The 55059-nt window shown below is 72.1% G+C and carries 54 protein-coding genes and 1 pseudogene (1 of these 55 only partly in view); 23 read left to right on the top strand and 32 right to left on the bottom strand.

Annotation, left to right across the window (positions count from 1 at the left end; genetic code table 11):
- Window positions 1-1552, bottom strand: the 5' portion of a protein-coding gene (locus M8J74_RS11470) for an ABC-F family ATP-binding cassette domain-containing protein (RefSeq protein WP_249836254.1). The gene continues 68 nt to the left of window position 1, outside the view; only the first 1552 of its 1620 coding nucleotides appear in the window; its start codon is at window positions 1550-1552; its stop codon lies beyond the left edge, outside the window.
- 64 nt (window positions 1553-1616) lie between these two features.
- Window positions 1617-2270, bottom strand: coding sequence for a histidine phosphatase family protein (locus tag M8J74_RS11465; RefSeq protein WP_249836253.1), 654 nt, complete (start codon window positions 2268-2270; stop codon window positions 1617-1619).
- 232 nt (window positions 2271-2502) lie between these two features.
- On the opposite strand from M8J74_RS11465, the gene M8J74_RS11460 reads away from it, so the two are divergent.
- A complete protein-coding gene (locus tag M8J74_RS11460; RefSeq protein WP_249836252.1) occupies window positions 2503-3324 on the top strand; it encodes a class I SAM-dependent methyltransferase in 822 nt (273 codons plus the stop codon).
- Between the two features lie 3 nt (window positions 3325-3327).
- Window positions 3328-3417: pseudogene (locus M8J74_RS11455) on the top strand (hydrophobic protein); the annotation flags it as partial.
- 36 nt (window positions 3418-3453) lie between these two features.
- Here M8J74_RS11455 and M8J74_RS11450 read toward each other — a convergent pair.
- From M8J74_RS11450 to M8J74_RS11390, 13 genes are read right to left on the bottom strand one after another with little or no spacing between them, the layout of a single operon-like run.
- Complete coding sequence (locus tag M8J74_RS11450; protein ID WP_058922133.1) at window positions 3454-3738, bottom strand: gas vesicle protein K; 285 nt, start codon at window positions 3736-3738, stop codon at window positions 3454-3456.
- Window positions 3735-3923 carry a gas vesicle protein gene (locus M8J74_RS11445; protein ID WP_058922134.1) on the bottom strand — a complete coding sequence of 63 codons (189 nt, stop codon included), beginning with the start codon at window positions 3921-3923 and terminating at the stop codon, window positions 3735-3737. Before M8J74_RS11445 ends, M8J74_RS11450 begins: the two co-directional genes overlap by 4 nt.
- Window positions 3920-4690, bottom strand: a complete 771-nt coding sequence (locus M8J74_RS11440; RefSeq protein WP_249836251.1) for a GvpL/GvpF family gas vesicle protein — start codon at window positions 4688-4690, stop codon at window positions 3920-3922. Before M8J74_RS11440 ends, M8J74_RS11445 begins: the two co-directional genes overlap by 4 nt.
- The gene (locus M8J74_RS11435; protein WP_058922136.1) at window positions 4687-5037 is read right to left on the bottom strand and encodes a gas vesicle protein; all 351 of its coding nucleotides are present in this window, start codon (window positions 5035-5037) and stop codon (window positions 4687-4689) included. Before M8J74_RS11435 ends, M8J74_RS11440 begins: the two co-directional genes overlap by 4 nt.
- Window positions 5034-6200, bottom strand: a complete 1167-nt coding sequence (locus M8J74_RS11430; RefSeq protein ID WP_249836250.1) for an SRPBCC family protein — start codon at window positions 6198-6200, stop codon at window positions 5034-5036. Before M8J74_RS11430 ends, M8J74_RS11435 begins: the two co-directional genes overlap by 4 nt.
- The gene (locus M8J74_RS11425) at window positions 6200-6916 is read right to left on the bottom strand and encodes a DNA primase (RefSeq protein WP_249836249.1); all 717 of its coding nucleotides are present in this window, start codon (window positions 6914-6916) and stop codon (window positions 6200-6202) included. Before M8J74_RS11425 ends, M8J74_RS11430 begins: the two co-directional genes overlap by 1 nt.
- Window positions 6913-7176, bottom strand: coding sequence for a gas vesicle protein GvpG (locus tag M8J74_RS11420; protein ID WP_058922139.1), 264 nt, complete (start codon window positions 7174-7176; stop codon window positions 6913-6915). The genes M8J74_RS11425 and M8J74_RS11420 overlap by 4 nt, the downstream gene beginning before the upstream one ends.
- A gap of 4 nt (window positions 7177-7180) precedes the next feature.
- Window positions 7181-7951, bottom strand: a complete 771-nt coding sequence (locus M8J74_RS11415; RefSeq protein ID WP_249836248.1) for a GvpL/GvpF family gas vesicle protein — start codon at window positions 7949-7951, stop codon at window positions 7181-7183.
- Window positions 7948-8382, bottom strand: a complete 435-nt coding sequence (locus M8J74_RS11410; RefSeq protein ID WP_249836247.1) for a gas vesicle structural protein GvpA — start codon at window positions 8380-8382, stop codon at window positions 7948-7950. Before M8J74_RS11410 ends, M8J74_RS11415 begins: the two co-directional genes overlap by 4 nt.
- 52 nt (window positions 8383-8434) lie before the next feature.
- Entirely contained in the window at window positions 8435-8791 is a 357-nt protein-coding gene (locus M8J74_RS11405; RefSeq protein WP_249836316.1) for a gas vesicle protein GvpO, read from the bottom strand.
- 46 nt (window positions 8792-8837) lie between these two features.
- A complete protein-coding gene (gene ligD, locus M8J74_RS11400) occupies window positions 8838-9767 on the bottom strand; it encodes a non-homologous end-joining DNA ligase (RefSeq protein ID WP_249836246.1) in 930 nt (309 codons plus the stop codon).
- Window positions 9764-11611, bottom strand: coding sequence for a transketolase (locus M8J74_RS11395; RefSeq protein WP_249836245.1), 1848 nt, complete (start codon window positions 11609-11611; stop codon window positions 9764-9766). The genes ligD and M8J74_RS11395 overlap by 4 nt, the downstream gene beginning before the upstream one ends.
- Window positions 11608-13269: an FAD-dependent oxidoreductase gene (locus M8J74_RS11390; RefSeq protein ID WP_249836244.1), complete on the bottom strand. Its 1662-nt coding sequence runs from the start codon at window positions 13267-13269 to the stop codon at window positions 11608-11610. The genes M8J74_RS11395 and M8J74_RS11390 overlap by 4 nt, the downstream gene beginning before the upstream one ends.
- 146 nt (window positions 13270-13415) lie before the next feature.
- Here M8J74_RS11390 and M8J74_RS11385 point away from each other — a divergent pair, with 146 nt between their 5' ends.
- Window positions 13416-14375 carry an LLM class F420-dependent oxidoreductase gene (locus tag M8J74_RS11385; RefSeq protein ID WP_249836243.1) on the top strand — a complete coding sequence of 320 codons (960 nt, stop codon included), beginning with the start codon at window positions 13416-13418 and terminating at the stop codon, window positions 14373-14375.
- A 10-nt stretch (window positions 14376-14385) separates the two neighbouring features.
- Window positions 14386-15477, top strand: a complete 1092-nt coding sequence (locus M8J74_RS11380) for an enolase C-terminal domain-like protein (protein WP_249836242.1) — start codon at window positions 14386-14388, stop codon at window positions 15475-15477.
- Between the two features lie 22 nt (window positions 15478-15499).
- On the opposite strand, the gene M8J74_RS11375 is transcribed toward M8J74_RS11380, so the two are convergent.
- Together M8J74_RS11375 and M8J74_RS11370 are read right to left on the bottom strand one after the other, a co-directional pair.
- The gene (locus M8J74_RS11375) at window positions 15500-16519 is read right to left on the bottom strand and encodes an SDR family oxidoreductase (RefSeq protein ID WP_308406039.1); all 1020 of its coding nucleotides are present in this window, start codon (window positions 16517-16519) and stop codon (window positions 15500-15502) included.
- A gap of 24 nt (window positions 16520-16543) precedes the next feature.
- Window positions 16544-17062 carry a phage holin family protein gene (locus M8J74_RS11370; protein WP_249836240.1) on the bottom strand — a complete coding sequence of 173 codons (519 nt, stop codon included), beginning with the start codon at window positions 17060-17062 and terminating at the stop codon, window positions 16544-16546.
- A gap of 229 nt (window positions 17063-17291) precedes the next feature.
- Between M8J74_RS11370 and M8J74_RS11365 the strand changes: the two genes are divergently transcribed.
- Complete coding sequence (locus M8J74_RS11365) at window positions 17292-17639, top strand: VOC family protein (RefSeq protein ID WP_249836239.1); 348 nt, start codon at window positions 17292-17294, stop codon at window positions 17637-17639.
- An 8-nt stretch (window positions 17640-17647) separates the two neighbouring features.
- Here M8J74_RS11365 and M8J74_RS11360 read toward each other — a convergent pair whose 3' ends face one another.
- The 6 genes from M8J74_RS11360 to M8J74_RS11335 all read right to left on the bottom strand — a co-directional run bounded on the left by M8J74_RS11360 (window position 17648) and on the right by M8J74_RS11335 (window position 25251).
- Window positions 17648-19576, bottom strand: coding sequence for a DUF5107 domain-containing protein (locus M8J74_RS11360; RefSeq protein WP_249836238.1), 1929 nt, complete (start codon window positions 19574-19576; stop codon window positions 17648-17650).
- Between the two features lie 68 nt (window positions 19577-19644).
- Complete coding sequence (locus M8J74_RS11355) at window positions 19645-20190, bottom strand: GNAT family N-acetyltransferase (RefSeq protein ID WP_249836237.1); 546 nt, start codon at window positions 20188-20190, stop codon at window positions 19645-19647.
- 29 nt (window positions 20191-20219) lie between these two features.
- Entirely contained in the window at window positions 20220-21155 is a 936-nt protein-coding gene (locus M8J74_RS11350) for a S66 peptidase family protein (protein ID WP_249836236.1), read from the bottom strand.
- On the bottom strand, window positions 21152-23104 hold the full coding sequence (locus tag M8J74_RS11345) for a dipeptidyl-peptidase 5 (protein WP_249836235.1): 1953 nt from the start codon (window positions 23102-23104) through the stop codon (window positions 21152-21154). Before M8J74_RS11345 ends, M8J74_RS11350 begins: the two co-directional genes overlap by 4 nt.
- Window positions 23105-23120: 16 nt before the next feature.
- Window positions 23121-24425: a M20/M25/M40 family metallo-hydrolase gene (locus M8J74_RS11340; RefSeq protein ID WP_249836234.1), complete on the bottom strand. Its 1305-nt coding sequence runs from the start codon at window positions 24423-24425 to the stop codon at window positions 23121-23123.
- The gene (locus M8J74_RS11335) at window positions 24418-25251 is read right to left on the bottom strand and encodes a M55 family metallopeptidase (RefSeq protein WP_249836233.1); all 834 of its coding nucleotides are present in this window, start codon (window positions 25249-25251) and stop codon (window positions 24418-24420) included. The genes M8J74_RS11340 and M8J74_RS11335 overlap by 8 nt, the downstream gene beginning before the upstream one ends.
- A 125-nt stretch (window positions 25252-25376) precedes the next feature.
- Between M8J74_RS11335 and M8J74_RS11330 the strand changes: the two genes are divergently transcribed.
- Window positions 25377-25607 carry a hypothetical protein gene (locus M8J74_RS11330; protein WP_249836232.1) on the top strand — a complete coding sequence of 77 codons (231 nt, stop codon included), beginning with the start codon at window positions 25377-25379 and terminating at the stop codon, window positions 25605-25607.
- A gap of 11 nt (window positions 25608-25618) precedes the next feature.
- Here the strand turns inward: M8J74_RS11330 and M8J74_RS11325 are convergent, their stop codons facing one another.
- The 4 genes from M8J74_RS11325 to M8J74_RS11310 form a co-directional block, all read right to left on the bottom strand.
- Window positions 25619-26344, bottom strand: a complete 726-nt coding sequence (locus tag M8J74_RS11325) for a class I SAM-dependent methyltransferase (protein ID WP_249836231.1) — start codon at window positions 26342-26344, stop codon at window positions 25619-25621.
- A 175-nt stretch (window positions 26345-26519) separates the two neighbouring features.
- Window positions 26520-29033, bottom strand: coding sequence for an ATP-binding SpoIIE family protein phosphatase (locus M8J74_RS11320; protein ID WP_249836230.1), 2514 nt, complete (start codon window positions 29031-29033; stop codon window positions 26520-26522).
- A 143-nt stretch (window positions 29034-29176) separates the two neighbouring features.
- A complete protein-coding gene (locus M8J74_RS11315) occupies window positions 29177-31552 on the bottom strand; it encodes an MFS transporter (protein WP_249836229.1) in 2376 nt (791 codons plus the stop codon).
- A 169-nt stretch (window positions 31553-31721) separates the two neighbouring features.
- On the bottom strand, window positions 31722-32165 hold the full coding sequence (locus M8J74_RS11310; RefSeq protein ID WP_058922158.1) for an SRPBCC family protein: 444 nt from the start codon (window positions 32163-32165) through the stop codon (window positions 31722-31724).
- A 190-nt stretch (window positions 32166-32355) separates the two neighbouring features.
- Here M8J74_RS11310 and M8J74_RS11305 point away from each other — a divergent pair, with 190 nt between their 5' ends.
- From M8J74_RS11305 to M8J74_RS11295, 3 genes are all read left to right on the top strand, one after another.
- Complete coding sequence (locus M8J74_RS11305; RefSeq protein ID WP_058922159.1) at window positions 32356-33399, top strand: Rv2578c family radical SAM protein; 1044 nt, start codon at window positions 32356-32358, stop codon at window positions 33397-33399.
- Window positions 33400-33534: 135 nt separating this feature from the next.
- Window positions 33535-35112, top strand: coding sequence for an alpha/beta hydrolase (locus tag M8J74_RS11300; protein ID WP_249836228.1), 1578 nt, complete (start codon window positions 33535-33537; stop codon window positions 35110-35112).
- A 58-nt stretch (window positions 35113-35170) separates the two neighbouring features.
- Window positions 35171-35572: a RidA family protein gene (locus tag M8J74_RS11295; protein ID WP_249836227.1), complete on the top strand. Its 402-nt coding sequence runs from the start codon at window positions 35171-35173 to the stop codon at window positions 35570-35572.
- 25 nt (window positions 35573-35597) lie between these two features.
- Here the strand turns inward: M8J74_RS11295 and M8J74_RS11290 are convergent, their stop codons facing one another.
- A complete protein-coding gene (locus M8J74_RS11290; protein WP_249836226.1) occupies window positions 35598-36173 on the bottom strand; it encodes an adenylosuccinate lyase in 576 nt (191 codons plus the stop codon).
- 394 nt (window positions 36174-36567) lie between these two features.
- Here M8J74_RS11290 and M8J74_RS11285 point away from each other — a divergent pair, with 394 nt between their 5' ends.
- From M8J74_RS11285 to pssA, 9 genes are all read left to right on the top strand, one after another.
- Complete coding sequence (locus M8J74_RS11285) at window positions 36568-38373, top strand: 3-hydroxyacyl-CoA dehydrogenase family protein (RefSeq protein WP_249836225.1); 1806 nt, start codon at window positions 36568-36570, stop codon at window positions 38371-38373.
- A 160-nt stretch (window positions 38374-38533) separates the two neighbouring features.
- On the top strand, window positions 38534-39349 hold the full coding sequence (locus M8J74_RS11280) for a TetR family transcriptional regulator (protein ID WP_203237646.1): 816 nt from the start codon (window positions 38534-38536) through the stop codon (window positions 39347-39349).
- 411 nt (window positions 39350-39760) lie between these two features.
- Window positions 39761-41104, top strand: coding sequence for a crotonyl-CoA carboxylase/reductase (ccrA, locus tag M8J74_RS11275; protein ID WP_249836224.1), 1344 nt, complete (start codon window positions 39761-39763; stop codon window positions 41102-41104).
- 17 nt (window positions 41105-41121) lie between these two features.
- Complete coding sequence (locus M8J74_RS11270; protein WP_249836223.1) at window positions 41122-43170, top strand: ethylmalonyl-CoA mutase; 2049 nt, start codon at window positions 41122-41124, stop codon at window positions 43168-43170.
- On the top strand, window positions 43167-44129 hold the full coding sequence (locus M8J74_RS11265; protein WP_073891846.1) for an HpcH/HpaI aldolase/citrate lyase family protein: 963 nt from the start codon (window positions 43167-43169) through the stop codon (window positions 44127-44129). Before M8J74_RS11270 ends, M8J74_RS11265 begins: the two co-directional genes overlap by 4 nt.
- Window positions 44130-44134: 5 nt before the next feature.
- Window positions 44135-44641: a MaoC family dehydratase gene (locus M8J74_RS11260; RefSeq protein ID WP_249836222.1), complete on the top strand. Its 507-nt coding sequence runs from the start codon at window positions 44135-44137 to the stop codon at window positions 44639-44641.
- A 5-nt stretch (window positions 44642-44646) separates the two neighbouring features.
- Complete coding sequence (locus M8J74_RS11255; protein WP_058922169.1) at window positions 44647-45852, top strand: acyl-CoA dehydrogenase family protein; 1206 nt, start codon at window positions 44647-44649, stop codon at window positions 45850-45852.
- Between the two features lie 170 nt (window positions 45853-46022).
- On the top strand, window positions 46023-46679 hold the full coding sequence (locus M8J74_RS11250; protein WP_058922170.1) for a phosphatidylserine decarboxylase: 657 nt from the start codon (window positions 46023-46025) through the stop codon (window positions 46677-46679).
- Between the two features lie 22 nt (window positions 46680-46701).
- A complete protein-coding gene (pssA, locus tag M8J74_RS11245; RefSeq protein ID WP_058922171.1) occupies window positions 46702-47520 on the top strand; it encodes a CDP-diacylglycerol--serine O-phosphatidyltransferase in 819 nt (272 codons plus the stop codon).
- A gap of 95 nt (window positions 47521-47615) precedes the next feature.
- Here the strand turns inward: pssA and M8J74_RS11240 are convergent, their stop codons facing one another.
- Window positions 47616-48746, bottom strand: coding sequence for a glycerate kinase (locus tag M8J74_RS11240; protein WP_249836221.1), 1131 nt, complete (start codon window positions 48744-48746; stop codon window positions 47616-47618).
- Between the two features lie 200 nt (window positions 48747-48946).
- On the opposite strand from M8J74_RS11240, the gene M8J74_RS11235 reads away from it, so the two are divergent.
- Together M8J74_RS11235 and M8J74_RS11230 are read left to right on the top strand one after the other, a co-directional pair.
- Complete coding sequence (locus M8J74_RS11235) at window positions 48947-50020, top strand: ADP-ribosylglycohydrolase family protein (protein WP_249836220.1); 1074 nt, start codon at window positions 48947-48949, stop codon at window positions 50018-50020.
- Between the two features lie 25 nt (window positions 50021-50045).
- The gene (locus M8J74_RS11230) at window positions 50046-50540 is read left to right on the top strand and encodes an NUDIX domain-containing protein (protein WP_249836219.1); all 495 of its coding nucleotides are present in this window, start codon (window positions 50046-50048) and stop codon (window positions 50538-50540) included.
- A gap of 25 nt (window positions 50541-50565) precedes the next feature.
- On the opposite strand, the gene M8J74_RS11225 is transcribed toward M8J74_RS11230, so the two are convergent.
- The gene (locus M8J74_RS11225) at window positions 50566-50946 is read right to left on the bottom strand and encodes a hypothetical protein (protein ID WP_249836218.1); all 381 of its coding nucleotides are present in this window, start codon (window positions 50944-50946) and stop codon (window positions 50566-50568) included.
- A gap of 80 nt (window positions 50947-51026) precedes the next feature.
- Between M8J74_RS11225 and M8J74_RS11220 the strand changes: the two genes are divergently transcribed.
- Window positions 51027-51779: an SIR2 family NAD-dependent protein deacylase gene (locus tag M8J74_RS11220; RefSeq protein ID WP_249836217.1), complete on the top strand. Its 753-nt coding sequence runs from the start codon at window positions 51027-51029 to the stop codon at window positions 51777-51779.
- 13 nt (window positions 51780-51792) lie between these two features.
- Here the strand turns inward: M8J74_RS11220 and M8J74_RS11215 are convergent, their stop codons facing one another.
- Together M8J74_RS11215 and M8J74_RS11210 are read right to left on the bottom strand one after the other, a co-directional pair.
- Window positions 51793-52275, bottom strand: coding sequence for a methylated-DNA--[protein]-cysteine S-methyltransferase (locus M8J74_RS11215; protein ID WP_249836216.1), 483 nt, complete (start codon window positions 52273-52275; stop codon window positions 51793-51795).
- A gap of 20 nt (window positions 52276-52295) precedes the next feature.
- Window positions 52296-53780 carry an AlkA N-terminal domain-containing protein gene (locus M8J74_RS11210; protein ID WP_283948044.1) on the bottom strand — a complete coding sequence of 495 codons (1485 nt, stop codon included), beginning with the start codon at window positions 53778-53780 and terminating at the stop codon, window positions 52296-52298.
- Window positions 53781-53927: 147 nt separating this feature from the next.
- Between M8J74_RS11210 and M8J74_RS11205 the strand changes: the two genes are divergently transcribed.
- Both M8J74_RS11205 and M8J74_RS11200 read left to right on the top strand, forming a co-directional pair.
- Window positions 53928-54287, top strand: coding sequence for an ArsR/SmtB family transcription factor (locus M8J74_RS11205; RefSeq protein ID WP_058922177.1), 360 nt, complete (start codon window positions 53928-53930; stop codon window positions 54285-54287).
- A 16-nt stretch (window positions 54288-54303) separates the two neighbouring features.
- Window positions 54304-55059 (top strand): MFS transporter (locus M8J74_RS11200; RefSeq protein ID WP_249836314.1); only part of this gene is annotated, 756 nt, incomplete at its 3' end.

Here is a 55059-nt window from a genome sequence, read left to right as displayed (position 1 = left end):
TGCCGAAGACCAGATACCGGTCGAACGAACGGGCGAACCAGCGGTCGTGCGTGACGGCGAGCACCGTGCCGTCGAACGCCTCCAGACCTTCCTGGAGTGCCTCGGCGGACTCCAGGTCGAGGTTGTCGGTCGGCTCGTCGAGCAGCAGCGCGGTGACACCCCGCAGTTCCAGCAGCAGGATCTGGAAGCGGGCCTGCTGGCCGCCGGAGAGGCGGTCGAAGCTCTGCTCGGCCTGCTGGGTGAGTTCGTAGCGGCGCAGCCGGGACATGGCCGCGCCCCGGTCCTGCGCGTGTTCCTGCCACAGGATGTCGAGCAGGGTGCGGCCCATGAGCTCGGGGTGGGCGTGGGTCTGGGCGAAGTGCCCGGGCACCACTCTCGCCCCGAGCTTCCACGCTCCGGTGTGGGCCACGTCCTCGCCGGCCAGCAGCCGCAGGAAGTGGGACTTGCCGGAGCCGTTGGAGCCGAGGACGGCGACGCGTTCGCCGTAGAAGACCTCCAGGTCGAAGGGCTTCATCAGGCCGGTGAGCTCGAGTGACTCGCAGGTGACGGCCCGTACGCCGGTACGGCCGCCCTTGAGCCGCATGGTGATGTCCTGCTCGCGCGGCGGCTCGGGCGGCGGGCCGGCCTCCTCGAACTTGCGCAGCCGGGTCTGCGCGGCCTGGTAGCGCGAGGCCAGTTCATGGCTGATGCTGGCGGCCTGGCGGAGGCTCAGCACCAGCTTCTTCAGCTGGGCGTGCTTCTCGTCCCAGCGGCGGCGCAACTCCTCGAAACGCGCGAAGCGTTCACGCCGGGCGTCGTGGTAGGTGTCGAAGCCGCCGCCGTGCACCCAGGCGTCGGCGCCGGCCGGGCCCGGCTCCACGGACACGATCTTCTCCGCCGCCCGCGCGAGGAGCTCACGGTCGTGGGAGACGAAGAGCACGGTCTTGCGGGTCTCCTTCAGCCGCTCCTCCAGCCAGCGCTTGCCGGGCACGTCGAGGTAGTTGTCGGGCTCGTCGAGCAGCAGCACCTCGTCGGTGCCGCGCAGCAGCGCCTCCAGCACGAGCCGCTTCTGCTCGCCGCCGGAGAGGGTGCGGACCTCCCGGAACTGCGCCTTGTCGTACGGCACGCCGAGCGCGGCCGTGGTGCACATGTCCCACAGGGTCTCCGCCTCGTAGCCGCGGGCCTCGGCCCAGTCGGCGAGGGCCTGCGCGTACGTCAGCTGCGCGGCCTCGTCGTCGACGGTCATGATGGCGTGCTCGGCCCGGTCGACGGCCTGGGCGGCCTCGCGGATCCGGGGCGGGGCCACCGACACGAGCAGGTCGCGCACGGTCGTCTCGTCGCGTACGGACCCCACGAACTGCCGCATCACGCCGAGGCCGCCGCTCACGGTGACGGTCCCGCCGTGCGGTTTCAGCTCGCCGGAGATCAGCCGCAGCAGGGTCGTCTTCCCGGCTCCGTTGGGTCCGACGAGGGCCACGACGGCCCCTTCGCCGACCCGGAAGGACACATCGCCGAGCAGCGCCCTCCCGTCGGGGAGGTAGTACTCGAGGTGCGCGGCTTCCAGATGTCCCATGAGGCGGCATTCTCCGGGCCACGGCGCGGACTCGGCAAACTCTTATCGCTCGGTGCCGGCGCTGTCACTCGGTGTCGACGGGGCGGCCGGCGGGTCCGCCCTCTCCGGCGGGTGCCACCAGCGCCCCGGCCCACGACAGCGCCTTCCACCCGTCCCGGGGCGTTCCCTCCAGGATCACCACGCCGGTGTTCTGCAGTGGATGGGCGGCGGCGAAGGGCACGTCCACGTTGTCCGCGCGGGCCGCGGTCCACATGCGGATGGCGGCGCCGTGGCTGACCATGGCGACGGTGCCTGCGCCGCTCGCGGCGGCCTCCGCGACCACGGCGTCGTAGCGGGCGAGCGCCTCCGTGCCGCTCTCGCCGCCCGGCATCCTCAGCTCCGTCTCCCCCGCCGCCCAGGCGAAGACCGTCTTCATGTACAGCAGTCCGTGCTCGGAGTCGCCGGGCAGCATCTCCAGGTCGCCGGCCGACACCTCGCGGATGCCGTCGCGCACCAGCGGCTCCAGGCCCCGGGCGGCGGCCAGCGGGGCGGCGGTGAGCTGCGTGCGTACCAGGGTGGAGACGTAGAGGGCCTCGATGTCCTCATCGGCCAGGGCCTCGGGCAGGGCCGCCGCCTGCCGTTCGCCGAGCGCGGTCAGGGGCGCTCCGGGTACGGCGGTGTCCAGCAGCGCCCCGACGTTGGACGGAGTCTGGCCGTGGCGTACGAGGAGCAGACGCATACAAGGAGCCTTCGTGTCTCGGTCGCTGCCCGCCGGGCGGGAAACGGGCACTTCAGCAGGGTACCCGTCGGCGCCTGAACCCAGCTCGGCCGCCCCGGCCCGCGGTCCGGGGCCCCGCCAGACCTCCGGCTGACACTCCGTCAGTCCACATCGCAAAACGCTGGTCTCATCATTCGACATGCGGGCGTACCGTGAGACGCACCGACGAAGCGTCGAACAGGGGAGTTCAGCCATGTCGAAGCCGCAGGAGACCGCCGTCTACACGCACGGGCACCACGAGTCGGTACTGCGTTCGCACGCCTGGCGGACCGCCGCCAACTCCGCGGCCTATCTCCTCGGCTCGCTGAAGCCCCACATGCGGGTCCTGGACATCGGCTGCGGCCCGGGCACCATCACCGCCGACCTGGCGGCCCTGGTCCCGGACGGCCATGTCACGGGCGTCGACCACGCGCCCGGGGTCCTGGAGCAGGCCAGGGCGACGGCGGCCGAGCGCGGCCTGACGAACGTCGACTTCGCGGTCGCGGACGTCCACGCCCTGGACTACCCGGACGACACGTTCTGCGTGGTCCACGCCCATCAGGTGCTCCAGCACGTCGGCGACCCCGTGCAGGCGCTGCGCGAGATGCGGCGGGTCGCGAAACCGGGCGGGTTCATCGCCGTCCGCGACTCGGACTACGCGGCCATGACCTGGTATCCGGCCTCCGCGGGGATGGACGACTGGCTGGAGCTGTACCGGCGGGTGGCCCGCGCCAACGGGGGCGAGCCGGACGCCGGGCGCCGGCTGAAGTCCTGGGCGCTGCGGGCGGGGCTCACCGACGTCACCGCCACCTCCGGCACCTGGACCTTCTCCACGCAGGCGGAGCGGGCCTGGTGGAGCGGGCTGTGGGCGGACCGGACGCTGGCGTCCGCGTACGCCGAGCGCGCCACCGAGGGCGGACATGCGACCTGGGAGCGGCTGAGGGCGGTGTCCGACGCCTGGCGGGAGTGGGGGGCGCAGGAGGACGGCTGGTTCGCCGTGCTGCACGGAGAGATTCTGTGCCGGAAAGACGCCTGAACCGCGCCGGCGGTTCTGGTGGTGTGGCTGCTGTGCTTCCTGGTACGCGGCACCACAGCGGCCGGAGGCAGGGGCCGCTGGTGCAGGTGGTAGACCGAGAGAACTGAGTCACTCGGCAGACAGCAGACATCAGTCGCGCGGCAGCAGCGGTCCCAGCGGCCCGAGGTCCAGGTTCAGGTCCTCGGGCCGCAGTCCGTAGCGTTCGCGCAGCTCGGTCATGCGGTCGTCGAGGAGCATCAGCGTGAGCCCGATCCGCTCCTCCTGCTCCTCGTTCAGGTCGCCCGTGTCGAAGCGGCGCAGGGCCTGGCGCTCCATGAGCTGCCGCAGCAACTCCACGACGGTCAGCACTAGTTTGATGAGATCGCGTTCGACCGTGTCGGGTTCCAGGTCCAGCCGGTTGCGCGGGGCCGTCATAGCAACTCTCCCCAAGGCGAGGGCACTTGCTCGTTCACCGAGCTGATCAGGGCGTTGAGGTCGATACGGACCAGGTCGACGTCGGCGATGCGCAGGGTGATGTCCCCCTTGATGACGACGCCGCCGGCCAGCAGCCGGTCGAGCAGGTCCACCAAGGCGATCTCCCGGCGTTCCACTACGGTCATGCTTCTTCCCCCGCAAAGGAATAGGCGGCCCACGGCCCGGTGAGTTCCACCCGAATTCCGAGACTGTCCGCCTCGGTCTCGTCCTTCGTCCGGTCCACCAGTTCCACGAATTCCTCGGAATCCTGGCGGGGCACGAGATAGGCGGCGTTGAGTACGTTGCGGCCGGCGACCCCGGACAGTGCGGGATTCTGCGGGGCGTGCATCCGGGAGTCCTCGGCATACGCGGAGAGCGTGGAGTGCAGCCGGTTGGCGAACGCCTCCGTGCGCTGCCACATGTCCTCGTTCGCGTGCAGCCGCATCCGGCGCCGGCGCAGGTAGTCCCGGCCGGACACCGGCTTCGCCGCGGGGGCGGCCTCGCTCTGCTGCGGCTCGGTCTCGGCGTACACCTTCACGCCCCACTCCACCCGGCCCTGCAGCCGGTCGAGGATGCGCCGGAACTCCTCCTCGCGGTCCTCCAGCATCACGCGGACGCCGCTGTCGTCGCGGAAGACGGTGGCCATCCGCAGGGGCAGCGGGGTGGTGACGACGGTGAGCGCGTCGATCACGCTCTGGTGGGCCCGCGCCGTCTCGGTCAGCCAGTCCAGGTCCTCCAGACGGCGGCGGAGCGGCTCCTCGGCGAAGTCCCGCTCCGGCACGTGGCTCACCACCGCGATCAGGCCGTGGTGGGACAGCATTCTGGGCGGATCGCCGGCCACGCCCTTCAGCTGGGCCTGCAAGGGCGCGCCGAAGGGACGGCAGACGGCGTAGACGTAGCGCAGTCCGCTCATGACCTGTCCTCCTCCTCACGCTCCCGTTCCGCGAGGGCCTCCTCCAGGGGCTGCAGCCGCTCCAGCCGCTCGCGCAGCTCGGCGTTCTCGCGGGCCAGTTCGTTGCGGCGGGCACGGGAGGACAGCGCGGGGTCGTCCTCCCACCAGTCGATGCCCATCTCCTTGGCCTTGTCGACCGAGGCGACGATCAGCCGGAGCTTGATGGTGAGGAGCTCGATGTCGAGGAGGTTGATCCGGATGTCGCCGGCGATGACCACGCCCTTGTCGAGGACGCGCTCCAGGATGTCGGCAAGGTTGGCGCCCGAACCCTGACCGTAGGGTTCGGGCATCCGGCTGGCCATGGTCATCGACGGCCCCGACCGTCGGCGTACTCGTACTCGGGCTCTTCCTCGGTCTCTTCCTCTTCCTCGTCCTCGTACTCGCCCTCGGGCTCCTCGGCCTCTTCCTCGCCCTCGGGCTCCTCGTCGTACTCCTCGCCCTCTTCCTCCTCGTCGTACTCGCCCTCGGGCTCCTCCTCGCCCTCTTCGCCTTCTTCGCCCTCGTAGGCGTCCTCGCCCTCTTCGCCCTCGTAGGTGTCCTCGCCCTCTTCTTCCGAGCCCTCCTCGGAGCTCTGCTGCGATTCCTCCTCCTCGGCGATCGCGTCCTCGTGGCTGCGGACGACCTCGCCGTCGCGGATCTCGCCGCGCCAGCTGTCCTCGGCCTCGCCCTTGAGGGTGATGAAGCGGACGAAGTTCTTGAGGTCGAGCCGGGCGCGACGGCCCTGGGCGCGCCAGATGTTGCCGGTCTTCTCGAACAGACCCGAGGGGTAGTACTCGATGACCAGCAGGACCCGGGTGAGGTTGTCGTCGAGCCGGTGGAAGGAGACGACGCCCTTGGTGGTGCCCTTGGCGCCCTCCGAGGTCCAGGCGATCCGGTCGTCCGGCACCTGCTCGGTGGTCTTCGCCTTCCAGCTCCGGTTGGACCAGAAGATCTTCATCTGCCAGTCGCTCTGGGTGTCGTCGGAGCGGCTCGCGCTCTTGACGCCCTTGGCGAAGGTGCTGAAGTCCTGGTACTGCGTCCACTGGTCGTAGGCGGTGCGCCGGTCCACGCCGACGTCGACGGACTCGATGATCACCGTCGGCTTCTTGCCGGCCCCCTTCTTGCGCTTGCCCTTGCCGCCCCCACCGAGGTTCTTGAAGGCTCCCACGACGTTCTCCTTGGCGCGTGAGGCGCCGACCTCCAGGGCGGAGCGCAGCGGCCCCTTGCCCTCGGCCAGCTTGCGGCCGCCGTCCAGGGCGAGCTTGGCGAAGCCGGGGCTGTTGCCCTCGGCTATGTCGTTGAGCTTGCCCGTGGTCTCGCCCAGCTTGCGGCCGACTCCCGTCAGCAGGCGCGTGGCCTGTGCGGCGAGGTACTCCTGCACCTCGCCCTTGAGGCGGTCGGCGGCCTCGCTGTGGGCCAGATCCGTCAGCGGGGACGCCTTGTCGGTCGCTCCGCGCGCGGCCGAGGTGGCCGATCCGACTGTCTCGGTCATCACTCACCGCCTCCCTTCGGCTGACGGGAGCGGGCTGCGCGGGTGCCGCCGCCGGCCGCGGCCGTCTTCTTGGCGGCCTTCTTCGCCGGGGGCTGCCCGCCCGAGGTCCGCTTGGCCGCCGTCTTCTTGGCCGGGGCCCTCTTCGCGGCCGTCTTCTTGGCCGGGGCCTTCTTGGCGGCCTTCTTGGCGGTCCGCCTCACCGGGGCCCGGTCCTCTTCGGAGTCCGAGGACTCCTCTTCGTCCGCCTCCGGTTCCTCCTCGTCGTGCTCGTCGCGAGGTTCGTCCTCGTGCTCCTCCTGAGGTTCCTCCTCGTACTCCTCGCGGGGTTCCTCCTCAGTGTCCTCCCGGCCCTCGTCCTCGTCCTCCTCGGAGGAGAGGCCGCCGGTCGCCTTGCCGGCCACGCCCGAGAGCTGGTCGCGGACCTGGGCGGTACGGCCGTGCAGGCGGTTGGCGAGGGCGTCCATCTGCCGCTCCACCATCGCGCCCGAGGCCGCCTTGCCGACGCCGCGCAGGTCCTGGCGCAGCTGGTCGCCGATCTCCTTGAACTGCGGGTTGTTCTGCAGTTGCTGGGAGAGGACGTCCGCCAGCATGCGCGGGCTCAGATTCATCCGCTTGCCGGCCACGAGCCCGCCGAGCGCGAACGCCATTTTCATTTTCTTGGTACGTCCAAGGACGTACCCGGCCCCTACCGCGAGGCCCAGTCCCACTCGGTTCATCGTGCCGTCCCGTTGCCTGTGGCCCCGCCTCTGCGCAGGCCGGTTTCCAGCCGGTCCAGGAGTTCGTCCTCCTGTCGGTCGAACTCCTCCTCGTCGATCTCGCCGGCCTCCAACTGCTCTTCCAGACGGGCGAGTTCGGCCCTGACCGTCGACGGGTCGTAGTAGATGCGCTCCGCCTCCTGCAGGACCTGCCCGATCACCCAGCCGCTTCCGCGTACCGGGGCGAAGGGCAGCAGGACCAGCTCCTTGATCAATCCCACGTGCTCACTCCTGGGCGATGCCCGGACCCGCCGCGGAGCTCGCGTGCTCGGCGGGGCCCGGTTCCACGAAGCTGTACGGGGGCAGCGGCCCGTTGACGCGCAGCTCGATGTGGGGGTGGCTGTTGCGGATCCGGTCCACCGCCGCCAGGAACTCGTCGGCGGAGTCGCGGTCCACCAGGAAGGAGATGTTGAGCAGCCAGCCGCTGGACTCGGGGCCGGCCGCCACGTCCGCGGCGAGGGGTTCGAGGGCCTGCTGGACCTCGGTGGCGTCCTCGGCCTCGCGGGCCTTGACCGCGGAGACCACCATCTCGCCGAGCCTGAGCCGGTCGTCGTAACTGCCGCCGCCCGCCTGCCGGTTGGCCTCGGTCATGGCGCGGATGTCCGGGTTCCCGGACATCACCAGGTGCAGGACGGCCTCTTCCTGGTGGGTGGCCTTGACGTTGTACTCGACCTTGCCCTCCAGGGCGCCCAGCCGCTCCTTGTAGTGGTCGGCGCGCTCGGTGAGGACACCGGTGACGGTGTCGTCGTCCGGTGCGACGCTGCCGAAGCGCATGGGCAGCACCACTCCGGCGGCTCCCGCCTCCGCGAGCACCGCCTGGTGGGCGAGCAGGTCCTTGCGCTTGGGCCGCAGCCCCTCGGGCGCGTCGCTCACGACGGCCGCCAGCTCCCCGGCCTGCAGGACCCGCACCTGGCGCGGCGGATCACCGACGCCCACCAGGTCCTCCGGGAGCGCGGGGTGCGAACTCGCGGTGATGCCGTAGACGTACGTGCTCACTCCTGCTCCTCCTTCCTGCGCGAGGTCGTGGTCTTGCGGGCGCGCGGCCGGGACTCGGTCTCCTTCTCGCGCCCCTCTTCACGCGCCTGCTTGAAGGCGCCGGAGACGGTCTCGGCGGCTCCGGAGAGCGCACCCTTGGACTTGCCGCGCGCGCCGGACTCGGTCATCTCACCGACCAGATCGGGCAGGCCGGGGCTCTTGTGCGGGCCGGACTCCAGGTCGAGCCGGTTGCACGCCTCGGCGAAGCGCAGGTAGGTGTCGACGCTGGCCACGACGACACGGACGTCGATCTTCAGGATCTCGATGCCGACCAGGGAGACCCGTACGAACGCATCGATGACCAGACCCCTGTCGAGGACGAGTTCCAGAACGTCGTAGAGGCCGCTGGAACCGCCCCCGCCGCCGGTCTGCTGTGCCGGGACAACGGTCATGCCGACCGCGCCTCCTTTTCTGTGGTCTCGGAAATGTGAGCGGGACGGTGGCCTAGCGGCCGCCGGACCTGTGTGCGTCGGCCCGCCCGCGCTCATAACGTCGGACACGTCGGTATCCGGTCAGTTGACCGTCCTGGTCGAGGTCGACCTGATAGCTCGCCATCAGGCTCATCGTGTCCGGCACCCGCGCCAGCTCCAGGACCTCGACCTCGAGACACCAGCCGTCGTCCGTCTGCTCGAACGACGAGACGCTCTCGGGGGTCATGCCCGTCAGCTCTGCGAGCTGGGTGCGCGCGTGGCGCAGCACCTCCATCGGGTTGGACCGCTTTCTCGCCTCGCCGTTCCCTTTGTCCGAATTCTGTGATTCCTGTGAATTCTGGGATTCTTGTGAGTTTTTTGTGTCAGACATGGCCACCTCTTGTTTGCGGGTGGCCGCAATATCAGCCGCCAAACCTTCACGCACCGCGCAAGGCGTCGAGCCTGCGGCGGGCGGGTCCGAGCGCGCGCGCCTTGCTCAGGAGGCCGGCCCAGGGGTCGCCGCGGACCTGTTCGACCGCGTCGGCGATGGTCCAGCGACGCGCGTGCAGACCCGGGTCGTCCAGCTGGGACCAGTCCATGGGGGTGGCCACGGGCGCCCCGGGCAGGGCACGCACGGTGAGGGGGGCGACCGCCGTCTGCGCGTAGGCGTTGCGGCCCACGTCGAGGTAGAGCCGCTCGCCGCGGTCCTTCTTGCGGGCGGCGGTGGTGAGCCGGTCGGGGTGGGCCTCGGCGAGGGTGTCGGCGACGTCCCGGGCGAACGCGCGGACCTCGTCGAAGTCGTGCCGGCCGTCGACCGGCACCACCACGTGCAGGCCGCGCGAGCCCGTCGTCATCAGGGCGGAGGGCAGCTTCAGCTCGTCGAGGAGCTCGCCCAGCCACCGGGCCGCCTCCCGCACCGCCGCGAAGTCGTCACCCGCCGGGTCCAGGTCGAACACCATCCGGTCGGGCCGGTCCACCCGCCCCACCCGGGACAGCCAGCGGTGCAGGGTGACGGCGGCCTGGTCGGCCAGGTACACCAGGGTGGCCGTGTCGTCGCACACGGTGTGGCAGACCGTGCCGCCCTCCTTGGCCAGCTCGACGCGGGTGATCCAGTCGGGGTGGTTCTCGGGGGTGTTCTTCTGCATGAAGCGCGGGCCGTCGATGCCGTCCGGGTGCCGTTCCAGCATCAGCGGACGCCCGCGCAGGTGCGGCAGCATCAGCGGGGCGGCCGACCGGTAGTAGTCGACCAGGTCGCCCTTGGTGTACTCCTTCGCGTCGCCGCTTCCGGGGAAGAGCACCTTGTCCGCCCGGTGGACCCGCACCGTCCGGCGCCCGGCCCGCACGGTCCGTGCACCGTCGGCGCTCACGACACGACCGCCTCCTCCACCAGCAGCTTCCCGGCCGCCGCGATCGACTCGGCGTCGATGCCGGCCGCGTGCAGCTGCTCGTCCGGCGAGGCGGAGCCCGGCATGTCGCGCACGGCGAGCCGCACCAGCCGCGGTACGGGCCGGCCGTCGAGGAACGCGTCCAGGACGGCGTCGCCGAGACCGCCCTCCTCGTGGTGGTCCTCCACGGTGACCAGGCAGCCGGTCTCCTCCGCGGCCCGGCGCAGCGTGAGCCGGTCGACGGGCTTGACCGAGTACAGGTCGACGACCCGGACCCGGATGCCGTCCCGCTCCAGTGCGTCGGCGGCGGCGAGCGCCTCGTGCACGGTGACACCGGCCGCGACAAGGGTCAGCCGGTCGTCGGCGGAGGAGCGCAGCACCCTGCTGCCGCCGATCGGGAACTCCTCGTCGGGGCCGTAGATCACCGGGCTCTCGCCGCGGGAGGTGCGCAGGTAACGGACGCCCTCGCAGCCCGCCATCTCGGCGACCAGCCGGGCGGTCTGGTTGGCGTCGCACGGGTACAGCACGGTCGAGCCGTGCACGGCCCGCATCATCGCCAGGTCCTCCAGACCCATCTGGGAGGGCCCGTCCTGGCCGATGGCGACCCCGGCGTGCGAGCCGACCAGGTTGATGCCGGCGCCGCTGATCGACGCCATCCGCACGAAGTCGTAGGCGCGCGTGAGGAAGGCCGCGAACGTGCAGGCGTACGGCACCCAGCCGCGGGCGGCGAGACCGACGGCGGCGGCGACCATCTCCTGCTCGGCGATGTAGCACTCGAAGTAGCGCTCGGCGTGCTCCTTGGCGAAGGCCTCCGTGCGCGTGGAGTCGCCCACCTCGCCGTCGAGGGCCACGACGTCGCCGCGGCCGCTGCCGAGCGCGGCCAGCGCCTCCCCGAACGCGTTGCGGGTGGCGACCTCCTCGCCCTTGTCCCAGCCGGGCAGCTCGCAGTGGCCGGTGCGCACGGCGTGCAGCATCCGGGCCGCGGGCGGCTCCTTCACCCGGACGCGGAGGTCGCGGGGGCCGCCGAGCTCGGCGATGGCCTCGTCCGCGTCGGGCAGCGGCTTGCCGTGCAGGCCCTCGCGGTCCTGGACGGCCCGGACGCCCTTGCCCTTGAGGGTGCGGGCGAGGATCACGGTGGGCCGGCCGGCGGTCGAGGCCGCCTCGCCGTAGGCGCGGTCGATGGCGTCCACGTCGTGCCCGTCGACCTCGACGGTGTGCCAGCCGAACGCCTGGAAACGGCGGGCGTAGGCGTCGAGGTCGTGCCCGTGCCGGGTGGGTCCGCGCTGGCCCAGCCGGTTCACGTCGACGATCACGGTGAGGTTGTCGAGGTGCTCGTACGCCGCGTGCTCGGCGGCCTCCCACACGGACCCCTCGGCCAGTTCGCTGTCCCCGCACAGCACCCACACGCGGTAACCGGTGCGCTCCAGGCGCTTGCCGGACAGCGCGATGCCGACGCCGACGGGGAGCCCCTGGCCGAGCGACCCGGTGGCCGTCTCGACCCAGGGCAGCCGGCGCGGGGTCGGATGCCCTTCGAGCCGGCTGCCGAGCTTGCGGAAGCTCAGCAGTTCCTCGTCGCCGACGGCGCCGACCGCCTTGTAGGCGGAGTACAGCAGCGGCGAGGCGTGCCCCTTGGACAGCACGAAGCGGTCGTTGCCGGGGTGGGCGGGGCGGTCGAAGTCGTAGCGCAGGTGGCGGGCGATCAGGACGGCCATCAGGTCCGCGGCGGACATCGAGGACGTCGGGTGCCCGGACCCCGCGGCAGCCGAGGCGCGCACGCTGTCGACCCTCAACTGCTGGGCGAGCTCGGTGAGTTCGGCGGTGTTCATGCGTCTCCTTCTGCGGAAATGTCGGAGCGGCGGTCGGGTCCGGGGGTCTGCGCGCCCTCACCGTCACGCGCCTCCCCGTCCGAGTCGCCACCGGCCGGTCGGCCGGGCTGCTTCTTCGCGGCCTCACCGCCGGGCTGGTTCCCGGCCGCCTCTCCACCCGGCTGGTTCTTCGCGGGCTCGCCGCCCGGCTGGTTCTTCGCGGGCTCTCCACCCGGCTGGTTCTTCGCGGGCTCGCCGCCGGGCTGGTTCTTCGCGGGCTCGGGCTGTTCCGTCGTCCCGGTTCGCCCCGTGGTGTCGGCCGCCGTGGCCGCGCCGGGGCCCGAGCGGGCGTCGGTCTCCTGCCGGCCCTCCGGCCGGCCCGCCACCCGCGCCAGTTCCGGGGAGGCGGTGTCGAGGGGCACCGACCAGGAGCGGACGAGGCCCAACTGGACGGCCTGGCGCGGCAGTACGGCGTCCAGGAGCCAGTCGGCGGCGACCCGGACGCGGTTGCCGGGCATCGCGGCGAGGTGGTAGCCCCGGGTGACCGCGCCCGCGACGGGGCCGGACAGCGGGACGCCGAGCGGGTTGGCGGCGGCCTTGACCCCGCCCAGGTCGACGACGAACCCCAGGTCACGGTGGCTGTAGGCGCGCCGCTCCCCGTGGCCCAGCGACGCGGCGACGTTGCGGCCCGCGACCTTCCCCTGCCGCCAGGCGTGCTGTGCCGTCATCGGGGTGTACTGGCCGGGCTTCTCCAGATCCGGCACGGCCGCCGCGTCCCCGGCGGCGAACAGCTCGGGCCGGCCCGGCACCTGCAGGTGCGGATCGACCAGCAGGCGGCCGCGTTCCATGGGCAGCCCCATGGACTCGGCGAGCGGATCGGGCCGTACGCCGACGCACCACACCAGCGAGCGGGTGGGCACGAACTCGCCGTCGGTGAGCAGCACCCCCTCGTGCGTGGCCTCCTTCACGGAGGTGCCCATGCGCACGTCGACGCCCCGCTCGCGCAGCACGGTGTCGGCGGTGCGCGAGAGGTGTTCGTCGAGTTCGGGCAGCACCCGTTTCGCGATGTCCAGCAGCAGCCAGCGCGGCCGCATGCCCCGGCGCAGCGGATGCTTGCGGACCTGCGCGTCGGTGAACAGCTGCCCCTGCGCGGCGACCTCGGTGCCGGTGTACCCGGCGCCGACCACCACGAAGGTGCAGCGGGCGGCGCAGGTCTTCGGGTCGTCCGCGGCGGCCGCCAGCTCCACCTGCCGGGTCACGTGGTCGCGCAGGTACAGCGCCTCGGGCAGCCCACGGAAGCCGTGCGCGTGCTCGGCGACGCCCGGGATGGGCAACAGCTTGTTGACGCTGCCGGCCGCGAGCACCAGCCGGTCGTAGGCGAGGGTCCCGCCGTCGCCCTCCGGCCCGGTGTAGTGCACGGTGCGCCCGTCGAGGTCGATCGCGTCGGCCTCGCCCAGGACCAGCCGGACGTGCGGCAGGGTGCCGGAGAGGGAGACGGTGACCCGGCGCGGTTCCAGGATGCCGGCGGCGACCTGGGGCAGCAGGGGCAGGTACAGGAAGTAGTCGGTCGGATTCAGCAGGGTGACCTCGGCCTTGTGCCGCATCAGACGGGACAGGGTGCGGGCCGTCTGGTATCCGGCGAAGCCGGCTCCGACGATCAGGATGCGGGGTCGAGCCACGGTTCGCCTCCGGCGCTGTCGCGGGCGTCGTACGGAGACTTCCGCGTCCCCCTGGTCAGGGCCGCCAAACGTGCGCCGGTTGCCGCCGCGGCCCCCGGGTACCCGGACCCGGACCACAACCGCCGACGTCGCGGAGGCACTCCCCCATGCCCGAGTACGGCTATTTCCTCTCGTGCGAGCAGTACGGTCCCGCGGAGCTGATCGAGCAGGCGCGGATGGCCGAGCAGGCCGGTTTCCAGTCGTTGTGGATCTCCGACCACTACCACCCGTGGAACGACGAGCAGGGCCAGAGCCCGTTCGTGTGGTCGGTGATCGGCGCGCTGTCCGAGGCCGTGTCCCTGCCGGTGGAGACGGCGGTGACCTGCCCGACCGTGCGGATGCACCCGGCGGTGGTGGCGCAGGCCGCGGCGACCAGCGCGGTGATGACGAACGGCGCCTTCCGGCTCGGCCTCGGCTCGGGCGAGGCGCTCAACGAGCACATCCTCGGCGACCACTGGCCGCCCGCCCACGTCCGCCTGGAGATGCTGGAGGAGGCCATCCAGATCATGCGCCGGCTGTTCAGCGGCGAGGAGGTCAACCACCGCGGCCCGCACTACACGGTCGAGAACGCCCGGCTGTACACGGTGCCGGAGGAGCCCGTGCCGATCGACATCTCCGGCTTCGGGCCGGCCGCCACCAAGCTGGCGGCACGGGTCGGCGACGGCTACATCACGATGATGCCGGACGCGGCCATGGTGGAGCAGTACCGCAAGGGCGGGGGCGGCGGGAAGCCGGTCAGCGGCGGCACCAAGGTCTGCTACGACATCGACCGGGACGAGGCCGTACGGACCGTGCACCGGCTCTGGGCGAACGAGCAGCTGCCCGGCGAGCTGAGCCAGGTGCTGCCCTCCCCCAGGCACTTCGAGCAGGCGCAGCAGCTGGTCACCGAGGACATGGTGCGCGAGAACCGGGTGTGCGGGGACGACGTCGACGAGCACGTGGCGGAGCTGAAGCAGTTCGCGGACGCCGGTTTCGACCGGGTCTACGTCAACCAGATCGGCCCCGACCTGCGCGGCTTCTTCGACTTCTACCGCACGAAGGTGCTGCCGCAGCTGCAGCAGGCGTGAGGGGGCGGCGATGAAGCTCCAGCGGCCCGTCGTCTCCGTCTACACCGTGCCCACGGACGCCCCCGAGGCCGACGGCACACTGTCCTGGGACTCGACGACGATGGTGATCGCGGAGGTCTCGGCGGCCGACGCGACCGGCACGGGCTGGACGTACGGCCCGCCGGCCGTCGCCGAATTCCTGCGCGGACAGCTGGCCCCGCTGGTCGAGGGCCGCGACGCCCTCGACGTCCCCGCCCTGCACGACGCGATGTGCCGCTCCGTGCGCAACGCGGGCCGGCCGGGTGTCGCGGCGTGCGCCATCTCGGCGCTCGACATCGCTCTGTGGGACCTGAAGGCCCGCCTCCTCGAACTGCCGCTGGCGCGGCTGCTCGGCGTGTGCCGGGAGGAGGTGCCGGTGTACGGCAGCGGCGGTTTCACGACGTACCACGACACGCATCTGGCCGCCCAGCTCAACGGCTGGGTGCACGGGCAGCACATCCCGCGCGTGAAGATCAAGGTCGGTGAGAGCTGGGGGCGGGCGGTCCCCCGTGACCTGGCCCGGGTCCGCGCCGCACGTCAGGTCGTCGGCGAGGACGCGGAGTTGTACGTCGACGCCAACGGCGCCTACACCCGCAAGCAGGCCCTGCGGGTCGGCCGTGCCCTCGCCGAGCACGGGGTCGGCTGGTTCGAGGAACCGGTCTCCTCCGACGACCTCACCGGCCTGCGGCTGGTCCGCGACGCCCTGGTCTGCGACGTCACGGCCGGGGAGTACGGCTACGACCTGCCCTACTTCGCCCGCATGATCGCGGCGGGCGCGGTCGACTGCCTGCAGATCGACGCGACGCGCTGCGGCGGCATCACGGAGTTCCTGCGCGCCGCCGCGCTGGCCCAGGCCCACGGCCTGGAGGTCTCCACGCACTGCGCGCCCCACGCGCACGCGGCGGCCGCCGCGTCGCTCCCCAATGTCCGCCACATGGAGTGGTTCCACGACCACGTCCGCATCGAGGACATGTTCTTCGACGGGGCCCTGGACCCCACGGGCGGCCGCATACGGCCGCTGGGCGGCGTGGGCCACGGACTGACGCTCCTGGCGGAGGAGGTCGGGCAGTACCGGGTGGGCTAGGGCCTGTCGTCGACGACAGGCCCTAGTGGCGGACCAGGCGGGTGAGCCTGCGGGCCGCCAGCACGCCGGCGCCGACGGTCAGCACCGCGCCCGCCCGGGTGCGGTTGCGCGAGACCCAGTCCTGCGGGCTGCTTCCGTGGGCCTCCTCGTCGAACCGCCCGTGGGCGCCGAAGTCCCGCCCGTGCGGGCCGTCCACGGGTGCCCACAGGTTGGCGGACTCGCCGTGCTGCCCCTGGTCCTGCTGGGACTCGAAGCCGGTCCGTGCCAGGTAGCGGTCCAGCACGCCGGGGGCCACCGCGTTGGCGATCAGGGTGGCCGCCGTGGAGCCGCCGACCCAGTACTCGCGGCGCCGGGCGTGCGAGGCGGCGTGCACGATCGCCCGTCCGGCGACCTCGGGCTGGTAGACGGGAGCCACCGGCCGGGCCTGTCCCGGCATCCGGCTGAGCACCCAGTCGAACTGCGGGGTGTTGACGGCCGGGAGCTGCACCATCGTGGTCCGCACCCCGCTGCGGGAGTGCAGCAGCTCGCACCGCAGCGACTCGTTGAACCCCTGGATCGCGTGCTTGGCCCCGCAGTACGCCGACTGCAGCGGAATCCCGCGGTACGCCAGCGCGGAACCGACCTGCACGATCGTGCCGCGGTCGCGCGGGAGCATGTGGCGCAGGGCGGCCCGGGTGCCGAACACGTAACCCAGGTAGGTCACTTCGGTGACCCTCTTGAACTCGTCCGGGGTGATCTCGGTGAACGGCGCGAACACCCCGGCGAAGGCGTTGTTGACCCAGACGTCGATGTGCCCGAACGTGTCGACGACGCGCTGGGCCGCGTCCTCGACGGCCTTGGCGTCGGCCATGTCCACGGGGACGACCAGTGCCTCGCCGCCGGCGCGCTGCACCTCGTCGGCGGCCGCGGCCAGACCCTCGCGTCCCCGGGCCAGCAGGGCGACCCGGTCGCCGCGGGCGGCGAAGGCGACAGCCGTGGCCCGGCCGACGCCGCTGCTGGCACCGGTCACCACGACCGCCTTGGGACTCCCCGGTACCTGCACTCCCCAACGTTTGCGCACCTCGCGTCACCCCCGGTGATGCGGCTGCTCGGGATCCATGTGCTCCTGCGTCGGCGCCGGTGCCCCCGGCACGCCGGTCGCCGGCATCCCGGCCACGGGCGCACCGCTCGCGCCGGCCGCGCCGCCGGGCGCCACGGGCGGCACCGGAGGGTACGGCGGTATGGCGCCGTGGGTGCGGTCGCGGTCGGTGGCGGCCGCCATCTGCGCCGCGTGCTCCGGGCCGGGCCGGGAGGCGGAGGGACGGGCCGCGCTGCGCAGGGCGTAGGCGACGACGCCGAGGATCACCGCGGTGATCAGCGCGGCGGCCCAGCCGGGCAGGGCGATCGCCAGCGCGAGGCCCACGGCGAGGGCGAGGGCCGCTCCCGCGTAGAGGGCCACGGCGCCGGACGCCCCGTACAGCACGGCCCTGCGGCGCTGCTTGCGAGTCTGTTCGCGCAGTTCGTCGCGCACGGTCTCGCGCGCCACCTGCGCCAGCTCGTCGACCAGGTGCTTGTCCAGATGCTCCAGATGCTCCAAGCCTTCCATGGCCGCCGGGTACCCGTACGCCCCTGCGCATAACGCGGTCCGTCACGGCCGGAAAGCAGCGCGTCAGCCCCGGGGGCCCGGGTACCCACCGGCTCGCACGACCGAGAAAGCGCACGTCGTCCACCCCTTCGCAAGGCCATGGGCTGACCCACGCCCGCAGGGGCGGCCGGAGCGGGGTGATCACCGGAACGGATCACCTCCTGCGGCCGTCCCAACTAGGCTCGTCCGTATGGACATTCTGGGAGCCACGCTGCGCATCTGCGTCGACGACCTGGAGACCGCGGTCCCCTTCTACGAACGCCTCGCGGGCGGCCACGCCCTGCGCTTCGAACGCGGGGGCGTCCAGGTGGCCGCGGTCGGCTGCTTTCTGCTGATGAGCGGGCCCGAGGCCGAGCTGGAGGTGCTGCGCAAGGTCGCGGCGACCATCGCGGTGCAGGACCTCGACGAGGCCCACCGGGTGCTCACCGAGCTCGGCGCGCGCATCGTCGCCGGTCCGGTGCCGACGCCCGGGGGCCGCAACCTGATCGCGATGCACCCGGACGGCACGGTGTACGAGTACGCGGACCGCAATCCGTAGAAGGCCTCTCACGCCTCCGGCGGCCGCATGCGGAAGTCGTAGTGCGCCGGGAGGGGTTCGTCGCTCAGCCGCGCCCACAGCCGGCCGATCGTCTCCGCGCCCTCCCGCAGGTCGGCGACCTCGAAGCCGGCACGGAAGATGTCGCGCGCCTCCTCCGGCATCCCCTCCGCGAGCAGCAGCCCGGCCTCGATCAGCCGGAACCTGCCGCGCCGCCGGACGGCGGGCCGGAGCCGGTCCCACACGGCGCGCGCCTGCGCGGTGCGGCCCGCGGCGAGCAGTGCCTCGATCGCCTCACGGCCCAGCGCGGCCGTCGCCGCCGTCCACGACTCGCCGTCGTCGCGCCGCTCGGCGCACAGGTCGTCGAAGGCCTCCACATACCGGTCGGCGGCCCGCTCCGGGTTGCCGCCGGCCTGGTCGGCGACGGCGAGGCAGCGCAGCAACGGCCACAGGGACGGGGCGAGTTGGAGCGCCCGCTCCCAACTGCGCACGGCCTGGGCCCGATCGCCCGCATGCCACTGGGCGACGCCGAGGTGGTACTCGGTGAGGGGGGTGGCCGGCGCGGTCTCCAGCATGTCCCGCCAGTGCGGGGCAACGAGCGTCTCGCCGGGCGGCCGCACCCGGCGCGGCTCGGGGAGGAACCCGGCCCGCAGGAGGTGCAGCCAGGGCTTCTGGGCGTCACCGAGGGTGCTCTCGTCGAAGGGCGTGCCGGACAACTTCAGGTCGGCACGCAGCACTTCGAGGGCGCCCCAGCCGGAGCCGGTGGCGAGGATCCCGTCCGGTTCGGTGTCGGCGCACGCCTTCCAGGCGGCGTACGCGGCGTCGACGGCGGCGCGCGGGAGAGCCGCTTCGAGGCGGGCCTCCGCTTCGTCGGCGGCCGGCGGGGAGTGCAGCGGACCGTACGCCTCCAGCCAGGACACCTCGCTCTCCGCGTCCAGCCGTACGTGCTCCAGCTGGGTGCGGGCGAGGCCGGCCTGGATCTCCAGGTAGCCGTCGGTGCCGGGTTCGGTGAGCCACTGCTGCCAGCGGCGCCCGCCGGGCCCGGTGCCCCAGATGAAGAGCTTGCGGCCGCGCAGCGCGTCGCTGGAGGTCTGCACCAGGCCGTGCCCGTCGGCGTCGAGTGCGGCGATCCAGCGGCGTCGGTCCTCGGGCACGTCGTAGAACCAGTCGGCGGCGTGCGGGTGGTGCTCGATCTCCGCGTGCGAGGGCGCCGGTACCTTCCGCAGCCGGTGCTCGTACCCGAAGTGCCAGGCCTCCTCGGCGGGTACGAGGACCCGGCGGGTCTCGGGGACGGCGATGTTGGACCACCAGTACGTCGGCACCGGCCGCTGGTGGGGGTTGCGGACGCGGACGCCGACGTGGAGGAAGTCGGAGCCGTCCGGCAGCCAGAGGTCGACCTGGAAGGGCAGGTCGCGCAGCCGCTCCCACTCCCACAGCCGGAGCATCTCGCCGCCGTCGGGGGCGGTGACGCGGGCCGCGTGGAGGGGTGAGCAGGCAAGCGCCGTGTGGCCGGTGGCGCCGATGTTCCATTCGATGCCGCCGGAGAACCAGGCGCCGTTGAGGGCGAAGGCGGCCGGCTGGAACACCGGGTTGCGGTACAGCAGTTCGCGGCCGGTCGGCTTGTGCAGGAGGGAGGCGACCCGGCCGCCGAGCCCCGGCAGGACGGTGGCGCGCAGCCGGTCGTTCTCGATCACGAGGGCGTCGATCCCGCGGGGTTCGCGCGAGCGCCCGTATCCGTCCCTCGTCCGCACCGGCAGCAGGCTGCGCAGGGGTTCGTAGCCCGCCTGTCGTGCCATGTCACGCGGCAGTTCGTCGCGCTCGCGGTCCTCGATGCGGTGCACCTCGTGCGGGAGCCGCAGTGGGGGCAGCGGATTGTCCGGCCCCAGCTCCGCCGCCGGCATGGTCAGTACCTCACGTCGGATCGTCGTCACGATCACCATGGAAGCCGCTGACCGGTGATCCGGCCAGGGGACCTACCGGTCAGGATTGCGCAAAGGCGGCCTCGCGGTCATCCCGTCATCTCGACGGTGATCGCCCAGCGTTCGTGGTCGCGCCATGCCCCGTCGATGAAGAGCATGTTCGGGGAGAAGCCCTCCAGGCGGAAGCCGCAGGAGCGGGCCAGGGCGATCGAGGCGGTGTTGCCCGGCTGTACGTTGATCTCCAGGCGGTGCAGGCGCATCGGCCCGAAGGCGTGGCCCACCACCAGCCGCAGTCCCTCACGCATCAGTCCGCGGCCGGCGGCGTGCGCGAAGGCGCCGTACCCGAGCGCGCCGCACTGGAAGCCGCCCTCGACGATGTTGTTGATGTTGATGAACCCGGCGATGGCGCCGTCGGCCTTGTCGCACACGAGGAATCCGGCCTTGGTCGGGTCCTCGATCAGCCGGCCGGCGTAGGCGGTGTACGCGTTCGCGGTGTCCGGCGGGAACAGCCACGGGTGGTGCAGGTCCTTGCTCTCCCGGGCCCGCGCGGAGAACTCGGCACCGTCCGCGTAGGTGAAGTGGCGTATCCCCACCCGGGGTCCCTCGGCGAGATAGCGGGAAGCGGTGTGCGGCATCCCGCCACCCTACGTCGCGCGCCCGCCGGTCAGCGCAGCGCGGGCTCGTCCAGTGTCAGCGTGCCCGCGTCGGCGTCGAGTGCGGCCGACACCCCGAAGGGGACGGTCAGGGCGCCCGCGCAGTGCCCGAACCCGAAGTCCTCGGCGATCGGGACGCCGAGCCCGCCGAGCCGGTCGAGGAGCAGCGCACGCACCTTCTCGTACGGCTCGCACTGCTCCCACGACCCGAGCAGCACCCCGCGCACCCCCTCCAGCCAGCCCGCGCGCCCGAGCTGGGTCAGATAGCGGTCCAGGCGGTACGTCTCCTCGCCGACGTCCTCCAGGCACAGCAGCCCGCCGCGGGCACCGGGCCGGGCGTGCGGGCTGCCCAGCTCGGCGGCGAGCAGGCACAGACAGCCGCCGAGCGTGACGCCCCGCGCGCGCCCGGGGACCAGGGCGCCGCCCCCGGAGATGATCGTGCGGACGCTCTCCGGCGCGAAGAGGGTCGACTTGAGGTGTTCCTGCGCGCGGGCGTTCTTGACGAAGTCGACGCCGGCCGCCATCGGCCCGTGCAGCGTGACCAGGCCGAGGCGTGCGGCGAACGCCTCGTGCAGCACGGTGACGTCGCTGAAGCCGACGAACACCTTCGGCCCGGCCGCCCGCATCGCCTCCCAGTCGAGGAGGTCGACCATGCGCTGCGCGCCGTAACCGCCCCGCGCGCACAGCACGGCGTCCACCGAGGGGTCGCACCAGGCGGCCTGCAGGTCGGCGGCGCGGTCGGCGTCCGTCCCCGCGAGGTAGGTCAACTCGCCGTGCCGGTCGAGCACATGGGGTGCGACGACCGGGTCGAGGTCCCAGCCGCGCAGCACGTCGAGGCCGGCCTGCAGCCGCTCCTCGGGAACCGGCCCGCTGGGCGCGACGACGGCGACACGGGCGCCGGGGGCGAGCCGCGACGGCCGCAGGAGTTCTCGTACCGCTTCGCTCACTCGGACAGCTCCAGGGTCGGGACGCCGTGCGGATCGATGCCGAACACCTGCGCGTACAGGGACAGTTCGGCCTCCATGCAGCGGATCATGGTGTCGGCGCGCCGGAAGCCGTGCCCCTCCCCCTCGAAGGCGAGATAGGCGTGCGGCACCCGCCGGCCCCGGATCCGCTCCAGGAACCGCTCGCACTGCGCGGGCGGGCAGATCACGTCGTCCAGGCCCTGGAGCAGCAGGAACGGCGCGGTGACACGGTCGGCGTGCTCGGTGGGCGAGCGTTCCGCGTACCGGCCGGGCACCTCGGCGAGCGGTCCGACCAGCGACTCCAGGTACCGCGACTCGAAGTCGTGGGTCTCCCCCTCCGCCCAGGCGGCGAGGTCGAGAACGGGATAGAGGATCGTGCCGCAGGCGTAGACGTCGGTCTGGGTGAGCGAGGCGGCCGTGGTCCAGCCGCCGGCGCTGCCGCCGCGGACGGCGAGCCGGTCGCGGTCGGCGGTGCCCTCGTCGGCGAGGGCGAGGGCGACGGCCGCGCAGTCCTCGACGTCCACGACGCCCCACTGCTCGCGCAGCCGCTCCCGGTACTCGCGGCCGTACCCGGTCGAACCGCCGTAGTTGACCTCGGCGACCCCGATGCCGCGGGAGGTGAAGTAGGCGATGGACAGGTCCAGGACGAGCGGCGATCTGCTGGTGGGGCCGCCGTGCGCCCAGACGACGTAGGGCGGCAGTTCGTCGCCGGGAGGGACACAACCGGGGTTGTGGGGCGGGTAGATGTGGGCGTGGACGTCGCGTCCCGCGGGCCCGGTGAAGGTGCGGATCTGCGGCTCGGGGTAGTGGGCGGGGTCCACGGCGTCCTCGTGCTCGGCGCCGACCACCCGGGCCCGTCCGGTCCTCGTGTCCAGCTCCACCACCTCGTACGCGCTGCGCGGGCTCGCGCCGACGGAGACGACCCGCTCGCCGTGCACCGCCAGCGTGGGTGCGAACTCGGTCCAGGGACCGGCCGCGTCGACGATCTCCCCGGTCTCCGGGTCGAGGACGCCGAGGGCGGTGGCGCCGCGCCCGTGCACCACGGCGACGAGCCCGCTCGTCAGCGGGGCGAACCAGCGGTGGCCGAGTTTCCACAGCGGCCCGGCGAACTCCTCCTCGCGGGGGCACAGGGGCGTGCCGTCGCGGTAGAGGTTCCACCAGCCGGTGCGGTCGCCGGCGTACAGCAGGGACCCGTCGGCCGCCCAGTCGGCCTGCGCGATCGACTCCCGCGGCCCGCCGGCGACGGTCCGCGGCCGGCCGAGCCGGCCGTCGTCGCCGATCTCGGCGACGACCAGCTCGGTGCCGTCCCACGGCATCCGCGGGTGGTCCCAGACCAGCCAGGCGGCGCTGCGTCCGTCGGGCGAGATCCGCGGGCCGGTGACGAACCGGTGCGTGTCGTCGGTGAGTTCGCGCACCGCGTCGCGGTCCTGGGCGGCCGAGCCGTCCAGCGGTACGGCGGCCAGGACGCGGCGTACGTCGGTGGGGCCGTCGCCGGTGAACTCCTCCAGGACGCACCACACTTCGCCCCGGTCGGGGCACAACTGCGGCTCGGCCCAGCGCAGTCCGCCGCCGACCGGCGACAGCGGAGTCAACGGGCGCGGCTCACCGCCGGGTTCGTAGCGGTAGAGGCGCTGGTCGGCGAAGTTCACGAAGACCACGACCGGGCGGCCGTCCAGCACCAGCCCGGCCCAGGGGTGCCCGCCGTACTCCATGACGCGGCTGCGCACGTTCCACGGCGCGGGCAGCACCGGCTCCTCGTCGCCGTCGGCCCGTCTGCGCACCAGGGTGCGCCGGCCGCCCTCCTCGGGCCGGGGCTCGGTCCACCAGGCCTCGTCACCGACGAAGCCGACGTACTCGGGGTGCCCGTCGTGCGCGGCGGCGAGCGCCGCGTCGATGGGTGAGGGCCAGGAACCGTAGGGCAGGGTGTGCACGTCTCTCCCAACTCGCCTAGGCCGTGCGCAGGAACCGGTCGAGTACCCGGACGCCGAAGTGCAGTGCCTCCACCGGCACCCGCTCGTCGACGCCGTGGAACATGGCCTGGTAGTCGTACCCCTCCGGCAGCTTCAGCGGGGTGAATCCGTAGCCGGTGATGCCGAGGCGGGAGAACTGCTTGGCGTCCGTGCCGCCCGACATGCAGTACGGCACCACATGGCCCTCGGGCGCGAACTCCTCGACGGCGGCCCGCATCCGGGCGTAGGTCGGCGAGTCCAGGGGTGCCTGCAGGGCGACCTCGCGGTGGTGGTACTCCCAGTCGACGTCCGGCCCGGTGAGCCGGTCGAGGGTGGCGCGGAACTCGTCCTCGCCGCCGGGCAGATACCGTCCGTCGACGTACGCGACGGCCTCGCCCGGGATCACGTTGACCTTGTAACCGGCGTCCAGCATGGTCGGGTTGGCGCTGTTGCGGACGGTCGCCTCGACGAGCTTCGCGGCCGGGCCGAGCTTGCGCAGCAGGGCGTCCACGTCGTCGAGGCCGCCGTCGACGCCGTACAGCGCGGCGAGTTCGGTCAGGGCCGCCCGCACCGTCGGGGTCGGCCGCAGCGGCCACTCGTGCTCGCCGATGCGGGTGACGGCGGCGGCGAGACGGGTGACGGCGTTCTCCGCGTTCACCTTGGAGCCGTGCCCGGCGCGCCCGCGCGCGGTGAGCTTCAGCCAGCCGGTGCCGCGCTCGCCCGCGGCGATCGGATAGAGCTGCCGGCCGCTGCCGTCGTGGAAGGTGAACGCCCCCGACTCGCTGACGCCCTCGGTGCACCCCTCGAAGAGGCCGGGGTGCTCGTCGGCGAGGAAACCGGAGCCGTCACGGGCGCTGTCCTCCTCGTCCGCGGTGAAGGCGACGACGACGTCCCGCCGGGGCCGGACGCCCTCGCGCGCCCACTGCCGCACCACGGCGAGGATCATCGCGTCCATGTTCTTCATGTCGACCGCGCCGCGCCCCCACACGACGCCGTCGCGGATCTCCCCGGAGAAGGGGTGCACGCTCCAGTCCTCGGCCCGGGCCGGGACGACGTCCAGGTGACCGTGGAGCAGCAGCGCGTCGGCGGACGGGTCGCTGCCCGCGACGCGGGCGACGACGTTCGTCCGCCCCTCGGTGCGCTCCAGCAGGACGGGTTCCAGCCCCGCTCCGGCCAGCTGCTCCGCCGCGTACTCGGCGGCGGGCCGCTCCCGGCAGTCGCCGCCGCCCCGGTTGGTGGTGTCGATCCGGATCAGGTCGGAGGTGAACCGGACCACCTCGTCCAGTGCCTGCTGGTCAGCCATACTGCTCCTCCACCGCGGCCGAGACGATCGTGGTGACCGCCTTGAAGGTACGGATGCCCTCGTACATGGTGGCGCTGGTGTACGCCACCTTGCGCTCGCCGATGCGGTCCACGCCGGGCACGACGGTGGCGGCCATGGCGAGGTGCTCGGCGTCGAACTCCAGGGCGATGGTGAACGGCCCGTCCGTCAGGGGTTCGTGACGGACCGCCAGCTCGGCCGCCGCCTTGGCCGCGGCCCGGATGTCGGCGGCGGTCCTGGCCGGTGTGCGGCACACGGCCGCGTACCGCGAGACGTGGTCCTTGACGGCGACCTTGAGTGCCTCCGGCGCGTACCCGAGGGCGTCCTCGCAGGCCACGTCGTCGCCGGTGACCAGGACGACGGGCACGCCGTACTCGGCGACGACGTGCGCGTTCAGCAGGCCCTCGCTGGCTCTGACGTCGTTCAGCCACACCCCGGTGATGGAGTTGGCGAGGTAGGTGTGGGCGAGGACGCCCTCCATTCCGGCGCCGGCGTGGTAGCCGACGAACGCGATCCCGTCCACGTCGCCGTGCTGCACGCCCTCCACCATGGACAGCGACTTGTGCCGTCCGGTGAGCATCTGCGTCCGCTCGTCGAGCCGCTCCAGGAGGAGGTTGCGCATGGTCCAGTGCGCCTCGTTGACGACGACCTCGTCCGCCCCGCCGTCGAAGAACCCCAGCACGGCCGCGTTCACGTCCGAGGTGAACATCGCGCGGCACCGCTCCCACTGCGGTGTCCCGGGCAGCACGTCGGCCGGCCAGGTGACGCCCGTGGCACCTTCCATGTCGGCGCTGATCAGGATCTTCATGATGCGCCACGTTACGCGCCGGGACGGGTCCGGTTCCAGGACTCGCTGCTTCGGAGGAGCCCGGGTTGCGGCGGCGGGCGCGGCGGCGTCGGATGGGAGTCCGTCGATGCCGAAGGCGAGGGGCCATGACGAAGCACGATCCCGTGGCGGACGACCGGCGTCCCGGAGGCCGTCCCGTGCGCTGCCAGGGGCCGTACGGCCGCCCGGGGGACGCGGCGGACTGCCCCGACCCCGCCCGCTTCGAGGTCGTCCGCTACCGGCGGCCGGCGCTGGCCGTGTGCCCGGTGCATCTGGGGCCGTCCCTGCTGATGGCGGGCGATGTGCTGTGGCCTCCGCAGGTGTCCCTGGTCCGTTAGCGCGGCGGCCCTCAGCTCACGCGGCCCGCGACCAGCCACTTCGACGGCAGTTCGATCCGTGTGCCGTCGGCGGTGAACTCTGTGGTGACGAGCGGTAGTTCGCCGGTGGCGAGCACCGTGAGGCCGGCCGCCGTCAGATACCCGGGCACGTCGTCGTCGGCGACCTCACCGGGCGCGAGGCCGTGCCGGAAGATCGGTGCGAGCTTGGGCGGCGGACCCGAAGGGCTCTGCGCGAGGCCCAGCAGGACGGGCTTGGCCCTCTCGGACAGCTCCACGAGGAAGGCACGCCCCCGCTCGCCCACGAGCGTGGCGATGCCGTCCGCCATGGCCTGCCGGGCGTCGGGCTCGACCTGGTGCAGGACGCCGCGCATGTAGACGTTGGCGTCGCCCAGTTCCGCGTGCAGCGTCTCGGTCTCGCTCTTCTCGACTGCGTCGAGCACCCGGTAGGTGGCCTGGCCCGCGGGGTCGGCGCGCCGGGCGTGCTCGACGGCGGCGGCGGACAGGTCGGCGCCCACCACGTGCCGGAAGCGGTCGGCGAGGAAGCGGGTCTGGGTGCCGTTGCCGCAGCCGAGGTCCACCATCGCCAGGCCCGAGTCGACCAGATGGGGCGCGAACAGGCCGAGGTGGACGCCGGCGGTCAGGGCCGGCTCCGCGTCCCAGAAGACGGCTCCCTCCTCCTCGGGCGCCTCGCGCCAGAAGCCCTCCCAGGCCTCCCGGTACCCGCTCGTCACGCTCATGTCCGTCTCCCCAGGGTGCGCCGCGAACCCGTCCCGAGTGACGGGCCAGTACGGTCTACCGCGCCCCCGGCACGGCTACAAGCGCGTGGCGCATTCCTTCACGCCGCTTTCGACAGGTGTGCGCCCCCTGGCGCCTCGCCCGCTCGCCCGTGGGGCGCGGGTGACCGATGGGGCGTCAGCGCCGCGGCAGCGTCAGCTCGAACCAGACGGTCTTGCCGGTCGTCGTACGGCTGGTGCCCCACTCGCGCGCGAGGGTGCTCACCACGCGCAGTCCGCGCCCGAAGTCGTCGAACGGTTCGGCGCTGAGCAGGGTCGGCAGCTCGTGGTCGTCGTCGTCCACCTCGCACAGCAGGGTGTCGCCGCGGACGAGACGCAGCAGGACCGGGCTGCCGTGGGAGTGCCGTACGGCGTTGGTGACGAGCTCGCTCACCAACAGCTCGGCCTGGGCGGCGTGTTGTGCCAGCCCCCAGGCGTGGAGCTGTTCGCGGACCACGGCTCGCGCGCGGGAGACCTCGACCGGGTCGAGGGAGAGCCGCCACTCGGCGACGTCGTCGGCGTCGATGCCGTTGAGCCGGGCCATCAGCAGGGCGACGTCGTCCTTGCGGCCGCCGCGGCCCGCCGCCGAGAAGGTCGCGGCCAGGGCGCGGATGATGGCGTCGCAGGCGTCGTCCATGGACGCGGCGGGGTGGGCGGCGGACTCACTGAGGGCCGCCAGGCCCACGCCGATGTCCTCGCCGCGCACCTCGACCAGCCCGTCGGTGCACATCACGATCCGGTCGCCGGGCTCCACGCGCACGCGCACCGCCTCGAACGGCACCCCGCCGACGCCGACGGGCGCGCCGGTGGGCAGGTCGAGCAGCTCGCTGCGGCCGTCCTCGGCCCGCACCAGCACCGGCGGGATGTGGCCGGCGTTGGCGAGGTGCAGTTCGCTCGCGATCGGGTCGTAGACGGCGTACAGGCAGGTCGCGAGGTAGGTGTCGCCGAGGCGCTGGGCGAGGTCGTCGAGGTTGCGCAGGAGCTGGGCGGGCGGCAGGTCGAGGGCGGCCATGGTCTGCACGGCGGTGCGCAACTGGCCCATCATGGCGGCCGAGTTGAGGCCGTGGCCCATGACGTCGCCGACGACCAGGGCGGTGCGGGCCCCGGGCAGTTTCACGGAGTCGAACCAGTCGCCGCCGACGCGTCCCAGCAGAGTGCCGGGCAGGTAGCGGGTGGCGATGTCGCAGCCGGGCATGCGCGGCGGGATGTGCGGCAGCATGCTGTCCTGGAGGGTCTCGGCGACGCTCTCCTGGTAGGTGTACATGCGCGCGTTGTCGAGCACGAGGCCCGCGCGGGCGGCGAGTTCGGCGCCGGTGACGCGGTCCATGTCGTTGAAGACGGGCCGCTCCGGGTGGCGCAGCAGGATCATGAAGCCGAGGACGACGTTGCGTGCCTTCAGGGGGACGACCAGCATCGAGCGGTGGGTGATCAGCGGCCGGATGTCCCGCTTCTCGAACTGCGAGGCGATGGCGTGTCCCATCTCCTCGCTGATGCGCGGCACGAGCACGGGCTCGCCGGTGGTCATGCACTGGAAGAACGGCGTGTGCGCCGGGAACGGCATGGCCTCGCCGACCGGCACGACGTCGTCCCACCGGCCCGGTTCGTCGGTGTGCTCGACGGCGACCCGGTGCCACATGGTGGTGGTGTCGGGGACGCCCTCGGGGAACCCCTCGCCGGCGACGACCTGTTCGCGCAGATAGGTGCCGGCGACGTCGGTGAACCGCGGGACGACGGCGCGGCTGACCTCGAGGATCGTCGTGGCCAGGTCGAGGGAGGTGCCGATGCGGCCGCTGACCTCGTTGAGGAACTCCAGGCGTTCGCGTACGGCGGCGTATTCCAGATCCTCGGCGTCGTCGGCGAGTTCCCGGGGTATCGGTAATCCTTCGGCGACGGCACGCGCGGCCCGCTCGCGGCGGGCCCGGCGCTGCACGCGCCGGGGCACACCCCAGTCGGGGGTCACGGGCACCCGGTCGTTCTGGCTGAACTCCAGGACCGGGTAACCCAGTTCGAGGACCTGCGCGACGATCCGGGCGCCTTCGCCGACGCTCATGCTGGGCAGGATCTCGGGCAGCCGGCCGGCCAGTTCCTCGGCTCCGGGGAAGTCGGTGTGCAGGGCGAAGCCGGGTGCGATCCGTTCGAAGGCCAGGTCCTCGTCGGGCTCGTCCTGGTGCAGCCTCGCGGTGTCGGCGGCGAGCACCAGCAGCCGCTCCTGGCCCGGGCCCACCAGCGGGTACGCCCACCACAGCACGTCGACGCGGTCGCCGGAGCGGCCCGGTTCGCCCTGCCCGGGGACGGTCAGGCGGGCGCGGCCCGCGGCCGGGTAGGAGAACCTGCCGTCCAGCGAGGAGTCGAGGCCGGGGCCGAGTCCGTCGTAGGCCGCGAACGCCCCGTACTCGGGGATGTCCTCCTCCTCGGGCAGCACGCCGGAGACGGGCAGCAGGTCGACGGCGGCGCGGCCGATCGCCTCCTCCTTGGGGACGCCGAACAGCCGGCGTGCGCCGGTGCTCCAGTGGGAGACGAGGCCGCCGCGGTCCACGACGACCACGGCCAGCGGGACCCGGCCGGTCGCGGCATGGCCGTTCGCCGCGCCGTTCCCGGATCCGAGGCTGGGAGGTGTGTCCCTCTCGGTGCCACGGTCAGCGCCACTTTCCATGGCCCAGGCCCTCTCTCCCCACAGCTCGGCAAGATCTGTGCCGCCTGCTCCACCGTACGGCTCGCGCCGGTGGCGGTGTGCGGCAATGCGCGAATTGATGCACGGCGCGGCCGCCCGCGCGCGGGCGCACACCCCCGGTCCGGTCAGTCCTCGTGGCTCAGTTGCAGGTCGCGCTCGGTACGGCCGCCGCCGGCCACCTGGAGCACGGTGGCGACCGGCGGGTAACCCGCGGCGATGACGGTGTACTCGCCGGTGGCCAGGTCGGTGAAGCGGAAGGTCCCGTCCGGGCCGGTGGTGAGCGAGTCGACGACGTTGCCCGCGGCGTCGAGCAGGGTCACGCGCGCGTCCTCGACGAGCCGTCCGCCGCTCGCGCGCACGGTGCCGCGCAGGACGGCGCCGCCGGTGAGCTCGACGTCCTGGCGGGTCTCGCGGGACGCCTGGACGGTGACCGGGAGGGCGACCGGGCGGCAGGTGTAGGCGCTCGCGGCCAGGGTGTACTCGCCGGCGACGAGTTCGGTGACGAGGTAGCCGCCCTCGGGTCCGCTGCGGGTGGTGGCGACGACCTCGCCGCGCACGTCGGTGAGGGTGAGCGTGGCGTCCGGTACGGGTGTGCCGTCGGCGGTGCGCACCTGGCCGGCGAGGCGCCCGGCGCCGCCGAGGACGATGTCGAGCTCGACGGGGCGTTCGCCCACGGTGACGGTGACGGCCTGGGGCTGGTGGCCGCCCGCGGCGGCGATCAGCACGTACGGGCCCGCGCCGGGCGTGGACAGCGCGTACCGCCCGTCCTCGCCGCTCGCGCCCCGGCCGATCTGCTGACCGGTCACGTCGATCAGGGTGAGCGCCGCGCGGGCCAGTGCGGTCCCGTCGGAGTGCCGCACCGTGCCGTGGACGGCGGGGGCGGCGGTGTGCGGCGCCCGGACGCCGGGAACCCGGGCGTCGGCGGTCACCGGGTCCGTTTCGGCTGTGTTGTGGGACACCAGTGGTTCCTCCTTGAGGAAGAAGGCGAGGAGCACACCGAGGGCGAGCACCGGCACGAGGCGGAGGAAGACGCCGGGCATGGCGTCGGCGTATGCCCGGACGTAGTCGTCGCGCAGCGGTGCGGGCAGCGCGTGCACGAGCCGCGGGGTGAGGGACTGCGGGTCGGGGAGCGCGGCGCCCGCGCGCGGGGGGAGGCGTTCCTGGAGCGCGTCGGTGAGCCGGCCGGCGAAGAGGGTGCCGAAGACCGCGGCGCCGACGCTGCCGCCGATCTGCCGGAAGTAGTTGTTCGCGCTCGTCGCCGTGCCGAGGTCGGCGGGGCGCACCGAGTTCTGCACGGCGAGGATCAGCACCGGCATCACCATGCCGATGCCGGCGCCGAGCACGGCCATCCAGAGGCTGTAGTGCAGCCGGGGCGTGTCCACCTGGAGGCGGGACAGCAGCCACATGCCGACGCAGGCGACCGCGCTGCCGAGCACGGGATAGACCTTGTAGCGCCCGGTGTGGCTGATGAGCTGGCCGCAGACGACGGAGGCGCCCACGATGCCGCCCATCATGGGCAGCATGAGCAGCCCCGACTCGGTGGCGCTCGCCCCGTCGACCATCTGCAGGTACGTCGGCAGGTAGCCGGCCGCGCCGAACAGCGCGACGCCGATCACCAGGCCGACCAGGCCGGTGACGACGAAGACGGGGTCCCGGAACAGCCGCAGCGGGATGAGGGGTTCGGCGGCGAAGTGCTCGGCGACGAGGAAGAGAACGGCGGCGGCGACGGCTCCGGCGCCCAGGCCGAGGATCGTCCGCGAGTGCCAGGCGTACTCGGTGCCGCCCCAACTGGTCAGCAGCACCAGGCAGGTGGAGGCGGCGGCCAGCAGCAGGGCGCCCGGGACGTCGATGCGCCCCCGGCTCCGCGGCTTGGGCAGTTTCAGGACGGCGGTGACGACGGCCAGGGTGACGAGGCCGAAGGGGACGTTGAAATAGAAGCACCACCGCCAGGAGAGGTGGTCGGTGAAGTAGCCGCCCAGCAGGGGGCCGGCGACCGAGGCGAGTCCGAAGGCGGCGCCGATGAGGCCCATGTAGCGGCCGCGCCGGCGCGGCGGCACGATGTCCGCGATGATCGCCTGCACGCCGGTCATCAGGCCGCCCGCGCCGACGCCCTGGACGGCGCGGAAGGCGATCAGCTGGTCCATGGACCGCGCGCGGCCGGCGAGTGCGGCGCCGATCACGAAGACGACGATGGCGAACTGGAAGACGCCCTTGCGGCCGAGGAGATCGCCGAGCTTGCCGTAGACCGGCAGTCCGATCGTGGCCGTGAGCAGGTAGGCGGTCATCGTCCACGACATCCGGTCGAGGCCGTGCAGCTCACCGACGATCCTCGGCAGCGCGGTGGCGACGATCATCTGCTCCAGGGCGGCGAGCAGCAGCGCCAGCATCAGCCCGACGAAGACCAACCGCACCCGGCGCGGGCTCGGTTCGGCCGCCGCCGGTGCCGGCTCGGCACTCCGCGCAGGCGCCGTCTCCTCGTGCGCCAGAGTGGTCCCGCCCACGTGCCGCTCCCCTCGTCGCGCCTGCCGCACAATTCCCGCGTAAGCGACAACTGCGAGCAAGCGCGGCGAGTTACGGAGTGCGAGGGCGCCGGGCGGAGATCCACTCGAACCGGTGAGAGGGCCGGTGGGCGGGAACTACGAGGGGCAACGCCCCGCGTTCACGGCCGACTTACTTCTCCACCTCGGTGGCGAGCTTCGCGAGCACGGCGTCGTAGATCCGGGCGAGGCCCTTGGGCGCGAAGGTCTTCTCGAAGAAGCCGCCGATGCCGCCGGCGCCGTTCCACACGGTGGTGACGACGACGCGGGACTTGCCCTCGCCGGCCGGGGTGACCGTCCAGGTGGTGACCATGGAGGAGTTGCGGTCCTTCTCCACGAGCTGCCCGTCGGTGGGCTCGGTGACCTCCAGGAGGCAGTCGCGGACGCGCTTGCTGGTGGCCTGGAGCTTCCAGTGGACGAGGGTGCCCTCGCCGTCGCCGCCCTCGCGCACCTCGTACTCGCTGAAGTGCTCGGGCAGCAGCTTCGCGCGCGTGCCGCTGTAGTCGGCGAGGGCGTCGAACACCTTCTCCGCGTCCGCCGCGACGACCCGCTCAGTAGTGGCCTCGACCTGCGCCATCGATTTCCTCCAGGACTTGCGTTCTCGGGGTTGGGGCAAGCCAACCACCCCCGCCCACGGCCACCCAAATCGGGGTGCCCCAGGGCGGCACACAGGTGTCTCGAGGGCGTCGGAAGCGATCAGAAACAGGCCTTGCACGATAATTCGAACACGTGTTTCACTCTCGGGGTAGCGGCACCGAGGAGGCGTCATGCGCTGGGAGAACCTCACAGTGGAGTCCGGCGGCCACAGCCGGGCGGCCGACGCCGCGCTGTTCGGCGCGGACGCGGTCGTGAGCAGGACCTTCGACACGCCGGAGTTCCGCGGGATCACCTTCCACGAGGTGCGGGCCCGCTCGATCGTCAACCGGGTGCCGGGGGCGTCGCGGATGCCGTTCGAGTGGACGGTCAACCCCTACCGGGGGTGCTCGCACGCGTGCGTGTACTGCTTCGCCAGGAAGACGCACACCTATCTCGACCTCGACTCGGGGCTCGACTTCGACTCCCAGATCGTGGTCAAGGTGAACGCCCCGGAGGTGCTGCGCCGCCAGCTGGGCTCACGCCGCTGGCAGGGCGAGCACATCGCGATGGGCACCAACGTCGACTGCTACCAGCGGGCGGAGGGCCGCTACCGCCTGATGCCGGGCATCCTGTCCGCGCTGCGCGACCACGCCAACCCCTTCTCGATCCTGACCAAGGGCACGCTGATCCTGCGCGACCTGGACCTGATCGTGCAGGCGGCACAGGTGACGGACGTCGGCATCTCGGTCTCGGTCGGCTTCACCGACCCCGAGCTGTGGCGCACGGTGGAGCCGGGCACGCCCGCGCCGGAGCGCCGCCTGGAGGTGGTGCGCGCGTTCACGGACCACGGCATCGGGTGCGGTGTGCTGATGGCACCGGTGCTGCCGTTCCTGAGCGACCACCCGGGTCAACTGCGCGCCACCGTGCGCGCCATCGCGGCCTCGGGGGCCACGTCCGTCACCCCCCTGGTGCTGCACCTGCGCCCGGGCGCCCGCGAGTGGTTCATGGCCTGGCTGGCCGAGCGGCACCCGCATCTGGTGGCGCGCTACGAGCGCCTGTACGCGGACGGCGCGTACGCCCCGAAGTGGTACCAGCGCCGGATCACCCGTCAGGTGCACGAGCTGGCGCAGGAGTACGGGATCGGCCCCGCGCGCGCGGGGATGCCCCGGCGGATCCGGCCCCCGGAGCCGGCCGGGACGGACGTCGCCGAACCGACCCAACTTTCGCTGATCTGAGAGCAATCGAGCGCATCCGGCGGCCCGATCGGGTCAACTATCGCCACAACGAGTTCTTCCAGGTCCATGGGCCGGGACGATTCGGCGAGGACCGTGACCTTCACGGCCCGGCCCCTTCCGTCCTGGGAGGACTCCATGAGACAACGCGCAGCCGTGCTGTGCGCCGCCGTCGTCGTGGCCGCCACCGTCACGGCCGGCCCCGCCGACGCGAGCGCCCCGGGCACCGCGGACACCGTCCCCGCCGCGAGACTCGCCTGGAAGAGTTGCGGCACCACCGACTATCCGACGCTCCAGTGCGCGTCCCTCAAGGTCCCGCTCGACCACGACGACCCGCACGGCAAGCAGATCACCCTCGCCCTGTCGCGGGTGAAGCACACCACGAAGAAGAGCCTGGGCCCGCTGCTGGTCAACCCCGGCGGGCCGGGCGGCAGCGGCCTCACCCTCGCCGGGTTCGTGGCGTCCTCGCTGCCCAAGGCGGTCGCGTCCCGCTACGACGTCATCGGCTTCGACCCGCGCGGGGTGGGCAGAAGCAGGCCCGCCCTGAACTGCGCGCCGGGCCACTTCGACGCGGTGCGCCCCGACACCGTGCCGGCCACCCCCGCGACGGAGCGGGCCGGCCTGCGGCGCGCCAAGGCCTTCGCCGCCGCCTGCGGCCGCACGTACGCGAGCGTGCTGCCGTACATCGACACCGTCCAGACCGTGCGGGACATGGACGCGATCCGCGCGGCGACCGGGTACCGGAGGACCAGCTACTTCGGCTACTCCTACGGCACCTATCTGGGCGCCGTCTACGCCAAGCTCTTCCCCCAGCGCGTCAAGCGCATGGTCCTGGACTCGATCGTCGACCCGACGGGCGTCTGGTACGACGACAACCTCGCGCAGGACTACGCGTTCAACGACCGCCACCGGGCCCTGATGTCCTGGATCGCCAAGTACGACTCGACGTACAGGCTCGGCAAGGATCCGGAGCGGATCGAGGCCAAGTGGTACGCGATGCGCGGGGCGCTCGCGAAGAAGCCGGCCGGCGGCAAGGTGGGCGCCTCCGAACTGGAGGACACCTTCATCCCCGGCGGCTACTACAACGGCTACTGGCCCTACCTCGCCGAGGCGTTCGCGGCCTACGTGAACGACAAGAACGCCGATCCGCTGGTCGAGGCGTACGAGAACTTCGGCGCGCTCGACGCCTCGGGGGACAACGGCTACAGCGTCTACACCTCGGTGCAGTGCCGCGACGCGGGCTGGCCGCGGGACTGGAGGCAGTGGCACAAGGACACCTGGGAGGTGTACGACAAGGCACCCTTCATGGCGTGGAACAACGCCTGGTACAACGCGCCGTGCGCGTTCTGGCCGACGGACGCGGCGCGGCCCCTGAACATCGCCAACGGCAAGCTGCCGCCGGTGCTGCTGTTCCAGGCGACGAACGACGCGGCCACGCCGTACGAGGGCGGTGTGACGGTCCACCGGATGCTGGCCGGTTCGAGTCTCGTCGTCGAGGAGGGCGGCGGGAACCACGGCATCACGCTCAGCGGCAACGCCTGCCTGGACAAGCACCTCGCGGACTACCTGTCCGACGGCATGGTGCCGCGCGGCGCCGGGGAGATCGACGCGGTCTGCCGGAAGCTGCCCGATCCCAAGCCGCTGACCTCCTCGAAGGCGGCCTCGCCCTCGGCCCGCGGTTCGGCGCTGCACGGCCTGGTCGGCTTCCGCGGCTGACCCGTCGGGGGCCCGGTCGGGGGCGGGCGTTGTCAGACCCGTGGTCCACCATGGACGCATGAGTGAGCTGACCAGGATTCCCGCCCCCGACGGCGTCTTCCCCGCCGCCCAGTACAGCCACGTGGTCATGGGCACCGGCCGCCTCGTCGCCGTCGCGGGCCAGATCGCGGTGGACGAGGACGGCAAGCTCGTCGGCGAGGGTGACCCCGAGGCGCAGGCCCGCCAGGTCTTCGAGAACCTCCGCCGCTGTCTGGCCGCCGCCGGCGCCTCCTTCGACGACGTCGTCAAACTCACCTATTTCGTGACGGACATGGCCCATATGCCGGCGATCCGCGCGGCCCGTGCCGAGCACATACCCGACGACCGGCTGCCGGCCGCCTCGGCGGTGCAGGTCGCCGCGCTGGTCCGGCCGGAGTTCCTGCTGGAGATCGAGGCGCTCGCCGTGCTCGGCGGTCGGTGACGCCGTAGCGCCGTCCGGCTCCGCGTCACCGCTGGCGCGGGATGCGTGCCAGCGCCCGCACCGCCGCCTCCGCGAGGGCCGGGTGCGCCAGGGCCTCGTTGAGCACCGGCCGGGCGCGGGCGTCCTGGAGCGTGCCGAGCCCCTCCACGCAGGCGAGGGCCACCCGGCGGTAGGGATCGTGCGGACGCAGCCTGCGCTCCAGCGTCGTGATCAGCGCCGGCACGGACTCCGGGGCGCGCAGCTCCGCCAGGAGGCGGACCGGGTGCAGGGCGTAGGCGACGCGGAGTTCGTTGGTGGCGAGAGCGGCCGCCGCGCGGGCGGTGCGCGGGTCGCCGAGGCGGGCCAGGGCGTAGGAGGCGGAGGCGCAGCGCTGCGGGTCACGGTGGTTCAGCAGCAGGACGAGGGACTCGAAGGCGCGCCGGTCGCCGGCGAGGCCCAGCCGGAACGCGGCCAGCTCCCTGGCCCACAGCGGCTGCCCCGGCTCGGTGAGGACGCCGGCCAGCTCGTCGAGGTCTTCGGTCGCCGTGAGCCGCTGGTACGCGACGGACCCTCCGGACTCCTGCCGTAAACGCTCCGTGAGTGATCGCAACTCTTCGTCCATGGCACCGAGATTAGAGGGACCGTCGAGGGCTCGGGACGTACATCACAAACACGGGGTCTGGCGCGCTCGTTACCCACCGGTTAAGCTCATACGAGCGAGTTACCCACTCGCACCCCCTCGTGGCGGCCTGGTGACGCAGCCGTCGTGAGAGCAGTCGGTTCGGTACCTCATGTACCGCAGCACGACCCGGCCCCGGGACAGGGCCGGTCGGATTCCGCCGTTCGCTCCGGGCGTGTGCACGCCCATCGGCAACGGCACCGGGCGTGTGCGCTCGCAGCCCGGCAACACCCGCACTCATCCACGCACCCGGTGCGCCAGGGCACGGCTTCGGCCGGGCCGGTCTCGGCGCACCCGGGGGCGCTTCCAGTCGTCACCCTCATTCCTGGAGTCCGCGATGGCCACTCCCCTGTCCCAGCCCCCTCACTCCCCGCTCTCGACCGTTGCCGTCGTCGGTCTCGGCACGATGGGCACCGGCATCGCCGAGGTCCTCGCCAAGGCCGGCCGTCAGGTCGTCGGCATCGACATCAGCGAGGCCGCCGCCGCCAAGGCGGTCGCCGCCGTGGAGGCCGCCACCGCCCGCGCCGTGGAGAAGGGCCGGCTGACCGAGCAGGAACGCGCCGACGTCCTCGCCCGCGTGCGCATCTCCACCGACCTGCGCGCCGCGGCCGACGCCGACCTGGTCATCGAGGTCGTTCCGGAGTCGTACGAGATCAAGCACCAGATCTTCCGCGAGCTCGACACGATCGTGCGCCCGGAGACGATCCTGGCGACCGGCACCAACGCCCTGTCGGTGACCCGCCTGGCCGCCGACTCGGCCCGCCCCGAGCGCGTGCTCGGCCTGCACTTCTTCAACCCGGCGCCCGCGATGAAGCTGGTCGAGGTCGTCTCCTCGGTCCTGACCGCGCCCACCGCCGTCGCGGCCGTCACCGACCTCGCCCTCGACCTCGGCAAGGAGCCCGTCGCGGTCGGCGACCGGCCCGGATTCGTCGCCGACGGCCTGCTGTTCGGCTACCTCAACCAGGCCGCCGCGATGTACGAGGCGAAGTACGCCTCCCGTGAGGACATCGACGCCGCGATGCGGCTGGGCTGCGGTCTGCCGATGGGCCCGCTCGCCCTGCTCGACCTGATCGGCATCGACACCGCGCGCACGGTCCTGGAGGCCATGTACGCCGAGTCCCACGACCGGCTGCACGCGCCCGCGCCGATCCTCAAGCAGCTCAGCGAGGCCGGTCTGACCGGCCGCAAGTCGGGCCGCGGCTTCTACAGCTACGACGCTCCCGGCAGCGCGACGGTCGTGCCGGACGCCCTCACCCCCGCCTCCGGCGACCTGGCCGCGCCCGGCCGCCCGGTCCGCTCCGTCGGCGTCGCCGGCTCGGGCACCATGGCCTCCGGCATCGCCGAGGTCTTCGCCAAGGCCGGCTACGACGTCGTCCTGGCCGCCCGCAGCGAGGAGAAGGCGCAGACCGCCAAGGCCCGCATCGGCAAGTCCCTCTCCCGCTCGGTCGACAAGGGGCGGATGACGGCCGAGGCCGCCGCGCAGACCCTGGAGCGGATCACGCCGGCCGGGTCCTACGAGGCCTTCGCCGACGTCGACCTGGCCGTCGAGGCGGTCGCCGAGGACCTGGAGGTCAAGCAGCAGCTGTTCCAGGCGCTGGACAAGGTCTGCAAGCCGGGCGCGGTCCTGGCCACCACCACCTCCTCGCTGCCCGTCGTCGCCTGCGCCCGCGCCACCTCGCGTCCGCAGGACGTGATCGGCATGCATTTCTTCAACCCGGCGCCGGCGATGAAGCTCGTCGAGGTCGTGCGTACGGTGCTCACCGCCGAGGACGTCCACTCCACGGTCCGCGAGGTCTGCGTCAAGATCAGGAAGCACGCCGTCGACTGCGGCGACCGGGCCGGCTTCATCGTGAACGCGCTGCTCTTCCCATACCTCAACAACGCGATCAAGATGGTGCAGGAGCACTACGCGTCCCTGGACGACATCGACGCGGCGATGAAGCTGGGCGGCGGCTACCCGATGGGCCCCTTCGAGCTGCTGGACGTCGTCGGCCTCGACGTCTCGCTCGCCATCGAGAAGGTCCTGCACCGCGAGTTCCGCGACCCGGGCCTCGCTCCGGCCCCGCTCCTGGAGCACCTGGTGGCCGCGGGCTGCCTGGGCCGCAAGACCGGCCGCGGCTTCCGTGAGTATGCCCGCCGCTGACGGCGTCGGCGACTGGTTCAGAGGCGAGAAGGACTGGGGCGGACTGCTCGAGCCGGGCGGCCACCCCGCGTCCGCCGGACCCGGCGCTCCCCCGCCCGCGGCGGGCGGGGGAAGCCCGGTACATGCGCGCCAAGCTGCGCACATGCAGTACGTTCGGGTCATGTCCCAGCCCGCCAAGTCCTCACGTACACCAGCTACGCCCGACGCGCCGGAGAGTGCCGCAGGCAGCCGAGCCGCCGCCCAGCGGCTCAAGATGCGCCGAGAACTGGCGGCCGCGGCCATGGAGCTGTTCGCGACCAAGGGGTACGAGGCGACCACCGTCGACGAGATCGCGGCCGCGGCCGGGGTCGCCCGCCGCACCTTCTTCCGTCACTTCCGCTCCAAGGAAGAGGCGATCTTCCCCGACCACGACGACACCCTCATCCGGGCCGAGGCGGTGCTCAACGCGGCTCCCGCGCACGAGCACCCGCTGGACACGGTGTGCCGGGGCATCAAGGAAGTCATGCGGATGTACGCGGCCCGGCCGGAGATCTCGGTCGCCCGCTACAAGCTGACGCGCGAGGTGCCCACCCTGCGCGAGGCGGAGATCGCGTCGGTGGCGCGCTACGAACGCCTCTTCACCCGCTACCTCCTGGGCCACTTCGACGAGCACGCGCACGACGACGACGCCAACGACGACCCGCTGCTGGCGGAGGTCGCCGCGTCCGCGGTGGTCACCGCCCACAACCACGTCCTCAGGCGCTGGCTGCGGGCCGGCGGGCAGGGGGACGTGGAGGCGCAGCTCGACCACGCCTTCGCGATCGTGCGCAAGACGTTCGGGACCGGCATCGGGGCCGGCCGCTCCGGCGCGCCGAAGCCCGCCGCCTCCCCCGCCTCGGTGTCCGCCCAGGGCGAGGTCCTGGTGGCGGTGGCGCGTACCGACGCGCCCCTGGACGAGGTCATGCGCACCATCGAGCAGGCCCTCAAGGAGCGCTGAAACGGCGGATCGCGCTGTGATGACGGCCACCCTTCGGGGTGGCCGTTTTGCCATGTCAGGGCACCTTTTCGCGCGGATTTCAGAGGCAGTTCGATCGATCATCGCTCATTTGTTACGTAAAGATTTCACCTGAGAGCAAGTCCTGGCACTCAGTGCCTTGTCACGTGACACGCGGTGTCATACCTTGAAGGAGTCCGGGCGGCCGGCGTGCAGACCACGCGCACGTCGGCTGTCCCCTCAAGCCCATGGCTTGCGCGCCCGGACGCCTGCGTCACAGGCACCCTCCCGCGCCACAAAGCGCTGCCGAACAGCACGACCGCCGAACCGACGGCACCTTCGAAAACCCTCAGCAGCACACCGACGTGACCCTCAGCGTCTCCCCTCAAGACGCCATTCGCCGGAGGCAACACCGTGACCGTGAAGGACATCCTGGACGCGATCCAGTCGACCGACTCGACGGCGGCGGACTTCGCCGCTCTGCAGCTCCCCGAGTCGTACCGCGCGATGACCGTGCACAAGGACGAGACGGAGATGTTCGCGGGCATGGAGACCCGCGAGAAGGATCCCCGCAAGTCGCTGCACCTCGACGAGGTGCCCCTGCCCGAACTCGGCCCGGGCGAGGCCCTGGTGGCCGTCATGGCCTCCTCGGTCAACTACAACTCCGTGTGGACCTCGATCTTCGAGCCGCTGTCCACCTTCGGGTTCCTGGAGCGCTACGGCCGCACCAACGAGCTCGCCAAGCGGCACGACCTGCCGTACCACATCATCGGCTCCGACCTCGCGGGCGTCGTCCTGCGCACCGGCCCGGGCGTCAACGCCTGGCGGCCCGGCGACGAGGTCGTCGCGCACTGCCTGTCCGTCGAGCTGGAGTCCTCCGACGGCCACAACGACACGATGCTCGACCCCGAGCAGCGCATCTGGGGCTTCGAGACGAACTTCGGCGGCCTCGCCGAGATCGCGCTCGTCAAGTCCAACCAGCTGATGCCGAAGCCCGGCCACCTCTCCTGGGAGGAGGCCGCGGCCCCCGGCCTGGTCAACTCCACCGCCTACCGGCAGCTGGTCTCCCGCAACGGCGCCGGTATGAAGCAGGGCGACAACGTCCTGATCTGGGGCGCGAGCGGCGGACTCGGCTCCTACGCCACCCAGTTCGCGCTGGCCGGCGGCGCCAACCCGATCTGTGTCGTCTCCAGCGACCAGAAGGCGGACATCTGCCGCTCGATGGGCGCCGAGGCGATCATCGACCGCAACGCCGAGGGCTACAAGTTCTGGAAGGACGAGAACACCCAGGACCCCAAGGAGTGGAAGCGCTTCGGCAAGCGCATCCGTGAGCTCACCGGCGGCGAGGACATCGACATCGTCTTCGAGCACCCCGGCCGCGAGACCTTCGGCGCCTCCGTGTTCGTCACCCGCAAGGGCGGCACCATCACCACCTGCGCCTCGACCTCCGGCTACATGCACGAGTACGACAACCGCTACCTGTGGATGTCCCTGAAGCGGATCATCGGCTCGCACTTCGCCAACTACCGCGAGGCCTGGGAGGCCAACCGGCTGATCGCGAAGGGCAAGATCCACCCGACGCTGTCGAAGACCTACTCCCTCGAGGAGACCGGGCAGGCCGCCTACGACGTGCACCGCAACCTCCACCAGGGCAAGGTCGGCGTGCTGTGCCTCGCCCCCGAGGAAGGCCTCGGCGTGCGCGACGAGGAGATGCGCGCCAAGCACATCGACGCCATCAACCGCTTCCGCAACATCTGAGACACCCGGGGTCATAGATGACTGAGCGTCAGAACGCCGAAGCGGCGAGGGTGAAGGACCGGCCGTGGCTCATGCGCACGTACGCCGGGCACTCCACGGCCGAGGCGTCCAACGAGCTGTACCGGCGCAACCTCGCCAAGGGGCAGACGGGCCTGTCCGTGGCCTTCGACCTGCCCACGCAGACCGGCTACGACTCCGACCACATCCTCGCCCGCGGCGAGGTGGGCCGGGTCGGCGTGCCGATCGCGCACCTCGGTGACATGCGCCGGCTGTTCCAGGACATCCCCCTGGAGCAGATGAACACCTCGATGACGATCAACGCCACCGCCATGTGGCTGCTGGCGCTCTACCAGGTCGTCGCCGAGGAGCAGGGTGCGGACATCACCAAGCTCCAGGGCACGACCCAGAACGACATCGTCAAGGAATACCTCTCGCGAGGGACCCATGTCTTCCCGCCGGAGCCCTCACTCCGGCTGACGACGGACATGATCGCGTACACGGTCTCCCACATCCCGAAGTGGAACCCGATCAACATCTGCAGCTACCACCTGCAGGAGGCGGGCGCCACGCCGGTCCAGGAGATCGCGTACGCGATGTCCACCGCGATCGCGGTTCTCGACGCCGTGCGCGATTCAGGGCAGGTCCCCGCCGAGAAGTTCGGGGACGTCGTGGCCCGCATCTCCTTCTTCGTGAACGCGGGTGTCCGCTTCGTCGAGGAGATGTGCAAGATGCGAGCGTTCGGGCGGATCTGGGAGAAGATCACGCTCGAGCGGTACGGCATCGAGAACCCCAAGCAGCGCCGCTTCCGGTACGGCGTCCAGGTCAACTCCCTCGGACTGACCGAGGCGCAGCCGGAGAACAACGTCCAGCGGATCGTGCTGGAGATGCTGGCGGTGACCCTCTCCAAGGACGCACGCGCGCGTGCCGTGCAGCTTCCCGCCTGGAACGAGGCGCTGGGTCTGCCCCGCCCCTGGGACCAGCAGTGGTCGCTGCGGATGCAGCAGGTGCTCGCCTACGAGAGCGACCTGCTGGAGTACGACGACATCTTCGAGGGCTCGAAGGTGATCGAGGGCAAGGTCGGCCGGCTCGTCGAGGACTCCCTCGCCGAGATCGAGCGGATCCAGGAGATGGGCGGCGCGATGGCCGCCGTCGAGTCCGGCTACCTCAAGTCGCAGCTCGTCTCCTCGCACGCCGAGCGGCGCGCCCGGATCGAGTCCGGCCAGGAGAAGATCGTCGGCGTCAACATCTTCGAGACGACCGAGCCGAACCCGCTGACGGCCGATCTCGACACGGCGATCCAGACGGTGGACCCGGCCGTCGAGGCACGGGTGATCGCGGGCCTGCAGCACTGGCGCGACACCCGCTACCAGCCGCCCTTCAACCACCCGCGCCCGTGCAAGGCGCTGGAGCGGCTGAAGGAGGCCGCCAAGGGCACCGACAACCTCATGGAGGCCACCCTGGAGTGCGCCCGCGCCGGTGTCACGACCGGCGAGTGGGCCGGGGCCCTGCGCGAGGTGTTCGGCGAGTTCCGGGCGCCGACGGGGGTCTCCTCCGCGCCGGTCGCGGTGGCCGCCGAGGCGGGCTCCGCGCTCGGCGAGGTGCGGCGCAAGGTCGACGCCACCGCCCGCGACCTCGGTGTCGGCAAGCTGCGGTTCCTGGTCGGCAAGCCCGGCCTGGACGGGCACTCCAACGGCGCCGAGCAGATCGCCGTCCGCGCCCGCGACGCCGGCTTCGAGGTGGTCTACCAGGGCATCCGCCTGACGCCGGAGCAGATCGTGGACGCCGCCCTCGCCGAGGACGTGCACGCGGTCGGCCTGTCCATCCTCTCCGGCTCGCACGCGCAGCTCGTGCCGGACGTCCTGGAGCGGCTGCGTGTGGCCGGTGCCACAGACATCCCCGTCATCGCCGGTGGGATCATCCCCAATGGAGATGCCGAGCAGCTCAGGGCCGCCGGAGTGGCTGCCGTCTTCACCCCGAAGGACTTCGACATCACCGGGATCATCGGCCGCATCGTCGACGAGATCCGGAAAGCGAACAAGCTCGACCCTCTGGAGGTCCCCGCATGACGACCGTCAACCGCCTTCGCCCCCGGCGCTCCTGCCTGGCGGTACCGGGATCCAACCCCCGGTTCCTGGAGAAGGCCCAGGGCCTCCCGGCGGACCAGGTCTTCCTCGACCTGGAGGACGCGTGCGCACCGCTCGCCAAGCCCGAGGCGCGGCACACCATCGTGAAGTTCCTCAACGAGGGTGACTGGACCGGCAAGACGAGGGTCGTGCGGGTCAACGACTGGACGACCGAGTGGACGTACCGCGACGTCGTCACGGTCGTCGAGGGCGCCGGCCAGAACCTCGACTGCATCATGCTGCCGAAGGTGCAGACCGCCCAGCAGGTCGTCGCCCTCGACCTGCTGCTGACGCAGATCGAGAAGACGATGGGCTTCGAGGTCGGCAAGATCGGCATCGAGGCGCAGATCGAGAACGCGCAGGGCCTGAACAACGTCAACGAGATCGCGCAGGCCTCCCCGCGCGTCGAGACGATCATCTTCGGCCCGGCCGACTTCATGGCCTCCATCAACATGAAGTCGCTGGTCGTGGGCGAGCAGCCGCCCGGCTACCCGGCGGACGCCTACCACTACATCCTGATGAAGATCCTGATGGCCGCGCGTGCCAACAACCTCCAGGCGATCGACGGCCCCTACCTGCAGATCCGCAACGTCGAGGGCTACCGCGAGGTCGCCCAGCGCGCCGCCGCGCTCGGCTTCGACGGCAAGTGGGTGCTGCACCCGGGCCAGGTCGAGGCGTCCAACGAGATCTTCTCGCCCTCCCAGGAGGACTACGACCACGCCGAGCTGATCCTGGACGCGTACGACTACTACACGTCCGAGGCGGGCGGCAAGAAGGGCTCGGCGATGCTCGGCGACGAGATGATCGACGAGGCCAGCCGCAAGATGGCGCTGGTCATCTCCGGCAAGGGCCGGGCCGCCGGCATGCAGCGCACGTCGAAGTTCGAGATCCCGGAGGCCTGAGCGCGATGCAGTTCGGACGCACCTACGAGGAGTTCGAGGTCGGGGCGACGTACAAGCACTGGCCGGGCAAGACGGTCACGGAGTACGACGACCACCTGTTCTGTCTCCTCACCATGAACCACCACCCGCTCCACATGGACACCAACTATGCGGAGAAGACGACGGACTTCGGCAAGAACGTCGTCGTGGGCAACTACATCTACTCCCTGCTGCTCGGCATGTCCGTGCCGGACGTCTCCGGCAAGGCGATCGCCAACCTGGAGATCGAGTCGCTCCGGCACGTGGCGCCGACCTTCCACGGCGACACGATCTACGGCCAGACGACCGTGCTCGACAAGTGGCCCTCGAAGTCGAAGAACGACCGCGGGATCGTCCACGTCGAGACCAAGGGTTACAAGCAGGACGGCACGCTGGTCTGCGTCTTCCGCCGCAAGGTGATGGTGCCGACCGAGACGTACATCAAGGAGCGCGGCGGCGAGCAGCCCGGCCGCCCGGAACTTCAGGAGGGCTGAGCCCCATGGCGCGCCTCGCCCAGACCGCCGGTCTGACCGACATCCAGCAGGAGATCCTCTCCACGGTCCGCGACTTCGTGGACAAGGAGATCATCCCGGTCGCCACCGAGCTGGAGCACCGCGACGAGTACCCGCAGGCGATCGTCGACGGCCTCAAGGAACTCGGCCTGTTCGGCCTGATGATCCCCGAGGAGTACGGGGGCCTGGGCGAGTCGCTCCTCACCTACGCCCTGTGCGTGGAGGAGATCGCCCGCGGCTGGATGTCGGTCTCCGGCATCATCAACACCCACTTCATCGTGGCGTACATGCTCAAGCAGCACGGCACGCAGGAGCAGAAGGACCACTTCCTGCCGCGCATGGCGGCCGGCGACATCCGCGGCGCCTTCTCCATGTCGGAGCCGGGCCTCGGTTCGGACGTGTCCGCCATCACCTCCAAGGCGGTCAAGGACGGCGACGAATACGTCCTCAACGGCCAGAAGATGTGGCTGACCAACGGCGGAACGTCAAGTCTGGTCGCCGTACTCGTCCGAAGTGATGAAGGACACCCCGAGGGCACCGCGCCCCACAAGTCGATGACGACCTTCCTCGTCGAGAAGGAGCCCGGCTTCGGAGAGGTACGCCCCGGCCTCACCATCCCCGGGAAGATCGACAAGATGGGCTACAAGGGTGTCGACACCACCGAGCTGATCATGGATGGCCTGCGGATTCCGGCCGATCGGGTGCTCGGCGGCGTCACCGGCCGAGGTTTTTACCAAATGATGGACGGCGTCGAGGTTGGGCGCGTGAATGTGGCGGCGCGTGGTTGCGGCGTCGCTCAGCGTGCCTTCGAACTCGGCGTCCAGTACGCCCAGCAGCGTCACACTTTCGGCAAGCCGATCGCCCAGCACCAGGCGATCCAGTTCAAGCTCGCCGAGATGGCTACCAAGGTCGAGGCCGCGCATGCGATGATGGTGAACGCCGCACGCAAAAAGGACTCCGGGGAACGTAACGACCTTGAGGCCGGCATGGCGAAGTACCTCGCCTCCGAGTACTGCAAGGAGGTCGTGGAGGACGCGTTCCGGATTCACGGTGGCTACGGCTTCTCGAAGGAGTACGAGATCGAGCGTCTCTACCGTGAGGCACCGATGCTCCTCATCGGTGAAGGTACCGCCGAGATCCAGAAAATGATCATCGGTCGCAGGCTGCTCGAAGAGTATCGATTCCAGGGCTAGATGTCCGGATACGGGGTGTTTTCTTGGAGAAGAAGATCACACCCCGTCAACACTCTTCGGCGGCCGACTCGGCTTCCTGGCTTGCCCAGTTGTGGCCGTCGCCCGGTACGATCCCCGGAAAGCCGCCGTCCCCCGTTACAGCGCGGCATCATCCGCTACGAAGGTCATCCATGCCCCACAGCCAAACCTCTGCACCACGCGACAGCCTGGCAGGCGTACGTCTTGCGCGCGGAGCATCGCCGTGGCTTCTCCCGACCGTCGCCACCGCAGCCCTCAGCCTGGCCCGCGCCCGCCGCTCCGGCGTCGCCAAGGCCGTGGCCGTACCCGCGACCGCGCTCGCGGCCGGCATGCTGTGGTTCTTCCGCGACCCCGAGCGCGAGATCGCCCCGGGCCGGGTCATCTCCCCCGCCGACGGTGTGGTGCAGAGCATCATGCCGTGGAAGGACGGCCGCACCCGCGTCGCGATCTTCATGAGCCCGCTGAACGTCCACGTCAACCGCGCGCCGCTCTCCGGCACGGTGACGTCGGTCGAGCACATCCCCGGCGGGTTCGTTCCGGCGTTCAACAAGGAGAGCGAGAACAACGAGCGCGTCGTCTGGCACTTCGACACCGAGCTCGGCGACATCGAGATGATCCAGATCGCCGGCGCGGTGGCCCGCCGCATCGTCCCCTACATCCCGCAGGGCACGAAGGTCGAGCAGGGCGACCGGATCGGCCTGATCCGTTTCGGCTCGCGTGTCGACATCTACCTGCCGGAGGGCGTGGAGGTCGCGGTCGAGGTCGGTCAGAAGACCGTGGCTGGGGTGACTCGCATTGACCGTGATTGATCCTGATACCCAGGCGGGCTGGGTGCCCGGGGCGGACGAGGTCGACGACGAGGAGGAGATGCCTCTTTCTCTCCGCCTCTCGATAGCGGACACCCTCACCCTCGGCAACGCCACGTGCGGCTTCATGGCGGTGTACTTCACCACCACCGGCATCCTGATCCCGCACCTGACCGGCGACCAGGAGACCGGCATGGCCCGCCACAGCGCGGCCACGGCGGTCATCCTGATGCTCTGCGCCGCGGTCTTCGACCTGTTCGACGGTCTGGTCGCGCGCAAGCTGCGCTCCTCCCCCATGGGCGCGGAGCTGGACAACCTCTCCGACCTGATCAGCTTCGGCCTGGCGCCGGCGTACTTCGTCCTCGTCTACGGCATGGTCGCCGACGACGCGCACCAGAGAGTGGCGGCGGTCGGGGCAATCGTGGTGCTCCTGGCCGTCGTGCTGCGACTGGCACGCTTCTCCTGCGTGACCGTCCCGAACGGGATGTTCCAGGGCATGCCCTCGCCGTTCGGCGCGCTGACGGTCGTGTCGATCGTCCTGCTGGAGCTGCCCTTCGTGGCAACCCTGCTGGCGATCCTGGGCACCGCCTGGCTGATGGTGAGCCGGGTCGAGTACCCGAAGCCGCGCGGCCGCCTCGCGGTCGCGATGCTGTCCTGGATCGTCGTGTCCATGGGTCTGCTCGCCGCCTGGGCCTTCGACGCCCCCGGCGGCCAGCTGCTCCTGCAGACGGGCTGTGCGCTGCAGCTGGTCACGGGCGCGGTCATCCCGCTGTTCGCCACGGCCCGCCGGGTGAACAACTTCCGCGGCAACCGCCGCGAGGCCCGCGCGGCACAGCTGCCGTAGCGGACGCTGTCGTACGACGGCGAAGGGCCCCGAGCCGGACGGCTCGGGGCCCTCGTCGTACCCGGGGGCAAGCCTCAGGCCGGGACGTCACGCCCTCAGGTCAGGAAGTCCCGCCCGATCTGCTCCGCCACCCGCTCCAGGATCGGGCCGGCGTCCGCGATGCACTTCGCCACGTCCGGTTCGATCTCCGTCAGGGCGTACGCCCGGCGGATGCCCGCCCGGCCGAGGGCCTCCGGCGGCAGGGCGAGCCGTCCGCAGACCGCGACGACCTCCTTGTCCGCCGCGCGGGCCGCCGCGGCGACGCCGGCCGGGGCCTTGCCGTGCAGGGTCTGCTCGTCCAGGGAGCCCTCGCCGGTGATCACCAGGTCCGCCCGCTCCAGTGCCGGGGCGAAGCCCAGCACGTCGAGCATGACCTCGATGCCGGCGCGGAAGCGGGCGCCGAGCAGAAGGGCGCCGTAGCCGATGCCGCCCGCCGCGCCCGCTCCCGGGGAGGCCGCGTGCTCGGCCGCCGTCGGGCCCACCGTCTCCTCCAGCACCTTCGCGTAGTGCGCGAGGGCCGAGTCCAGGGCCGCCACGTCGTCCGGGGAGGCGCCCTTCTGCGGGCCGTACACGGCCGGGGCGCCCTTCGGGCCGGTCAGGGGGTTGTCGACGTCGCTGGCCAGGACCAGTTCCACGTCGGCGAACCGCGGGTCCAGGCCCGACAGGTCCGCCGTGGCCAGGTCGCCCAGGCCGCCGCCGCCCGGCGGGACCGGCTCGCCCTCCGCGTCGAGGAAGCGGGCGCCGAGCGCCGACAGCATGCCGGCGCCGCCGTCGGTGGTCGCGCTGCCGCCGACGCCGAACACGATGGTGCGGGCGCCCGCGTCGAGGGCGGCCCGCAGCAGCTCGCCGGAGCCGTACGTGGAGGCCGTCAGCGGCGCGAAGACGCCGCGGGGCAGCCGCTGCAGCCCGCTCGCCTCCGCCATCTCCACGACCGCCGTGTCGCCGCGCAGCGCGAAGGCCGCGGTCACCTCGTGGCCGAGGGGGCCGGCGACGCGCACCTCCCGCCGCTCGAAACCGGCGGCGACCGCCGCGTCCACCGTTCCGTCGCCGCCGTCGGCGACCGGCAGCGACGCCACCTCCACGGCCGGCACGACCCGGCGCAGGCCGGCGGTCACCCGCTCGGCGACCTGCACGGCCGTCAGCGACCCCTTGAACTTGTCCGCGGCGATGAGCACGCGCTGTGTCACCTGTTTTCCCCTCGCTCTCCGGGCCTCGCGCACGTCAAGGCCAGTCGCGCCGCTGCGACCTTAACCGGAGCAGACCCCCGCCGTCATGCACCGCCCAGAGCCTGAGAACGGCGTGGGAGCACCGTACGAGCGCCGTGGGGGGCGCCTGTGCGGACGTCCGAAACCGCACACGCGCGCCCGGAATTGGGTAAACCGGAAGCATGACCCCTGTGGGCACCGAGCAAGAGCTCTCCGACCGCGTCCTCGGAGGCTGGCTGGGCCGGATCGCGGGCAACATGCTCGGCAAGCCGGTCGAGCAGGGCGACCTGTGGACGCGGGACCGGATCGACCGTTATCTGCGGCAGGCGGCCGCCCTGCCCCTGACCGACTACCTCCCCGAGCCGGCCGTCGAGAGCGACGGCTTCGAGCTGCGCCCCGAGTGGCGCCAGTGCGTCCGCGGCCGCATCCACGGCAGCTGCCGCGACGACGACGTCGACTACGCCATCCTCGGCCTGGACCTGCTGGAGACCCACGGCTTCGGCTTCAGCACCGAGCAGGTGGGCGACCTGTGGCTGCTGAGACTGCCGTACCTGCAGACGTTCACCGCGGAGCGGGCGGCGTACCGCAATCTCGCGAACGGTCTCAAACCGCCGCTGACCGCGACCTACGACAACCCCTACCAGGAGTGGATCGGCGCCCTGATCCGCGCCGACATCTACGGCTGGACCTGTCCCGGCGCCCCGCGCCGGGCCGCCTCCCTCGCCCGCCGGGACGCGGTGCTGTCGCACACCGGCAACGGCGTGTACGGCGCGATGTGGGCGGCGGCGCTGATCTCGGCGGCGTTCACGGCGCCGACGGTCCGGCACGCGGTGGACGCCGCGCTGGCCGTGATCCCGGCGAGCAGCCGCCTGGCCCGCACCGTGCGCCGGGTCGTCTCGCTCCACGACACCCGGATGACCTGGGAGGACACGCTGACGACGGTCGCCGAGGAGACGGCCGGGCTCGGCTGGATCCACACCGTCCCCAACGCCGCGGTGCTGACCGCGGGCCTGCTGTACGGCGACGGGGACTTCACCCGCACCATCACGCTCACCGTCCGCGGCGGCCTGGACACCGACTCCAACGGCGCGACGGCGGGCTCGGTGGCCGGCGTCCTGACCGGGGCTGCCGCGATCCCGCCCCAGTGGACGGAGCCGCTGGAGGACACCGTGCGCAGCGCGGTCTTCGGCTTCGACGGCGCCCGCATCAGCGACCTGGCACGGCGGACGGTGCGGCTGGTGGGCGAGGAGGAGTGAGGCGGTGGCTGGTTACCCTTCCTGGATGAGCAGCTCTGAAGACTTCGCCGCGTACGTCGCGGGTCTGCCCCGCATCCTCTCCGGTGCCGCCGCCCTGTTCCGTGACACGGCGGGCCGGGTCCTGCTCGTCGAGCCCAACTACCGCGACGGCTGGGCGCTGCCCGGCGGCACGATCGAGTCCGACGACGGCGAGACCCCGCGCCAGGGCGCGCGCCGCGAGACGCTGGAGGAGATCGGCCTCGACCGCGAGCTCGGGCGCCTGCTCGCGGTGGACTGGGTGTACCGGCCGGGCTGGCCTCCGCTGGTGGCGTACCTCTACGACGGCGGCGTCCTCGGCGAGGACGAGCTGAAGGCGATCCGGCTGCAGGAGGAGGAACTGCTGTCCTGGCGGCTGGTGGAGCGCGCGGACCTCGGCGACTACCTCCTGGGCACCCTCGGCGGCCGCGTCCTGGCCGCCCTGGACGTCCTGGCCGAGGGCTCGGGGACGGCGGAGCTGGAGAACGGGCGGCGGGTGGACTGACCCTGCCCGTGCGCCGGTGCGCGGCTCAGGGGCCGCCGAGTTCGGCGACGAGGCCGGGGTCCCGCAGGCCGGGCAGGTCGTATCCCCGCTCCTCGTCCCAGGGGATGTCCAGATCGTCCAGGTGCACGTGCCAGTCGGCGTCCGGCAGGGCCCGGCGCAGCTCCGTCAGCGAGTCGAGCACCGCCGCCAGGACCGGGAGCATACGGCCGGGGTCCAGCGGCATCTTGGTGGACCCGGCGAGCAGCTCGTCCGGCTCGTCGGCGTTCCTGTCGTACAGGGTGAGGCACTCCTGGTCGTCGTAGGGGAACGCGGCCAGGTGCGCGGTGACGACGCGCTCCACCTCGGCCGACTCGGTCTCGGTCGGCGGCAGGGCGCGGCGTGCGCGGTAGTAGAGGGAGACGCTCATGTGCCGAGCGTAGGGGCGGGGTCCGACAGCGGCCGATATCCGTTGGCCGGGCCCGGACCGCGCGATCTACCCTCGGTGCCATGTCCAAGCCCCTCGTCGCCGTCCTGAGCGGCGCCGGCATCTCCACCGACTCGGGCATTCCCGACTACCGCGGGCCGAACGGGCTGTGGCGGCGGGACCCGGAGGCCGAGAAGCTCGTGACGTACGAGTACTACATGGGCGATCCGGAGATCCGGCGGCGGTCGTGGCGGATGCGGCTCGAGAGCGAGGCGCTGGGCGCCGAGCCCAACGCGGCGCACCGGGCCGTGGCCGAGCTGGAGCGGTCCGGGGTGCCGGTGAGGGTCATCACGCAGAACGTGGACGGGCTGCACCAGCTCGCCGGTATGCCCGCGCGCAAGGTGCTGGAGCTGCACGGCACCGCACGGCAGGTGGTGTGCACGGCCTGCCAGGCCCGTGGGTCCATGGAGGACGCCCTCGCCCGGGTCGAGGCCGGGGAGGCGGACCCCCCGTGCCTCGAGTGCGGCGGCATCCTGAAGTCGGCGACCGTGATGTTCGGCGAACGGCTCGACCCGGAGGTACTGAGCCAGGCCGTCGCCGTCACCAAGGCGTGCCAGGTGTTCATCGCCGTCGGCAGCAGCCTTCAGGTGCAGCCCGCCGCCGGGCTCGCCGGTGTCGCCGCCGACCACGGCGCCCGGCTGATCATCGTCAACGCCGAGCCGACGCCGTACGACGAGATCGCGGACGAGGTGGTGCGGGAGCCGATCGGGACCGCGCTGCCGAGACTGCTGCGCACGCTGGGCGACGAGGGCGTACCGGCGACCCCGCTTCCGTAGTCCTCGCGGCCGGCTAGAAGAGCGCCGAGCCCCGCTCGAAGTCCAGCAGCCGTCGCTTGCGGGGAAGGCCGCCGCCGTAGCCGGTGAGGCTGCCGTCGGCGCCGACGACGCGGTGGCAGGGGACGATGATGCCGATGGGGTTCTTGCCGTTGGCGAGGCCGACGGCGCGGGAGGCGCCGGGGCTGCCGAGGGCGTCGGCGAGTTCGCCGTAGGAGCGGGTCTCGCCGTAGGGGATGCGGCGGAGCTGGTCCCAGACCGTGCGCTGGAACGGGGTTCCTCGGAGGTGGAGTTCGAGGGTGAACTCCTTCAACTCCCCGGTGAAATAGGCGTTCAGCTGGTCCTTCGCCTCGCCGAGGAGGCTGTCGTCGCGGTCACCGAAGGTCTCCTGCGGCGGGCGGTGGCGCTGGTCGGTCATGTAGAGGCCGCAGAGGGTGCCGTCCTCGGCGACGAGGGTGAGGGGGCCGTAGGGGCTGTCGGTGACGGTGTGTCGTCTCACTGGATGTCCCTGCTTCTTCGCTACACGGGGAGGAAGTTGATCGGGTGGCTGTCGGTCGCCCACAGGTACTGGACGGCGTACGCCCGCCAGGGCCGCCAGGTAGCCGCGCGGGCCGTGAGGGCCGCCGGGGTGGAGGGCAGGCCCAACTCCTGGGCGGCGCGCCGGATTCCGAGGTCGGTGGGGAGGAAGGCGTCGGGGTCGCCGAGGGCGCGCATCGCGATGACGTCCGTCGTCCAGGGGCCGAAGCCGGGGAGGGCGAGGAGGCGCGCGCGGGTCTCCGGCCAGTCGCTCTCCGGGCCCAAGTGGATGGTTCCTGACGCCAGTTCGGTGACGAGGGTGGTGAAGGTGGTGCGGCGGCTGCGGGGCATCGCCAGGGTCTCGGGGTCGACGGCGGCCAGGGCCTCGGGGGCCGGGAAGAGATGGGTGAGACCGCCTTCGGGATCGTCCACCGCCTCGCCGTGGGCGGTGACCAGGCGGGCCGCGTGGGTGCGGGCCGCGGCCGTGGAGACCTGCTGGCCGAGGACCGCCCGTACGGCGAACTCCGGCTCGTCGACGGTCCGCGGGACGCGCCGGCCGGGGGCCTTGTCGACGAGCGGGGCGAGCAGCGGGTCCGCGCGCAGCTGCTCGTCGATCGCGACCGGGTCGGCGTCCAGGTCGAGCATGCGGCGGCAGCGGCTGATGGCGACGGGCAGGTCGCGCAGGTCGCTGAGGGTGAGGCGGCAGGCGATGTGGTCCGGCCGCGGAGTGAGGGAGGCGATGCCGTGGCCGTAGGGCAGGCGGAGCGTGCGGCGGTAGGCGCCGTCGCGCCACTCCTCGACGCCGGGTACGGCCGTCGCGGCCAGGTGGCCGAAGAGGTTGTCGGGGTTGAGCGGGGCGCGGAAGGGGAGCCGGAGGGTCAGCGTGCCGGGCGTGGTGGCCGGGTTCCTGGTCTTCGGCAGGCGGGCGCGCAGCTCGCTCGGGGAGAGGGCGAAGACCTCGCGGACGGTGTCGTTGAAGGTGCGGATCGAGGAGAACCCGGCCGCGAAGGCGATCTCCGCCATGGGCAGCGGGGTCGTCTCGATCAACAGGCGTGCCGTCTGGGCGCGTTGGGCGCGGGCCAGGGCGAGGGGGCCCGCGCCGAGTTCGGCGAGCAGCTGGCGTTCGACCTGCCGGGTGCTGTAGCCGAGGCGGGCGGCGAGGCCGGGGACGCCGTCGCGGTCGACGACGCCGTCGGCGATCAGGCGCATGGCGCGGGCCACGAGGTCGGCCCGCTGGTTCCACTCCGGGGAGCCGGGGCTGGTGTCCGGGCGGCAGCGCTTGCAGGCGCGGAAGCCGGCCTGCTGGCAGGCGGCCGCGCTCGGGTAGAAGGTCATGTTCTCGGGCTTGGGCGGGACGACCGGGCAGCTGGGCCGGCAGTAGATGCGGGTCGTCAGGACCGCCGTGAAGAACCAGCCGTCGAAGCGGGCGTCCTTGGAGCGGACGGCCCGCACACAGCGCTCTCGGTCGGTGTGCATCCCGTTCTGCATGTCTCCAGCATCGGCGACGGACGCGGGCCGGGCTGGCGAGAATCCGACATCGACGTGGATTGCCCTGGGACGGCGCGGATCACGGGAAGGACCGCCGGTGCGTGCTGGGCCGTTCGGATGCCGGGGCCCGCTGGGTAGGATGCCCGCATGGGTCATGGAGCCGCCGCAGCGCAGGACGTCACCGAGCGCGTCCGTCTGGACGCGGGCAACGTCGCGAAGGTGGCGACCACGCTCCAGGCCCTGTCGACCCCATCCCGGCTGCTGATCCTCGCGCGGCTGCGCGAGGGGCCGCTGCCGGCCACCGAGCTGGCCGCCGAGGTGGGCATGGAACAGTCCGCGTGCTCGCACCAGTTGCGGCTGCTGCGGAACCTGGGCCTGGTCGTCGGTGAGCGCCGCGGGCGGTCGGTCGTGTACGCGCTGCACGACCACCATGTCGCCGAGCTCCTCGACCAGGCCGTCTACCACGTCGAGCACCTGCGGCTGGGGATCAGTGACGCCGGGGAGTGACCCCGCGCGCCGGCGGATGTGGCCCTTGTACGCCGCCGGGTTCACCACCGCCTTCGGAGCGCACGGCATCGCCGCGAACCTCGGCGGCGCCGGCCGGGACGCCGTCACCTCGCTGCTGGTCCTGGGCGGTCTGCTCGCCCTGTACGACGGTGCCGAGGTGCTGCTGAAGCCGGTGTTCGGCACGGTCGCCGACCGGGTCGGAGCGCGGCCGGTCCTGCTGGGCGGACTCGTGGGCTTCGCCGTCGCGTCCGCGGTGTACGTCCTCGCGGACAGCCCCGGATGGCTGTGGGCGGCGCGGCTGGGGCAGGGCGCGGCGGCGTCCGCGTTCTCGCCGGCCGCCTCGGCGCTGGTGTCGCGGCTCAATCCGGCGGCGAAGCAGGGGCGGGCGTTCGGCAGTTACGGCTTCTACAAGTCGATCGGCTACACGCTGGGTCCGCTGCTGGGCGGGGTGCTGGTGTGGGCGGGCGGGCTACGGCTGCTGTTCACGGTGCTGGCGGTGCTCGGTGCGGCCGTCGCCGTGTGGGCGCTGGTCGCCGTACCCGTCGTGCCGCCGCTCCCCCGGGCCCGGCAGACCGTGCTGGATCTCGCGCGCCGGCTCGCCGACCCGGCGTTTCTCGTGCCGACGGCAGCGCTCGCGGGCGCGACGGCCGCGCTGTCGGTCGGCGTGGGGTTCCTGCCGGTGTCCGGCAGGGTGGCGGGGCTCGGGACGGTGGCCACGGGGGCCGCGGTGTCGGTGCTGGCCGCCTGCGCGGCGGTCGTCCAGCCGCGGGCC

The organism is Streptomyces panaciradicis (assembly GCF_023516615.1).
Taxonomy (GTDB): domain Bacteria; phylum Actinomycetota; class Actinomycetes; order Streptomycetales; family Streptomycetaceae; genus Streptomyces; species Streptomyces panaciradicis.
Note: the sequence above shows the minus strand (reverse complement) of the source record. Positions and strands in the feature narration are given on the sequence as shown.

Excerpts from the sequence above, each read along its gene's own strand:
- M8J74_RS11320 (WP_249836230.1), bottom strand. The coding sequence starts at position 29,033 with ATGGAAAGTGGCGCTGACCGTGGCACCGAGAGGGACACACCTCCCAGC.
- M8J74_RS11290 (WP_249836226.1), bottom strand. The coding sequence starts at position 36,173 with ATGGACGAAGAGTTGCGATCACTCACGGAGCGTTTACGGCAGGAGTCC.
- M8J74_RS11440 (WP_249836251.1), bottom strand. The coding sequence starts at position 4,690 with ATGAGCGGACTGCGCTACGTCTACGCCGTCTGCCGTCCCTTCGGCGCG.
- M8J74_RS11235 (WP_249836220.1), top strand. The coding sequence starts at position 48,947 with ATGACCCCTGTGGGCACCGAGCAAGAGCTCTCCGACCGCGTCCTCGGA.
- M8J74_RS11250 (WP_058922170.1), top strand. The coding sequence starts at position 46,023 with ATGCCCCACAGCCAAACCTCTGCACCACGCGACAGCCTGGCAGGCGTA.
- M8J74_RS11255 (WP_058922169.1), top strand. The coding sequence starts at position 44,647 with ATGGCGCGCCTCGCCCAGACCGCCGGTCTGACCGACATCCAGCAGGAG.
- M8J74_RS11285 (WP_249836225.1), top strand. The coding sequence starts at position 36,568 with ATGGCCACTCCCCTGTCCCAGCCCCCTCACTCCCCGCTCTCGACCGTT.
- M8J74_RS11355 (WP_249836237.1), bottom strand. The coding sequence starts at position 20,190 with ATGCCGCACACCGCTTCCCGCTATCTCGCCGAGGGACCCCGGGTGGGG.
- M8J74_RS11365 (WP_249836239.1), top strand. The coding sequence starts at position 17,292 with ATGGACATTCTGGGAGCCACGCTGCGCATCTGCGTCGACGACCTGGAG.
- M8J74_RS11405 (WP_249836316.1), bottom strand. The coding sequence starts at position 8,791 with ATGTCTGACACAAAAAACTCACAAGAATCCCAGAATTCACAGGAATCA.
- M8J74_RS11410 (WP_249836247.1), bottom strand. The coding sequence starts at position 8,382 with ATGACCGTTGTCCCGGCACAGCAGACCGGCGGCGGGGGCGGTTCCAGC.
- M8J74_RS11360 (WP_249836238.1), bottom strand. The coding sequence starts at position 19,576 with ATGGTGATCGTGACGACGATCCGACGTGAGGTACTGACCATGCCGGCG.
- M8J74_RS11205 (WP_058922177.1), top strand. The coding sequence starts at position 53,928 with ATGGGTCATGGAGCCGCCGCAGCGCAGGACGTCACCGAGCGCGTCCGT.
- M8J74_RS11280 (WP_203237646.1), top strand. The coding sequence starts at position 38,534 with ATGTCCCAGCCCGCCAAGTCCTCACGTACACCAGCTACGCCCGACGCG.
- M8J74_RS11445 (WP_058922134.1), bottom strand. The coding sequence starts at position 3,923 with ATGACCGTAGTGGAACGCCGGGAGATCGCCTTGGTGGACCTGCTCGAC.
- M8J74_RS11395 (WP_249836245.1), bottom strand. The coding sequence starts at position 11,611 with ATGAACACCGCCGAACTCACCGAGCTCGCCCAGCAGTTGAGGGTCGAC.
- M8J74_RS11210 (WP_283948044.1), bottom strand. The coding sequence starts at position 53,780 with ATGCAGAACGGGATGCACACCGACCGAGAGCGCTGTGTGCGGGCCGTC.
- M8J74_RS11340 (WP_249836234.1), bottom strand. The coding sequence starts at position 24,425 with ATGGCTGACCAGCAGGCACTGGACGAGGTGGTCCGGTTCACCTCCGAC.
- M8J74_RS11295 (WP_249836227.1), top strand. The coding sequence starts at position 35,171 with ATGAGTGAGCTGACCAGGATTCCCGCCCCCGACGGCGTCTTCCCCGCC.
- M8J74_RS11450 (WP_058922133.1), bottom strand. The coding sequence starts at position 3,738 with ATGACGGCCCCGCGCAACCGGCTGGACCTGGAACCCGACACGGTCGAA.
- M8J74_RS11460 (WP_249836252.1), top strand. The coding sequence starts at position 2,503 with ATGTCGAAGCCGCAGGAGACCGCCGTCTACACGCACGGGCACCACGAG.
- M8J74_RS11425 (WP_249836249.1), bottom strand. The coding sequence starts at position 6,916 with ATGAACCGAGTGGGACTGGGCCTCGCGGTAGGGGCCGGGTACGTCCTT.
- M8J74_RS11335 (WP_249836233.1), bottom strand. The coding sequence starts at position 25,251 with ATGAAGATCCTGATCAGCGCCGACATGGAAGGTGCCACGGGCGTCACC.
- M8J74_RS11370 (WP_249836240.1), bottom strand. The coding sequence starts at position 17,062 with ATGGAAGGCTTGGAGCATCTGGAGCATCTGGACAAGCACCTGGTCGAC.
- M8J74_RS11465 (WP_249836253.1), bottom strand. The coding sequence starts at position 2,270 with ATGCGTCTGCTCCTCGTACGCCACGGCCAGACTCCGTCCAACGTCGGG.
- M8J74_RS11260 (WP_249836222.1), top strand. The coding sequence starts at position 44,135 with ATGCAGTTCGGACGCACCTACGAGGAGTTCGAGGTCGGGGCGACGTAC.
- M8J74_RS11385 (WP_249836243.1), top strand. The coding sequence starts at position 13,416 with ATGCCCGAGTACGGCTATTTCCTCTCGTGCGAGCAGTACGGTCCCGCG.
- M8J74_RS11225 (WP_249836218.1), bottom strand. The coding sequence starts at position 50,946 with ATGAGCGTCTCCCTCTACTACCGCGCACGCCGCGCCCTGCCGCCGACC.
- M8J74_RS11435 (WP_058922136.1), bottom strand. The coding sequence starts at position 5,037 with ATGACCATGGCCAGCCGGATGCCCGAACCCTACGGTCAGGGTTCGGGC.
- M8J74_RS11265 (WP_073891846.1), top strand. The coding sequence starts at position 43,167 with ATGACGACCGTCAACCGCCTTCGCCCCCGGCGCTCCTGCCTGGCGGTA.
- M8J74_RS11380 (WP_249836242.1), top strand. The coding sequence starts at position 14,386 with ATGAAGCTCCAGCGGCCCGTCGTCTCCGTCTACACCGTGCCCACGGAC.
- M8J74_RS11270 (WP_249836223.1), top strand. The coding sequence starts at position 41,122 with ATGACTGAGCGTCAGAACGCCGAAGCGGCGAGGGTGAAGGACCGGCCG.
- M8J74_RS11300 (WP_249836228.1), top strand. The coding sequence starts at position 33,535 with ATGAGACAACGCGCAGCCGTGCTGTGCGCCGCCGTCGTCGTGGCCGCC.
- M8J74_RS11430 (WP_249836250.1), bottom strand. The coding sequence starts at position 6,200 with ATGACCGAGACAGTCGGATCGGCCACCTCGGCCGCGCGCGGAGCGACC.
- M8J74_RS11305 (WP_058922159.1), top strand. The coding sequence starts at position 32,356 with ATGCGCTGGGAGAACCTCACAGTGGAGTCCGGCGGCCACAGCCGGGCG.
- M8J74_RS11330 (WP_249836232.1), top strand. The coding sequence starts at position 25,377 with ATGACGAAGCACGATCCCGTGGCGGACGACCGGCGTCCCGGAGGCCGT.
- M8J74_RS11230 (WP_249836219.1), top strand. The coding sequence starts at position 50,046 with ATGAGCAGCTCTGAAGACTTCGCCGCGTACGTCGCGGGTCTGCCCCGC.
- M8J74_RS11325 (WP_249836231.1), bottom strand. The coding sequence starts at position 26,344 with ATGAGCGTGACGAGCGGGTACCGGGAGGCCTGGGAGGGCTTCTGGCGC.
- M8J74_RS11310 (WP_058922158.1), bottom strand. The coding sequence starts at position 32,165 with ATGGCGCAGGTCGAGGCCACTACTGAGCGGGTCGTCGCGGCGGACGCG.
- M8J74_RS11220 (WP_249836217.1), top strand. The coding sequence starts at position 51,027 with ATGTCCAAGCCCCTCGTCGCCGTCCTGAGCGGCGCCGGCATCTCCACC.